Annotated in this window: 46 protein-coding genes and 1 CRISPR repeat array (1 of these 47 running past the window's edge); of the genes, 24 read left to right on the top strand and 22 right to left on the bottom strand. The window is 34.0% G+C overall.

Going from position 1 to position 57,671, the window contains the following annotated elements:
* Together PKK00_03270 and PKK00_03265 are read left to right on the top strand one after the other, a co-directional pair.
* Positions 1-180, top strand: the 3' end of a protein-coding gene (locus PKK00_03270) for a site-specific DNA-methyltransferase (protein ID HNW97418.1). Its footprint begins 783 nt before the window's first position; only the last 180 of its 963 coding nucleotides appear in the window; the start codon falls outside the window, past its left edge; it ends in the stop codon at positions 178-180.
* Positions 177-1,073, top strand: coding sequence for a hypothetical protein (locus PKK00_03265; GenBank protein ID HNW97417.1), 897 nt, complete (start codon positions 177-179; stop codon positions 1,071-1,073). The genes PKK00_03270 and PKK00_03265 overlap by 4 nt, the downstream gene beginning before the upstream one ends.
* 158 nt (positions 1,074-1,231) lie before the next feature.
* On the opposite strand, the gene PKK00_03260 is transcribed toward PKK00_03265, so the two are convergent.
* Together PKK00_03260 and PKK00_03255 are read right to left on the bottom strand one after the other, a co-directional pair.
* On the bottom strand, positions 1,232-1,720 hold the full coding sequence (locus PKK00_03260) for a hypothetical protein (protein HNW97416.1): 489 nt from the start codon (positions 1,718-1,720) through the stop codon (positions 1,232-1,234).
* 11 nt (positions 1,721-1,731) lie between these two features.
* Positions 1,732-2,478 carry a biotin--[acetyl-CoA-carboxylase] ligase gene (locus tag PKK00_03255; GenBank protein HNW97415.1) on the bottom strand — a complete coding sequence of 249 codons (747 nt, stop codon included), beginning with the start codon at positions 2,476-2,478 and terminating at the stop codon, positions 1,732-1,734.
* Between the two features lie 88 nt (positions 2,479-2,566).
* On the opposite strand from PKK00_03255, the gene rsfS reads away from it, so the two are divergent.
* The 6 genes from rsfS to PKK00_03225 are packed head-to-tail and all read left to right on the top strand — an operon-like array spanning position 2,567 to position 7,444.
* Positions 2,567-2,944 carry a ribosome silencing factor gene (gene rsfS / locus PKK00_03250; protein HNW97414.1) on the top strand — a complete coding sequence of 126 codons (378 nt, stop codon included), beginning with the start codon at positions 2,567-2,569 and terminating at the stop codon, positions 2,942-2,944.
* A 20-nt stretch (positions 2,945-2,964) separates the two neighbouring features.
* The gene (ftsH, locus tag PKK00_03245) at positions 2,965-5,088 is read left to right on the top strand and encodes an ATP-dependent zinc metalloprotease FtsH (GenBank protein HNW97413.1); all 2,124 of its coding nucleotides are present in this window, start codon (positions 2,965-2,967) and stop codon (positions 5,086-5,088) included.
* 1 nt (position 5,089) lies between these two features.
* Positions 5,090-5,743 carry a lactate utilization protein gene (locus PKK00_03240; protein HNW97412.1) on the top strand — a complete coding sequence of 218 codons (654 nt, stop codon included), beginning with the start codon at positions 5,090-5,092 and terminating at the stop codon, positions 5,741-5,743.
* 14 nt (positions 5,744-5,757) lie between these two features.
* Positions 5,758-5,955, top strand: a complete 198-nt coding sequence (locus tag PKK00_03235) for a DUF2007 domain-containing protein (protein HNW97411.1) — start codon at positions 5,758-5,760, stop codon at positions 5,953-5,955.
* The gene (locus tag PKK00_03230; GenBank protein ID HNW97410.1) at positions 5,952-6,782 is read left to right on the top strand and encodes a phosphatidate cytidylyltransferase; all 831 of its coding nucleotides are present in this window, start codon (positions 5,952-5,954) and stop codon (positions 6,780-6,782) included. Before PKK00_03235 ends, PKK00_03230 begins: the two co-directional genes overlap by 4 nt.
* A gap of 5 nt (positions 6,783-6,787) precedes the next feature.
* Positions 6,788-7,444 (top strand): phosphatidylserine decarboxylase family protein, encoded by a 657-nt coding sequence (locus tag PKK00_03225; GenBank protein ID HNW97409.1) that lies wholly within the window; start codon positions 6,788-6,790, stop codon positions 7,442-7,444.
* A gap of 8 nt (positions 7,445-7,452) precedes the next feature.
* Here the strand turns inward: PKK00_03225 and PKK00_03220 are convergent, their stop codons facing one another.
* Entirely contained in the window at positions 7,453-8,148 is a 696-nt protein-coding gene (locus PKK00_03220; protein ID HNW97408.1) for a YjjG family noncanonical pyrimidine nucleotidase, read from the bottom strand.
* 140 nt (positions 8,149-8,288) lie between these two features.
* On the opposite strand from PKK00_03220, the gene PKK00_03215 reads away from it, so the two are divergent.
* The 6 genes from PKK00_03215 (at position 8,289) to PKK00_03190 (ending at position 20,139) form a co-directional block, all read left to right on the top strand.
* Entirely contained in the window at positions 8,289-9,008 is a 720-nt protein-coding gene (locus PKK00_03215) for a (Fe-S)-binding protein (GenBank protein HNW97407.1), read from the top strand.
* A 352-nt stretch (positions 9,009-9,360) separates the two neighbouring features.
* Positions 9,361-14,808 carry a gliding motility-associated C-terminal domain-containing protein gene (locus PKK00_03210; GenBank protein ID HNW97406.1) on the top strand — a complete coding sequence of 1,816 codons (5,448 nt, stop codon included), beginning with the start codon at positions 9,361-9,363 and terminating at the stop codon, positions 14,806-14,808.
* 383 nt (positions 14,809-15,191) lie between these two features.
* A complete protein-coding gene (gene glyA, locus PKK00_03205; GenBank protein ID HNW97405.1) occupies positions 15,192-16,472 on the top strand; it encodes a serine hydroxymethyltransferase in 1,281 nt (426 codons plus the stop codon).
* Between the two features lie 182 nt (positions 16,473-16,654).
* A complete protein-coding gene (locus PKK00_03200) occupies positions 16,655-17,149 on the top strand; it encodes a histidine phosphatase family protein (GenBank protein ID HNW97404.1) in 495 nt (164 codons plus the stop codon).
* Positions 17,149-19,224: a polyphosphate kinase 1 gene (gene ppk1 / locus PKK00_03195; protein ID HNW97403.1), complete on the top strand. Its 2,076-nt coding sequence runs from the start codon at positions 17,149-17,151 to the stop codon at positions 19,222-19,224. The genes PKK00_03200 and ppk1 overlap by 1 nt, the downstream gene beginning before the upstream one ends.
* 12 nt (positions 19,225-19,236) lie before the next feature.
* On the top strand, positions 19,237-20,139 hold the full coding sequence (locus PKK00_03190) for a rod shape-determining protein (protein ID HNW97402.1): 903 nt from the start codon (positions 19,237-19,239) through the stop codon (positions 20,137-20,139).
* Positions 20,140-20,460: 321 nt separating this feature from the next.
* On the opposite strand, the gene PKK00_03185 is transcribed toward PKK00_03190, so the two are convergent.
* From PKK00_03185 to PKK00_03145, 9 genes are all read right to left on the bottom strand, one after another.
* Positions 20,461-20,811, bottom strand: a complete 351-nt coding sequence (locus tag PKK00_03185; GenBank protein ID HNW97401.1) for a hypothetical protein — start codon at positions 20,809-20,811, stop codon at positions 20,461-20,463.
* A gap of 373 nt (positions 20,812-21,184) precedes the next feature.
* Positions 21,185-21,346, bottom strand: coding sequence for a hypothetical protein (locus tag PKK00_03180; GenBank protein HNW97400.1), 162 nt, complete (start codon positions 21,344-21,346; stop codon positions 21,185-21,187).
* A gap of 82 nt (positions 21,347-21,428) precedes the next feature.
* A CRISPR array of direct repeats spans positions 21,429-22,800; the repeat unit is 36 nt; unit sequence ATCTACAATAGTAGAAATTTTAATAATGCTTTAAAC.
* A 138-nt stretch (positions 22,801-22,938) separates the two neighbouring features.
* Positions 22,939-23,211: a CRISPR-associated endonuclease Cas2 gene (gene cas2, locus PKK00_03175; protein ID HNW97399.1), complete on the bottom strand. Its 273-nt coding sequence runs from the start codon at positions 23,209-23,211 to the stop codon at positions 22,939-22,941.
* A 3-nt stretch (positions 23,212-23,214) separates the two neighbouring features.
* Complete coding sequence (cas1, locus tag PKK00_03170; GenBank protein HNW97398.1) at positions 23,215-24,195, bottom strand: type V CRISPR-associated endonuclease Cas1; 981 nt, start codon at positions 24,193-24,195, stop codon at positions 23,215-23,217.
* Complete coding sequence (gene cas4, locus PKK00_03165; GenBank protein HNW97397.1) at positions 24,189-24,749, bottom strand: type V CRISPR-associated protein Cas4; 561 nt, start codon at positions 24,747-24,749, stop codon at positions 24,189-24,191. The genes cas1 and cas4 overlap by 7 nt, the downstream gene beginning before the upstream one ends.
* Positions 24,750-25,099: 350 nt before the next feature.
* Positions 25,100-25,561, bottom strand: coding sequence for an IS200/IS605 family transposase (tnpA, locus tag PKK00_03160; GenBank protein HNW97396.1), 462 nt, complete (start codon positions 25,559-25,561; stop codon positions 25,100-25,102).
* 580 nt (positions 25,562-26,141) lie between these two features.
* Positions 26,142-30,026 carry a type V CRISPR-associated protein Cas12a/Cpf1 gene (cas12a, locus tag PKK00_03155; GenBank protein ID HNW97395.1) on the bottom strand — a complete coding sequence of 1,295 codons (3,885 nt, stop codon included), beginning with the start codon at positions 30,024-30,026 and terminating at the stop codon, positions 26,142-26,144.
* Between the two features lie 166 nt (positions 30,027-30,192).
* A complete protein-coding gene (locus tag PKK00_03150) occupies positions 30,193-31,197 on the bottom strand; it encodes an isoaspartyl peptidase/L-asparaginase (GenBank protein ID HNW97394.1) in 1,005 nt (334 codons plus the stop codon).
* Complete coding sequence (locus PKK00_03145) at positions 31,197-31,694, bottom strand: PepSY-like domain-containing protein (GenBank protein HNW97393.1); 498 nt, start codon at positions 31,692-31,694, stop codon at positions 31,197-31,199. The genes PKK00_03150 and PKK00_03145 overlap by 1 nt, the downstream gene beginning before the upstream one ends.
* Positions 31,695-32,131: 437 nt before the next feature.
* Here PKK00_03145 and PKK00_03140 point away from each other — a divergent pair, with 437 nt between their 5' ends.
* The 3 genes from PKK00_03140 (at position 32,132) to PKK00_03130 (ending at position 35,453) form a co-directional block, all read left to right on the top strand.
* Positions 32,132-32,920, top strand: a complete 789-nt coding sequence (locus PKK00_03140) for a prolyl oligopeptidase family serine peptidase (protein HNW97392.1) — start codon at positions 32,132-32,134, stop codon at positions 32,918-32,920.
* Positions 32,921-32,925: 5 nt separating this feature from the next.
* Complete coding sequence (locus PKK00_03135) at positions 32,926-33,774, top strand: SGNH/GDSL hydrolase family protein (GenBank protein ID HNW97391.1); 849 nt, start codon at positions 32,926-32,928, stop codon at positions 33,772-33,774.
* A gap of 200 nt (positions 33,775-33,974) precedes the next feature.
* Complete coding sequence (locus PKK00_03130) at positions 33,975-35,453, top strand: MBOAT family O-acyltransferase (protein ID HNW97390.1); 1,479 nt, start codon at positions 33,975-33,977, stop codon at positions 35,451-35,453.
* Positions 35,454-35,462: 9 nt separating this feature from the next.
* Here the strand turns inward: PKK00_03130 and PKK00_03125 are convergent, their stop codons facing one another.
* From PKK00_03125 to cysS, 8 genes are all read right to left on the bottom strand, one after another.
* A complete protein-coding gene (locus tag PKK00_03125) occupies positions 35,463-37,940 on the bottom strand; it encodes an outer membrane beta-barrel family protein (protein HNW97389.1) in 2,478 nt (825 codons plus the stop codon).
* Positions 37,941-38,203: 263 nt separating this feature from the next.
* The gene (locus PKK00_03120) at positions 38,204-38,917 is read right to left on the bottom strand and encodes a DUF2807 domain-containing protein (protein ID HNW97388.1); all 714 of its coding nucleotides are present in this window, start codon (positions 38,915-38,917) and stop codon (positions 38,204-38,206) included.
* Positions 38,918-38,946: 29 nt separating this feature from the next.
* Positions 38,947-39,315, bottom strand: a complete 369-nt coding sequence (locus PKK00_03115) for a GntR family transcriptional regulator (protein HNW97387.1) — start codon at positions 39,313-39,315, stop codon at positions 38,947-38,949.
* Positions 39,299-39,919 carry a hypothetical protein gene (locus PKK00_03110; GenBank protein ID HNW97386.1) on the bottom strand — a complete coding sequence of 207 codons (621 nt, stop codon included), beginning with the start codon at positions 39,917-39,919 and terminating at the stop codon, positions 39,299-39,301. The genes PKK00_03115 and PKK00_03110 overlap by 17 nt, the downstream gene beginning before the upstream one ends.
* Positions 39,920-40,052: 133 nt before the next feature.
* A complete protein-coding gene (locus PKK00_03105) occupies positions 40,053-40,883 on the bottom strand; it encodes an ABC transporter ATP-binding protein (protein ID HNW97385.1) in 831 nt (276 codons plus the stop codon).
* 230 nt (positions 40,884-41,113) lie between these two features.
* Positions 41,114-42,187, bottom strand: a complete 1,074-nt coding sequence (locus tag PKK00_03100; GenBank protein ID HNW97384.1) for a hypothetical protein — start codon at positions 42,185-42,187, stop codon at positions 41,114-41,116.
* Between the two features lie 40 nt (positions 42,188-42,227).
* Positions 42,228-43,976: an amino acid permease gene (locus PKK00_03095; GenBank protein HNW97383.1), complete on the bottom strand. Its 1,749-nt coding sequence runs from the start codon at positions 43,974-43,976 to the stop codon at positions 42,228-42,230.
* Between the two features lie 126 nt (positions 43,977-44,102).
* Positions 44,103-45,569 (bottom strand): cysteine--tRNA ligase, encoded by a 1,467-nt coding sequence (cysS, locus tag PKK00_03090; GenBank protein ID HNW97382.1) that lies wholly within the window; start codon positions 45,567-45,569, stop codon positions 44,103-44,105.
* A gap of 129 nt (positions 45,570-45,698) precedes the next feature.
* Between cysS and PKK00_03085 the strand changes: the two genes are divergently transcribed.
* From PKK00_03085 to PKK00_03075, 3 genes are all read left to right on the top strand, one after another.
* On the top strand, positions 45,699-46,652 hold the full coding sequence (locus PKK00_03085) for an NAD-dependent epimerase/dehydratase family protein (protein HNW97381.1): 954 nt from the start codon (positions 45,699-45,701) through the stop codon (positions 46,650-46,652).
* A 63-nt stretch (positions 46,653-46,715) separates the two neighbouring features.
* Entirely contained in the window at positions 46,716-47,957 is a 1,242-nt protein-coding gene (gene kbl / locus PKK00_03080) for a glycine C-acetyltransferase (protein ID HNW97380.1), read from the top strand.
* A 162-nt stretch (positions 47,958-48,119) separates the two neighbouring features.
* Positions 48,120-50,636: a T9SS type A sorting domain-containing protein gene (locus PKK00_03075; protein ID HNW97379.1), complete on the top strand. Its 2,517-nt coding sequence runs from the start codon at positions 48,120-48,122 to the stop codon at positions 50,634-50,636.
* Between the two features lie 2 nt (positions 50,637-50,638).
* Here PKK00_03075 and PKK00_03070 read toward each other — a convergent pair whose 3' ends face one another.
* A complete protein-coding gene (locus PKK00_03070; GenBank protein HNW97378.1) occupies positions 50,639-51,835 on the bottom strand; it encodes a M20 family metallopeptidase in 1,197 nt (398 codons plus the stop codon).
* 10 nt (positions 51,836-51,845) lie between these two features.
* Positions 51,846-55,157, bottom strand: coding sequence for a hypothetical protein (locus PKK00_03065; protein HNW97377.1), 3,312 nt, complete (start codon positions 55,155-55,157; stop codon positions 51,846-51,848).
* A gap of 539 nt (positions 55,158-55,696) precedes the next feature.
* On the opposite strand from PKK00_03065, the gene PKK00_03060 reads away from it, so the two are divergent.
* The 4 genes from PKK00_03060 to PKK00_03045 all read left to right on the top strand — a co-directional run bounded on the left by PKK00_03060 (position 55,697) and on the right by PKK00_03045 (position 57,581).
* Positions 55,697-55,933, top strand: coding sequence for a hypothetical protein (locus tag PKK00_03060; GenBank protein ID HNW97376.1), 237 nt, complete (start codon positions 55,697-55,699; stop codon positions 55,931-55,933).
* An 8-nt stretch (positions 55,934-55,941) separates the two neighbouring features.
* Positions 55,942-56,241 (top strand): type II toxin-antitoxin system RelE/ParE family toxin, encoded by a 300-nt coding sequence (locus PKK00_03055; protein HNW97375.1) that lies wholly within the window; start codon positions 55,942-55,944, stop codon positions 56,239-56,241.
* Positions 56,242-56,598: 357 nt separating this feature from the next.
* Complete coding sequence (locus PKK00_03050) at positions 56,599-56,820, top strand: hypothetical protein (protein HNW97374.1); 222 nt, start codon at positions 56,599-56,601, stop codon at positions 56,818-56,820.
* A gap of 110 nt (positions 56,821-56,930) precedes the next feature.
* On the top strand, positions 56,931-57,581 hold the full coding sequence (locus PKK00_03045; protein HNW97373.1) for a DUF4190 domain-containing protein: 651 nt from the start codon (positions 56,931-56,933) through the stop codon (positions 57,579-57,581).
* Positions 57,582-57,671: the final 90 nt, after the last annotated feature.

Genomic DNA, 57,671 nt, shown 5'->3' with positions numbered 1-57,671 from the left:
GGTTCAGGTACTACTCCTGTTTGTTCCGAACAACTTCAAAGAAAATGGTTAGCCTGCGATTTATCCCCTGAATTTTTAGAATGGACTATAACCCGTATTGAAACAGTTGAAAGTTGGTCAATTGAAAAATGGTTAAAATATGATTTTGAAAATTTAAAAAGAAGGAGTTCTATAAGATGACATTAAAGCAATTGGTTAACAAAGCTAAGGATAAACATAATTTCAATGATCTTAATGCTTATATCAATTTTTGCAATGAATATTTGAATTTTATTTCTGATAATTTACAAGCTATAATTGTTTCTCAAAACGAAAATCATTATCAATTTTATCAATACAAAAAAGCAGGGAATTTTCAAATTACAAGACCGATAAATTCTTCGCTGATGTATGATCTCAAAACATTTTCAAAAGCATCTGTCGAGTATATTAAAATCCTGAAGAATATCAAAACACTTGAGAAACCTGATAATTCCATTAGAGAAATCATTAATAATGCAACATATACCATCCAACAATCTATTGGTTCTGCTTTAGACGGTTTACCTGCCGGACAATCAAATACAGCAAGAAAACTTAATGGTGATTTGTTTGAACATTTTGTTCGTTTAATAATTCACGAAATCGGAATTGAATGTAAAGCAGGCGTAATGCAGGTACCTGTTATGGTTGATGGTCAAAGATTATTTGACATGAGTTATCAACATGATCTTTTCATTGAAAAGGATAATGATATAAAAGTTATTGGATCAATTAAGACTTCAAGTAAAGACAGGATAGACAAAATCTTTATAGATAAATTCCTTTACAATAAATTAACCGAAAAAAGAACTCCGCATATTGCCATTTTTTTAAATGATGTACAGAGGAAAAATACAAAAAAAGAAAATGAATATGGTATCAATTCTACATTTCTGCCTGGACATTTTAAAGGATATACTGTCAAATTAAACCCGCTAGATGGTGTTTATTATTGCGACATCCGCCCAAATATGAAAACCGAAAATATTTTAAAGGATCATATTAAAACTTTTGATAATCTTTTGATAGAAGATATTTGGAAATTTATTTAATACTTTCCCATTTAAAATTAATCATTCAACATTTATCATTTCAATTTTAGCATAGATTCACTCAGGCGAATTCAGATTTTCACAGAATACATCTAGTATTTTAATTCCTGAACTTTCTTATCCCTTATAACTTATGTCTTTTGCCTTTTAAAAATCGTTTATTGTTCTTTTGATTTAATATACTCTTCAATAGCCTTTTCTTTCTTGGCAATAAGCGAATCCAATAAATTTTGAGGAATAAATGATTTAACTGATTTCAGTACGGTTTCTGCATTTCCTTTATCAACAGGAAAGGTAGGGATTGTATATTTCTTTCCATTAGCAGTAATTTCAAGGTATTCAACACTACCACCAACTGGATATTTATCTTTTTTAGCCCAGCTGTTTTCATAAAATCCGGAAGTTTTAAGCTGCTTTGCAAACTTTTTTATTTCTTTTCGCGGAACATTAAATTTTTCTGTCCATACCGTATCAAAAACTTGGTTTGGAGTAAATGTAATCACTCCTTTGCCTTTAGCATCAATTGTTACAGAATATTTATAACTATTTGGCGGGCCAATGGTACCTGATACAAAATTATAATTTATAGTAAAATCGCCGGGTAATACTTTTAGCATTGCACTGAAAATTACAATCATTAAGTTCATATTTATTATTTTTATATAACGTATTCTATTTCTTTAAAAGCAAATTCAAAAATTTTGCCTTCTTTATTTTCAAGCTGCAATTTACCAAATTCTGAAACACTGACAATTTTTGCGAATAAAAAAGAATCTTCAACTTTATATTTTGAATAAAGATTATAACGATAAAGATTATTCAGGTATTCTGAATTCAGCAATTCGCAATCATTTCTGCACAATTGCATATACCTTGCATTTAATGATTCGCAAAGTTCATCTAAGCAATTCCCGATAATGAACTCTTTACCTGAAACTAATTTTAATGAAACAGGATTAGGAATATTTTTACTGAATTTTTCCTGGTTGATATTAATTCCTATTCCTGCAATTACGTATTCGATGCGGTTTCCAGAAATTGAATTCTCAATTAAAATTCCTGCAATTTTTTTTTCTCCGACATAAATGTCATTAGGCCATTTAATTTTAGGTGACATACTGACAGGAATATTTTTTCTTACAAAATCAAGAACTGCCAAAGAAATAATTTTGTTTAAAATAAATTGTTCCGAAGGTTTTATAAAATCAGGATAAAGTATAACACTGACCGCCAGGTTTTTTCCACTTTCGCTTTCCCAGGTATTATTTTGTTGTCCACGCCCGTTGGTTTGAGATGTTGTGAATATAAGTGTTCCATTTACAGGTTTTTCTGCCATCAGCAAGGTTGCGGCATAAGTGTTGGTAGAAGCAGTTTCTGTTAATCTTATAATATTTTTCCCTATCATTATCTGGATTTAATCTTGAGGTTAGCAATCAGTAAGTGAGTGTTTTTACAAAATGATTATCTTTGTCAACTGCAAATTTAACTATTGAATGGCAAAAAGGAAAAAGAAAACAAATATTTCAGATTCATTATCAGAAATAGTGATAAAAGGAATACAGGAAAAAAAAGGGAAGAATATCGTTAGTATGAACCTGAAGAACATACACAATGCGGTTAGCGATTATTTTATTGTCTGTCATGGAACATCTTCAACACAGGTAGAAGCTATTGCCGAATCAATAGAACGCGAGGTAAGGGAAACAACAGGATTAAAACCCTGGCACAGGGAAGGTTTTCAAAATGCAGAATGGATACTTCTTGATTATGTAGATGTAGTCGTTCATATTTTCCAGGAAAAATTCAGAAGTTTTTATCAAATAGAAAGCCTTTGGGCTGATGCAGAAGTAATAAATATTAAATCAGAATAACATTTAGGGAGTTCAAAAAAATGGATGAAAATAAAAATCAAAACCCAAATAAAAAATTCAATCCCAATATAAAAAAACCAAAGAATGGTTTTAGTTTCTATTGGATTTACGGAATTCTTGCTGTAGTATTTTTAGGACTCCAGTTCATGGGAGGATGGAATACTTCTTCCAAAGAAACCAATTTATCGGATTTTGTAAAAATGCTGTCAAAAGGCGATGTTGAAAAATTATTAATCATCAATAATGAAGAAGCCAGGGTTTATATAAAAAAAGACAGTCTTAAAAAGAAAGAATACGAAGAAATAAACAAAAGTCTTGGCGGAGGTTTAAATGCAGGACCTCATTTTTATTTCCAGGTTTCTAATGAATCATTTTTTAATGAATTAACTAAAGAAGAAAGTAAGATACTTAGTGACACATTAAATGTTCCAAAAGCAAAAATTCAATTTATCAAAAAACAGTTCGATGATTTAAAAGTGCTCAGGGATAAAGAAAGCGACTGGGGCGGACAATTACTGGGATGGCTGGTACCTATTGCAATTTTGGTAATTTTCTGGATGTGGATAATGAAAAGAATGGGTGGAGGAGCCGGTGGTGGCGGCGGTCAGATTTTTAATATAGGAAAATCAAAAGCACAATTATTTGATAAGGACACCACTGTAAATATAAATTTCAATGATGTTGCAGGTCTTGCAGAAGCTAAAGTGGAAATCATGGAAATTGTTGATTTCCTTAAAAATCCTAAAAAATATACCGAACTCGGAGGAAAAATCCCTAAAGGAGCATTGCTAATTGGTCCTCCGGGAACAGGAAAAACATTATTGGCTAAGGCTGTTGCAGGCGAAGCCAAAGTTCCATTCTTCTCGTTATCCGGTTCCGATTTTGTTGAAATGTTTGTAGGAGTAGGCGCTTCACGTGTACGTGATCTGTTCCGTCAGGCTAAAGAAAAAGCACCCTGTATTATTTTTATTGATGAGATTGATGCAATAGGAAGAGCAAGAGGCAAAAATGCGATTACCGGCGCTAACGATGAAAGAGAGAATACGCTGAATCAATTATTGACCGAGATGGATGGCTTCGGAACCAATGTGGGGGTAATTATTCTTGCCGCCACAAACCGTGCTGATATACTCGACCGCGCATTAATGCGTGCAGGGCGATTCGACAGGCAGATTCATCTTGAGCTTCCTGATCTTGAAGAACGTAAAGCCATTTTCAAAGTTCACATTAAACCTTTGAAACTCGATATTACTGTAGATACTGATTTTCTTGCAAAACAAACTCCCGGATTCTCAGGCGCTGATATTGCCAATGTTTGTAATGAATCCGCTCTTATTGCTGCAAGGAATAATAAAAAAACTATTGAAAAACAAGATTTCCTTGATGCTATCGACAGGATCGTTGGCGGGCTTGAAAAACGCAGCAAAATAATTTCACCTGAAGAGAAAAAAGTTATTGCTTATCATGAAGCCGGACATGCTTCTGTAAGCTGGATGTTAAAATATGCCAACCCACTCATCAAAGTAACAATAGTTCCTCGCGGTAAAGCTTTAGGAGCAGCATGGTATTTACCCGAAGAAAGACAGATCACCACATTCGAACAAATGTTCGATGATCTTGTTGCTACACTTGGAGGAAGAGCTGCCGAAGAAATTATTTTCGGTAAAATTTCCACAGGCGCTTTGAATGACCTTGAAAAAATCACCAAGCAGGCTTATGCAATGATTGTATATTATGGGTTAAATAAGAATATTGGCAACCTTAGTTATTATGATTCTACAGGAGCTTCAGAATATTCTTTTACTAAACCATATAGCGAAGCTACAGCAGAAACGATTGATAAGGAACTGAAAGATCTGATTGAAAAAGCTTATAATACTGCGAAAGAAATTCTTACTGAAAATAAAGACAAATTAAATAAACTGGCCAGCAGGTTACTTGAAAAAGAAGTAATTTTCAGAGAAGACCTTGAAGAAATATTCGGGAAAAGACATTTTGACGAGGAAAATAAAGAAATAAATTCTGTTACAAAAAATACTGAAATTCCAGACAAAACAAACCCGGATGATATTGAAGACAAAACACCTGAAAACATTAATGATTTGGGAGTTTCAAACGATACTAATTTAAATAATATCACATAAAATGGATGAAGCAACTTCCAGAGAAAAGGTATTAAAAAAAGTAAGGAATGCATTGATTCATAAAATGCCGAATCCGTTTCCTGATATTGATTTTGATTCAAATATTTACAAAGAAACGAATGAATCACCGGATATCATATTTGCGGAAGAATTTATTAAAGCATCAGGAAAATTTGTTTATTGCGAATCCGAACAGGATCTTGCCGAAACACTAAAGGCGCTAATAACAGAAAATCATTGGATAAATATTTTTTGTAAAGAAGATAAGGTGAACAAAATACTTACTGAAAATAATATTCCTTTTTTATCGGATGATGAAGATTTTATTGATACTGAAGTTGGAATTACATCATGCGAATTTCTTATTTCCAGGCTGGGCAGTATAATGGTGTCATCAAAACAACAATGCGGTAGACGTTCATTTGTTTTTCCCCCGGTACATATTGTTTTTGCATATACATCACAAATTGTTCCCGATATAAAACAAGCTTTGAACGGGATAAAAACCAAATATGAAAAAATGCCTTCGATGATTTCAATGATTACCGGTCCAAGCCGTACCGCCGATATTGAAAAAACACTTATAATGGGTGCACATGGACCATGCGAATTATATGTTTTCCTTGTTGATGATTCAATAAATAACCAAATCTAAAAAATATCAGTATTATGAACTGGGTTTGTATTTACAGTTCGGCAGTAATTCATAAAGCAGAGATTGTTCAGGCTGTGCTTTTAGATAATAATATTGATAGTGTAATTGTGAATAAACAAGATTCAGCATATCACATTGGCGATATTGAAGTTCATGTTCATCCCAACGATGTGATACTTGCTAAACAAATCATAATAAAAAATAAACTGTGAGCAACTTATTGCAACGAACACTAACCGGGGCTATATTTGTTATAGCAGTGATCGGATCCATACTAATCGACTATATGTTATTTGCCGGTGTTTTTGTAGTATTTACTGTTGCCGGGTTATGGGAATTTTATTCACTCCAGGAAAAAAATTATATACGTCCATTAAAAATTCATGGCATTATTACCGGGTTATGTATCTTTCTGATCACTGTATTTAAGAATGCGGAGTTGATAGACATTGATCATGCAGAAAAATATTATTTTGTTATTTTTCTTTACATCCTGATCTTATTTATTATCGAGCTTTACAGGAAATCGGAAAAAGCATTTCAGAATATTTCAGTGTGCATTACGGGTTTGATATATATTGCAATACCATTAAGCATTTTAATATCGCTTCCCCATATTGTAACCCATGAAAATTCATTTGATAAAGTGATCCTGATAGGATTTTTCCTGCTATTGTGGACTTACGATACCTTTGCTTACTTAACAGGAATATGGCTTGGCAAGCACCGTTTATTTGAACGCATATCACCTAAAAAAAGCTGGGAAGGATTAATTGGAGGCGCTGTATTTTGTATCGGACTTGCTATATTATTATCTTTAAATTATTCTTCATTAACAACACAACAATGGATTATTACAGCAATATTGATCATTATTTTCGGAACATTTGGCGACCTGGTGGAGTCAATGCTAAAGCGAAACCTTAACATTAAAGATTCAGGGAATTTTTTCCCTGGGCATGGTGGAGTACTCGATAGGTTTGACGCGGTTCTGCTTTCGGCGCCTTTTGTTTATTTTTATCTTAAATTTTTTATTTAATACCCATGAAAATTCATAAAGAAGGTTATTTGATTATCTTGATTTCTTTTCTAATTCTGACAGGTGCAGCTATATTACTTTATATTTTTTTACCGGGATATACATATATAAAATATTTTGCTTTCACTGCATTTATCATTTTATTTCTGCTGATCGTCTATTTTTTCCGTTCTCCGCGCAGAGACATGCAACTGAGTCATGATTATCTTCTTTCGCCTGCCGACGGGAAAATTGTGGTCATTGAAGAAGTCATGGAAAATGAATTTTTCAAAGACAGGCGTTTGCAATTATCCATTTTCATGTCGCCATTAAATGTTCACTTAAACAGGTATCCCTGCGCAGGAAAAATAAAATATTACAAATATCATCCGGGCTCATACATTGTTGCTTGGCATCCCAAATCATCGGAAGAAAACGAACGCACCACAATTGTTCTGGAACATAATAACAACCAGGAAATTCTGATAAGGCAAATTGCAGGAGCTTTAGCCCGAAGAATTGTATGCAAAGCTGCAGAAGGTAAAATTGTAGAACAAGGTGAAGAATTGGGTTTTATAAAATTCGGTTCGCGCGTTGATGTCTTTCTCCCTTTGAGTACAAACATCAAAGTTAAAATCGGGCAAAACGTTCGCGGAGGAAAAACGATTATTGCCGAATTTTAATTTATTTATTAAAATATTTCCATCAACTCTTTCAGCGATTTTATTTCATAAGTGGCACGTACTTTCGGGATTTTATTTTCCAGGTTTACGAAAACCTGGTCTATCCCTGCTTCACAGGCTCCCATGATATCAACCGAAATATCATCACCAATCATAATGCTTTCTGATTTTACAGCACTTGCTTTTTGTAAGGCATAAATAAAAATTCTTTTATCCGGTTTGTTATAACCCGCATCTTCCGAAGTAGTAACCGTTTTAAAATATGCTGATAGTCCTGAATTTTTTAATTTAAAAAACTGTACTTCATTAAACCCATTTGTTATTATATGAAGTGAATACTTTTCATACAGATAATTCAATACATCAAGAGCGCTGTCGATCAATTTTGTTTTATTCGGAGCTAACTCAATATATTTTTTTGAAAATTCAACAGCTAAATTCTCATCAAAAATTCCAAAATCTTTTAACGTACGAATGTATCTTTCTTTAGTCAGAAAACTTTTTTCAACCTCTCCTTTCCTATATAAATCCCAAAGTTTGTCGTTATGTATTTCATATGCTTTATGAAAAGCAAAAGGACTTGATACTCCATATTCTTTTAAATTAAAAATATTATACAGATCGACGAAAGTTTCTTTTGTATTTTCGGTGAAATCCCATAACGTTTTATCAAGATCGAAAAAAAGATGTTTATAATTATTCATAGCCTGCTTTACACAATATTTTCAATAATTTGCAAAAATAAAAAAATATTTCCCTCTTCATTCCCTCTTATTTAAAAGAAATCAATTATCTGATATTTTTTATAAATTTGCATAGTAATAGAATTCTGAATTTTTGCAATATGGTTGTTGATATTTTTATACCCTGTTTTATTGATCAGATTTACCCACAGACTGCATTCAACATGATCAAAGTCCTGGAAAAAATTGATATTGGGGTTAATTATAATACAGAACAAACCTGTTGCGGACAAGTTGCATTCAACAGTGGTTTCTGGGAACATGCAAAATGTATGGGTGAAAAATTTATCCGCGATTTTCCAAACGATCGTTATATTGTTGCGCCATCCGCATCATGCGTAAGCATGGTTCGTAACTATTATTCTGAATTATTTCACAACACTGCATTACACAATGAGTACAAACAGCTTCAAAAAAACATTTTTGAATTCACTGACTTTCTTGTGAATATTATGAATGTTAAGGATATTGGCGCTTCTTTTAATGGTATTGTATCGTATCACGATTCCTGCTCCGCCCTTCGTGAATACGGAATTAAAGACGAACCAAGGATATTGCTGGAAAATGTACGTGGCATAAAAATACATGAAATGAAAAACCATGATACTTGCTGTGGTTTTGGAGGGACATTTTCTGTAAAGAATGAAGCTATTTCAACAGCAATGGCCGAACAAAAAGTTCAGCATGCCATTGATTCAGGCGCAGAGTATATTGTATCTACAGAAGCATCCTGTCTTATGCATATTGAAGCATATATTAAAAAACATAATTCCCCGATAAAAACCATCCACATTGCAGATATTCTTTCATCAGGTTATTAATAAAATTTCATCTATTCTCTCTTCTTTTTTTTAGTATATCGGAACCTTGATTTTTTATCATTTTTCTTTACAACACCTTGATTTTAAGAAAAATTTCACTTCGTGTAACTACTTAAATGCATAAGTATGCATACCTAATTAAAACTCGTAACAGCATTCTAAATCTGTTTAGTACTGAATGTACAGAGCATTAAAATTTGTTGAAAAAACGTATATTTTTCTATGATTTGCCTTGAAAATGTGGTATTTTTACGGTAACACATTATTATTATGAAAAAATAAGCAACCATAATTTTTTTTATTACGTCTTTAATTTAAAAACAATTACAGAAAAAGAAAGAAGGAAGAGCGTATGAACAAAGAGACAAAATACAGAATAATTTTTCTTAGTTGTTTATTTTTATTCCAGTTACAAATCTATTCTCAACCCGGATGCGCCAGTATTAATGCAGGAAACGACCAGACCATATGTAATGGAAACAGCGCAAATCTTTCATCAACTTACCTGGCAACCGGTGCAACAACAACTTATTCGGTATCGTCTATTCCTTATGCTCCGCCATACTCGTATAATGCAGGAACTCCTGTACTCGTAAATATCGATGACACCTGGACTTCTGCTTTAAATATTCCTTTTACATTTTGTTTCTTTGGAAATTCATATACACAGTTGGTTGCCGGTTCAAACGGAATGATCTCGTTTAATCTTACCAACGCAGGAAAATGGTGCGAGTGGAAATATACAGAATCCTGTCCTAATCCTGATATCGTTTATTATGCTACTAACAATCCATGGAAAAGCCTTGGACCATTCATATTCGGACCTTATCATGATATCGATCCGTCTGTCGCCGGTGATATGTATTATAACACTTATGGGTCATATCCATGCCGAACCTTTGTAGTCAGCTGGAAAGATGTTGCCATGTTTAAAACTTCTTGTAATTCCCTGCTTGCAACTCATATGATAGTTTTATACGAATCTACCAATGTAATAGAAGTATACATACAGAATGCACCTCTTTGCAGTGACTGGAATGATGGAAACAAATGTATAGGTATACAAAATGCAGCAGGCACATTGGGATTTACACCTCCGGGAAGAAACACAGGAGCATGGGAAACCTCCAATGAAGCATGGCGATTCACTCCTAACGGAACTCAAAATTACACGGTATCATGGTGGCAGGGAAGTACCCAGATAGCTTCCGGTGCTACAACTACTGTTTCTCCTGCAAATACCACAACATATACCGCACAAATAGTTTATACAAACTGTAACTCCGCACAAATAACAGTAACAGATAACTTGACCGTAAATGTCAATCCTATTCCTGTTGCTACTGCTACGCCATCTTCACAAACAATTTGCTCCGGCGGAACCACAGGAATTGCCTTATCTTCAAATGTTATTGGTACTACCTATTCATGGACAGCAAGCGCTACCGGAAGTGTTACGGGTTATTCAAGCGGATCAGGAAATTCAATAGCTCAAACTATTACAAATACGGGAACCTCGGCAGGTACGGTTACTTATACTATCACACCTGTCGCAAATTCTTGTACCGGAACTCCAATTACTGCTACCATCACTATAAATCCTATCCCTGTTGTTACTGCATCTCCAACATCTCAAACCCTTTGCTCTGGAGGAACTACAGGAATTTCATTATCATCTAATGTAACCGGAACAACCTATTCATGGACCGCAAGCGCAACCGGAAGTATATCGGGTTATTCAAGCGGTTCCGGAAATTCAATAGCTCAAACACTTACTAATTCGGGAGCATCAGCAGGAACAGTTACCTACACGATTACTCCAACGGCAAACACCTGCTCCGGAACGCCGGTTAACGTTGTTATCACCGTTAACCCAAAACCAACAGCTGTTTTGAGCGGTACTACAACAATATGCCCGGGAGTAAATACAAACCTGCAGGTTATTTTAACCGGAACTGCACCCTGGACATACACATACAATGACGGCACAAATCATACAGTAACATTAAATTCAAGCCCTGCAACCATTACCGTTAATCCAACATCAGCAACAACATATACTCCTGTATCAGTTACCGATGCCAACTGTACAGGTACAGTAAGCGGCTCTGCTACAATTTCAGTAGATCCGGCAATTGTTGTTTCAAATATCAATACTATATGCAACGGACCATTTACTCAATACCAGGTTACATTCAATATCAGCGGAGGAAATCCTTCGGCATATTCTGTTACACCATCAGGCACAATAACACCGGGTTCTCCATACACATATACCAGTGGATGGATAAATAGTGGTTCACCATATAGTTTTTCTATAACTGATAACTATAATTGCAATCCTCAAGTAATTAGCGGAACCAAAACCTGTAATTGCCCGGCAACAGGAACTCTAAGCGGAAATGCTACTATTTGTGCAGGTAATAGCACAAACCTTACAATTGCATTAGCAGGAGCTTCGCCATGGACTGTTGTATATTCAAATGGAAGCAGCAATACTACAATCAGCAATATTACATCTTCGCCTTATACTTTTTCTGTTTCACCATCAACAACTACCACATATTCGCTAGTTTCAGCAACTGATGCGAATTGTACCGGCACCTCCAGTGGAAGCGCTACAATAACAGTAAATCAATTACCTATTGCTTCTGCTACACCATCAACTCAATCATTTTGTACCGGGGGAACAACAAGTATCAATTTATCTTCAACTGTTGCAGGAACCACTTTTTCATGGACAGCAAGTTCTGCAAGCGGTATTACCGGTTTTTCAAACGGAACAGGAAATATCATTTCTCAAACTTTAACTAACCCGGGAAGTTCAAACGGAACAGTAACTTATATTGTAACTCCTGTTGCTAATTCATGTACCGGTACACCAATAAATGTAGTTGTAACGGTATACCCCTCGCCCACTGCAAATGCAGGAACCGACCAGATCATTTGTTCAGGGCAAAATGCAAACCTTACTGCTTACGGAGGTGTTAGTTATTCATGGAGCAATACTGCCACATCACAAAGCACAAACGTCAGCCCGACTTCAAACACATTATACATTGTAACAGTAACAAGCGCTAATGGCTGTACTGCTTCTGATGATGTGCTGGTATCTGTTAATCCGCTTCCACCGGCAAATGCAGGCCCAGACCAGGGAATCTGCATTAACAGTTCAACAACATTAAATGCCAGCGGTGGAACCATTTATTCATGGAGTCCGACAAGTTACCTCGATAATCCATTAATTTCAAACCCTGCTGCCAATCCTACTTCTACAACAATTTACACGGTTACAGTAACCGATGCAAACGGATGTTCGGCAACGGATAATATGACTTTAACCGTTTATACTTCATTACCTGTAAATGCAGGTACCGACCAGGCAATATGCAATGGCGAAAGCACAAACTTATCAGCAATCGGAGGAACTTATTATTCATGGAGTCCATCAACGGGATTATCTTCTACAACCATTGCAAACCCTGTTGCAAACCCTACCACAACTACAACTTATATTGTAACCATTAGCGACACCCATGGCTGTTCCGCCACTGATGATATAATAATTACAGTTAGCCCGGTTCCTGCTTCAGGTTTCACATTGTTATCACCAATATGTGTTGGACAAACTTCTGAAATAAATTACATCGGGAATGCAGGAACAGCTGCAACTTACGATTGGGATTTTAATGGAGGAACTGTTGTGAGCGGCACAGGACAAGGTCCATATCAAATTTCATGGGCTTCCCCTTCAACTTATAATATCTCCCTTACCGTAACCGAAAACGGTTGTTCAACCACTACAAGCCAATCACAAGTAGTTGGACAAGTTACCGTATCAATAATCATTACGCATCCTATTTCATGTAATAATGCTAATGATGGCGCCGTTTCCGTTAATGCTTCAGGTGCGCCGCCTTACCAATATTTATGGAGCACACAGGAAACAACCCGGGAAATACAGAACCTGTCAGATAACACAGCATATTCAGTAACTGTAACTGATAATAACGGATGTGTTACTGTTGATAGCATTTCCTTATTAGAGCCAAAACCTCTGTTTATAAATTTAACAACAACCAATGTTTCATGTTACGGAGGAAATAACGGAACTGCGCTGGCAATAGTCAGCGGAGGAATATTCCCTTATCAGTATTCATGGCTACCTTCAGGAACTGCGGGAAATATTAACTCCGTTACTACTTTAACAGAAGGAACATACACGTTCACCGTGCTTGATGCCAACGGATGTTCAAAAGATACAACATTTACCATTTCACAACCTCCGTTACTTACTTATTCCTACACTTCCGACAGTGTAAATTGTCATTCTGGTTCTGATGGTTCAATCATTTTAAATGTTTCAGGAGGTGTTCCGGCTTATATATACAACTGGAATCCTTCCGTGTCAAGCGATTCATCAGCATTGAATATCCAGGCAGGAACTTATTCCGTTACTATATCAGACCAAAATTCATGTAGCGCTTCAACATCAATAAATATTGGAGAACCTCCTGCATTAATATTATCGAACAGCGGCGACGTTACTATTTGCAACAGCCAGAGTACAACTATAAGCGCTAATGCAAGCGGCGGTACAGGTTCATACATCTTTACATGGGACAATGGTCTTGGTACCGGAAGCAGTTTCAATGTTAACCCAACATCAACCACGACTTATACTGTTTCAGTAACCGATGAAAACGGATGTACGGTACCTTCACAAACACTTACTGTATATGTTTCTCCACCTATTTATGTTACCGTTACAGCTGATCCTTCTTCTTTCTGTTATGGTGAAAGTACACAATTAACAGCATCTGCAACAGGTGGAAATGGAAGCTATGTTTATTACTGGAATAATGGAATTGGAATATCCACATCAACCATTACTATATCGCCAACTACAAGTACTACATATGTTGTTACTGTTACCGATGGTTGTAATTCCCCGCAGGGAGTTGATTCCATTTTGATCACCGTGTATCCTTTACCACAAATACTATTTGCAGGGGATACCATTAAAGGTTGTGTTCCTTTAACTGTAAATTTCTCTGACAGCAGTTCACCTGCTATTTCAAGCTGGTTATGGAATTTCGGTGATTTTCAATCGGGAATCAATAATCATTCTGCGTTGCAGTCTCCTTCACACACATTCAGTTTACCGGGAAAATATTCCATAACGCTATATGCTACTACCACTCATGGATGTACCGACAGCGCTACATACCAGGAATATATTGAAGTATACCCGATACCCGAAGCAAATTTCTATTACGATCCTGAAGTCATTTCCATATTAAATTCAACAGTTACTTTTACTGACATCTCAACTGATGCAGCTTACTGGAATTGGAATTTTGATGATGAAATTTCATTAAGTGAAAATTTTTCCGATATACAATCGCCCACACATTATTTCAACAATTCCGGTTCATATGATGTAGTATTAACTGTTATCAGTCAATTCGGATGTATCGATTCCATTTCAAAAACAATTATTGTAAACCCTGAATTTACCTTCTTTGTTCCCAATACATTCACACCTAACGGCGACGGAGTAAATGATTATTTCTACCCTGTTGGCGAAGGCTTTGATTTGAATAATTATGAAATGGATATTTATGACCGCTGGGGCGAAATAGTTTTTAAAACCAATAATTATTATGAATATTGGGATGGGAAAAAAATGGGAAAAAGCGATGTTGCACCACAGGGAGTATACTCATGGATAGTAGAGCTTAAAGATTTTAGCGGAAAAAGGCATTTGTATACAGGTAAAGTGAACCTGATGAAATAAGGCTCATATTATACTCGTTCTTATCAGGTTTGCAAAGGCAAAACTTTTTAGAACGAGTTATACCGTACAGAAAACAAAAAATATTTTTGCAAAACTCTTTTCTGTCGGTATACATTTTCCTTTCGAGCCAAACCTCTTAAAATACAAGTATACCGGGAATGATATTATACCAATGTGTAACAGGTCGCCGCGGCGACTACAAAAATAATCTTTCAACAAGCATTACTATCGGCATAACTCGTACTAATCATTTTTTCAAAATGGATAAGAACGGGTATAAATTTTATTCTTAGATAATGTTATTTCATCATATTTTTCATTAAAAATTATACACATATCTTAATAAATTTTAATTTTGAAGAACTAAACAAATTTTACATCAAATGAAAAAAGACGAAAAAGTTTTTGACATCATCAATAAAGAGTTACAACGTCAGATGCACGGTATAGAACTAATAGCTTCTGAGAATTTCGTAAGTGATCAGGTTTTACAGGCAATGGGTTCATGCATGACCAATAAATATGCAGAAGGTTATCCCGGTAAACGTTACTATGGCGGTTGCCAGATGGTAGATCAAACCGAACAACTCGCTATCGACAGGCTTAAAGAATTGTTTGGCGCTGAATATGCCAATGTTCAGCCTCACTCAGGCGCACAGGCAAACATGGCTGTTTTCTTAGCCTGCTTAAAACCCGGTGATACATTCATGGGATTAAACCTTGCTCACGGCGGACATCTTTCACATGGTTCACCTGTTAATTTTTCAGGCATGTATTTTAATGCTCTTTCTTATGGCGTAGAAGAAGAAACAGGCGTTATCAATTACGATAAGATGGAAGAAGTGGCGCTGAAAGAAAAACCGAAATTATTACTGGCAGGCGCTTCAGCATATTCACGCGACTGGGATTATAAACGCATGCGTGAAATTGCCGACAAAATAGGAGCCATCCTGATGGCTGATATTGCACATCCTGCCGGGCTTATTGCCAGGAAACAATTGAATAATCCTGTTCCTTATTGTCATATCATCACTTCTACAACACATAAAACATTACGCGGACCAAGAGGCGGTATTATCATTATCGGAAAAGATTTTGAAAATCCATGGAAATATACCACTCCGAAAGGAGAAATAAAGATGATGTCGGCATTGATTGATTCTGCCGTATTCCCGGGTGTTCAGGGTGGCCCGCTGGAACATGTTATCGCTGCAAAAGCTGTTGCCTTTGGCGAAGCCTTATCTGAAGAATACAAGCAATATATAATACAAGTAATGAAGAATGCTAAGGTAATGTCGAAATGCTTTACCGATAAAGGTTACAAGGTAATAAGCGGCGGCACTGACAATCATTTAATGCTTATTGACCTGCGCACTAAATTCCCTGAAATAACCGGGAAACTTGTTGAGAACACCTTAGTAAAAGCTGACATCACTGTAAACAAGAACATGGTTCCATTCGACAGCCGTTCGCCTTTCCAGACTTCAGGGCTTCGCGTTGGAACACCGGCTATCACTACCCGTGGCATGAAAGAAGAACACATGCCGTTGATCGTGGAAATGATAGATGAAGTAATCAGCAATATTGATAACGAGAAAGTGATAAGCAACGTAAAAGAAAAAGTTCTGGAGCTTACGAAAGATATGCCTTTGTTTGCATATTAACAGACTTACTTAAAACCGATACATAACTGGTCGTTGTGGTAACTGCAAAAATATTATTTTGTTCTCAGCCACGACAAACCGGATAAATTGGCATAACTCGTTCTAATCATCTTTGATTTAGTAAAGATGATTAGAACGAATATTAAAAATGTTTTAGATTTTATACAATTAAATTTGTTTTCATGAAGACTTTATATGTTGTGCGCCATGCAAAATCATCATGGGATTTTCCTGATTTACCTGATGTTGACAGACCCCTGGTTGAAAAGGGCATCAATAAAACAAAAAAAATAATCAAGCAACTGAATGAAAAAAATGTAAAACTGGATTTACTTATTTCCAGTCATGCTAAAAGAGCGCATGAAACTGCCAAGCTTATTGCTGCCGGAATATTCTTCCCGGTAGAACGAATTGAAATAAGCAGGAACATTTACCAGGTTGATGAAGACAAAATTTTTAATTTACTTTTTTCATTAAACGATGAAGTGGATTCTGTAATGATAGTTGGGCATAATCCTGCACTCACACAATTTGCTAATATTTTTCTTGATGAAAAAATAGACCTGCTACCCACTTCCGGCGTTATTTCTTTAGAATTTAAAACAGACAAATGGACTGACATTCCTAAAGCTTCATGTAAAACCAACTTCGTTCTATTTCCAAAAATGCTTGATTAATGCAAAAAAATATTTCTCTTAATAATTTTATCAATAGGGAAATCAGCTGGCTCTATTTCAATCAGCGCGTTTTGCAGGAAGCCGCCACACCTTCAACCCCACTGGTTGAACGAATGAAATTCCTGGGAATCTTTTCAAATAACCTTGATGAATTTTTCAGGGTTCGCGTTGCTACCCTTTCACGAATGTCCACGCTTCCTGTAACTGCACACGATTACGACGGCTTCGACCCAAAGGAAAACCTAAAAAGAATTAATGAAATCGTCATAAAGCAACAAAAGGATTTTGTTTCTGTTTACAGGCAAATCGTTGAAGAAATGGCCAATAAAAATATTTTTATCCTCAACGAAAAACAACTGAATAAAGAACAGGGGGAATATGTAAAAAATTATTTCCATCATAAAGTAAGGCCACACTTGTTCCCCATCATGATCAAAAACTTTGAGCACAGCTCCAAGCTTAAAGATAAATCCATATACCTCGCGGTACATATGCAGAAAAAGGAAGACCAGGAACATGAAGATTTTGCACTTATCAAAGTTCCTACAGGCAATGTTTCCCGTTTTCTGATTCTTCCCAAAACCGATAAACGCAATTGCATCATCATCCTCGACGACATTATCCGTTATTGCCTTGAAGATATTTTCAGCATTTTCGATTACAATATTTTCCAGGCATACACCATAAAATTTACCCGTGATGCTGAAATGGATATCGACAACGATATTTCAAAGAACTTCATGGAACTTATTTCCGAATGTTTAAAACAACGAAAACAGGGACGCCCGGTACGTTTTATTTACGACAGGAACATTCCCGATTTCCTTTTGAATATCCTGATAAAAAAATTCAAAATCTCTGACCGCGACGATTTAATTGGTGGCGACAGGTATCATAATTTTAAAGACTTCATTGATTTTCCTAATATCGGTTCATCAAAGCTGGAATTCCCGGTACTCAAGCCACTTCATCATAAAGACCTTCCCCTTACCCGTTCATTTTTCAGTTGTATAAAGCAAAAAGATATCTTATTGCATTTTCCTTACCAGTCGTTTGAATATGTGATCGACCTTTTACGCGAAGCTTCTATCGACCCCGATGTCAGATCAATTAAAATGACATTGTACCGGCTTGCCAGCGATTCAAACGTTATAAACGCTTTGGTGAATGCCGCACGCAATGGAAAGAAAGTTACGGTATACATGGAGCTGCAGGCTCGTTTCAACGAAGAAGCCAATATCCACTGGTCGGAAAAATTAATTGATGAAGGCGTAAAAATAATTTTCGGTATACCCGGGCTGAAAGTTCATTCCAAGCTTATGCTTATTAAAAGAAAAGAAAAAGGAGAAAATGTATATTACTGCAATATCGGCACAGGAAATTATAATGAAGAAACAGCAAAGGTATTTGCCGATGAAAGCTTTTTCACCTGCAATCCTTCGATAGCTCAGGATGTTGATAAAGTATTCACATTATTTGAAAATAAATATAACCCGTTATCATTCGATAAGCTTATTGTTTCGCCTTTTTACCTTCGTAACTTTTTAAATAAAATGCTTGACAGGGAAATTGAAAATGCCCGTGCAGGTAAAAAAGCATGGATCATTTTAAAGCTGAATAACCTTATTGATATGGAACTGTGCCATAAACTTTACCATGCAAGTCATGAAGGAGTAATAATTAAAATCATCGCGCGTGGCACCTGCATATTGAAAAGCGGAATTCCAGGGTTGAGCGAGAACATCGAAATTATAAGTATTGTAGACCGCTTTCTTGAACATTCCAGGATTTTTGTTTTCTGTAATAACGATAAACCCAAATACTATATTTCATCAGCCGACTGGATGAAGCGCAACCTGGATTACCGTGTTGAAGTTACCTGTCCTATTGAAGATAAAAACCTTCAAAAGGAATTGCTCGATATACTGAACATTCAGCTTTCGGATAACACTAAGGCAAGGCTGCTTTCCAGTAAAAACTATAACCAGTACAAAATTACCAAAGGTAAAAAAATCCGCTCCCAGGTAGAGATATACAATTACCTGAAAAAATTTGTACCTGATAAAATAAATTAAAAATATTACTATATGCTTTTTGCATCAATTGATATAGGCTCGAACGCTGTACGACTTTACTTCGCTAATGTTTTTGAGATTGACGGAATTCCTAAAGCTGAGAAAGCTTCGCTTATACGCATACCGTTACGACTGGGTGAAGATGTTTTCAATACCGGAAGCATATCCGAACAAAGGGTTTACAACCTTCTGAAAACAATGAATGCTTTTAAACTCCTTATCGATGTTTACAAACCTGTTGATTATATTGCCTGCGCCACATCGGCAATGCGTGAAGCCAGCAACAATAAAGCAATTATTGAAAGTATAAGAAACGCTTCGGGAATTGATGTACGTGTGATTGATGGTATTGAAGAAGCGCGGATATTATGTGCATCCAACAATATTTTGATAGAAAAGAAATATCATGTCGCCATGTATATTGATGTTGGCGGTGGAAGTACCGAAATATCGGTAATAAAAGATGGTGTGCTGCTTGCTTCCAACTCGTTTCAGTTAGGCACCATCCGAATCCTTAGTGCAAAAGCTCATGCAGAAGAATGGGAAAATTTAAAAACATGGCTTGATCAATTCAAAAACGATTTCGGAAAAATCTATCTTATAGGTTCCGGCGGAAACATTAATAAACTCTCGAAACTTTATTCCACACAACCCGACAGTTCATTAAGTTATCACCATTTAAAAAAGGGACTCAAAGAATTAAGCAGTTTGACTTTACAGGAACGCATTACAGATATGGGCATGCGCCCCGACCGCGCCGATGTTATTATTCCTGCTGCCGAAATTTTTATTTACATTATGAAAAACACCAAAACAGATTATGTTTTTGTTCCCCGCATAGGACTTGGCGATGGCTTGATTTATACGGTTTATAAAAGATATAAAGAACGTGGGAATGTAAACGAAGAAGAATAATACCGATTGTATAGATGTAATAGTCCAATATACCGATACGGAACAGATTTGCATTTTTCTTATTTTGTTCCTATCCGCGACAAGTAGCGATAAATAGGCATAACTCGCTCTGATCAAATTTGCTCTTGCATTCTTAATAAGGACGAGTATAATCAAAGCCAAAGTTGTTGTTGTTATTATTTCAAAGATATCCATCCAAAATTATTGGTTTTGGCTATGCTCAACCAGCTATTTCGGCTACGCTAAATCAACTTATAAAAAAAAGAAAACCCGCTATTAGCGCTGTATAGCAGGTTGTGTTACGTTTTCTATTTACAAAGCTTATGATGCTTTAACCTTGGTTTTTCTTACCGGGCGTTTACGGTCGCTATCGCGCTTCCCTCCTGCCTGTTCGTATTCATTACTATCGTGACCATAAACCGAAGCAACTGCCTCAAGCATACGTTTTGAGTAACCGGCCAAATCATTTTCGCTTTTCAGGAAATCATTCAATGCAGCATCGGCATCGGCAAGAAGCTTGTTATAACTACTAATCTTATTTTCAACATCCAGGATTTTACTTTCAAAACCAGCAACCGACATACTGTTGCCTAAGTCGAGCGAACCGGATATTGCTTTTACTCCCGCCAGTCGCTTCATTGCTTTCTGCAATGTGCGTGAAGTTTTTTTCATTCGTGACATATTTAACACCTCCTTTCTTTTTCGGGTAGAAGTAAATATCCGTTTACATATACATTTTATTTAGGTTGGTTTATATATATAACGCTGCAACAATGCACAATATTATTTTTATCACAAAAAAAATGATAAAGCACAACTATTACTATAATTAATGGTTTCGGGAAATCATTTCACTAAACCCTGGTTCAATTACAGGGAAAGCTGCAATCGTTACAAGGTTCATGGAAATCGTTACAGGGTTGACTGTATCGACTACAACCTAAGCTGATATTATTTCACTAAACCCTGGTTCGATTACAAGGGAAGCTGCAATCGTTACAAGGTTCATGGAAATCGTTACAAGGTTGATTGTATTGACTACAACCTAAGCTGATATTATTTCACTAAACCCTGATTCGATTACAGGGGAAGCTGCAATCGTTACAAGGTTCATGGAAATCGTTACAGGGTTGACTGTATCGACGAACATCTGAATATTCGGGAGTGTATAAAAAACTGTGTGAAGCATGCTCAAAATTTTTTTCATACATTTTAAAATAAGCAAGCAAAAAGTAAATACAGAAATAGTAATAATAACTTTAACCATCATTCTTAGTTAATACGAAGAATTATACAATAGTAGAAATTTTAATAATGCTTTAAACTTTCATTTACTTATAATGTTTTGTCCTAATCTACAATAGTAGAAATTTTAATAATGCTTTAAACTTCATATTTTCCAACATGGCAATTTACAATATCTACAATAGTAGAAATTTTAATAATGCTTTAAACGGATTACGTGAAGATGCTTGGGGCAAAATCTACAATAGTAGAAATTTTAATAATGCTTTAAACCAGTTAATATTAGAATGAAGTATTGAATCTACAATAGTAGAAATTTTAATAATGCTTTAAACCGATAACAATTAGCTGACCTCAACTGCAATCTACAATAGTAGAAATTTTAATAATGCTTTAAACAAGGGACTGGTAACAAGCATCGACAGCATCTACAATAGTAGAAATTTTAATAATGCTTTAAACTTCTGATAACTTAGTATTGTTGCCTTTTATCTACAATAGTAGAAATTTTAATAATGCTTTAAACTTTCGTAGATCTATTTCCAAGTATTGATTATCTACAATAGTAGAAATTTTAATAATGCTTTAAACTTCTCAGTAACATCAAATCCTTCTTCCTATCTACAATAGTAGAAATTTTAATAATGCTTTAAACAACAAATGACTATGCGGGAAGTTTGCATATCTACAATAGTAGAAATTTTAATAATGCTTTAAACTAAAATTCAGGAAGTACAAAAGTTATATCTACAATAGTAGAAATTTTAATAATGCTTTAAACTTGTTTGGTTATTGCATTGCCTGATAAATCTACAATAGTAGAAATTTTAATAATGCTTTAAACTAACTTACCACTAGGATAAGTACCTCCAATCTACAATAGTAGAAATTTTAATAATGCTTTAAACCTTATTCGATAATCAACTCACAGCCATCATCTACAATAGTAGAAATTTTAATAATGCTTTAAACTGCTTTTATAATAGTTGACGAAAGCCTATCTACAATAGTAGAAATTTTAATAATGCTTTAAACAATATAAATGACTATCCACAACGATATATCTACAATAGTAGAAATTTTAATAATGCTTTAAACAATATCGTAATAAATTAGATGCTGCCTATCTACAATAGTAGAAATTTTAATAATGCTTTAAACACTAAAACAAGAAGTTCCTGGATTTGAAATCTACAATAGTAGAAATTTTAATAATGCTTTAAACAAATAACCTTTTGGCTGATACCTTATCATCTACAATAGTAGAAATTTTAATAATGCTTTAAACATCTTTTGCCCTAAATCCAAACCATGAATCTACAATAGTAGAAATTTTAATAATGCTTTAAACAAGAAGGTGCTTTAAAAGTACACGAAAAATCTACAATAGTAGAAATTTTAATAATGCTTTAAACAGATAAATATATATTCTTTAAAACAAAAGCATTAATTATCAAATAAATAGAATTTATGCTTTTTTAAGTGTATTGATAAAAACATATAAAATATCATGTTTTTTTGCATTAAGACTTAGGTTTGCAAATTTACAAAAAACTAAATGATTATTAAATCTTCATCACTATTCTTTGCATAACCAAATTTTATTTTTTCACAGGTCTTATTTAAGATAAAAATTATCACGCTATCGGTTTGGTCAAATTGTTTTCCGAAATATTTTTCAATTTGAGTAGTAATATTTTCTAAAATCCTATCACTGTTTTTTATTTCAAAAACTGAGTATTGTAAACGATAGCCGAATTTTCCAAGAAACTTTGAGAATCTTGTTCTTAGTTTATCATCACTAATATCGTATGAAACCAATAGCATATTTTAATTTTTTTCTACAGGCTGATTAATAAGAAAAACAGGAAAATCATCAATTGACTTGCTCCGAATAAACGAACGATAGTAACGCTGGGTATATAGAAAAATATCTTCTTTATATTCTATAATAGCTTGTAAAAGCCAACGAGTATATTCTTTACTTTTTGCATATTTTAATACATATTGACCTTTAATAATTTCAAAATCTTCGGTTTTTATTTGCTTTAGGTTATAGGCATTTTTAATTTGCTTATCAACTATACAGCGAAAAGGTTCAACCAGGTCGCATGCAAGCGATTTTCGCTGGTAAAAAAATTGATGATAAACACCTTTATATATATCAAATCCATAAAGGTTAAGCATATTTTCAACAAGGTAAAATAAAAATGTATAACCAATATCAAGCAATACATTAACAGGGTCGCGCTTTGCACGGGGCTTTCGCCCCTGCCAATCCATTCCGGTAAACCATTCGGAAAAATATAAACGTGATGAAACACCCTCAATACCTAATAATTCCTGCAAATTATTAAAACTGCTTATTTGGTTTTCATAATCCTGCATTAATTTTATTGATTGCTGTAGCTTATCATCTTTATTCCTGATACTTTTTAATTGTATTATCTGGTTTTTAATTTTGTTCTTTACAATGTGCCTTGCTATATCAAGACTATCATAATTGTATTGTTTGTTACGTAATAAAAAATTTCCTTCGGTAGGCGAACTCCACAAACCAATACATCGGAAATTTACTGATAACAGGTAAATCGGAAAAGCAAATTTTTTACTTCGTTCAAGCAACCCTGATGTTATAGTACAATGTCCTACTATCCATAGCGCCAGCATCCGGTAACAGGTGGTTTGTAATATAACCACTGCATCGGCATCGGTAACAATTAAATTGTCGTTCTGAAACGAAAACCGTTGTCCTTCGCTGGTATATACAACGACAATGGTTTTTTCTTTAAAATCGGGATAGCTTAACATGGCGAAATATCACAAAGTTGTGAATAAATACATTTTTCACACTTTAACTTATTTGCCTCAATATTAGTTACATTTATATTGAAATTATTTATTTCAGAAATTAATTTTTCAAATTTTGATTGCATTTCATTATCATTTTCGGGAAGTGGAATAGGATAATTTTTATTATGAACCATATCATGAATAATAATTTCATTCACGGTATAACCCATTTCTCTTAGCGCATGACATTGTGCATAAACCTGGAATACATAACCATCGTAAATAGTTTTTACCTCCCGTTTTCTTTCAATTAGTTTTCCTGCTTTACAATCGAACACATCAATTTTTCCGCAGATATTATATTTTTCTGAAAAAACTTCAACATCCTGAAGTATATCTTTTCGTGTACTATAATTCTTATTCTCAACAGTACTATGAGCTGCTTCACCTGCTATCTGTGGTTTTTGCTTATATAACTCATAATTCAGCCCGCTATATAACTGGTGAAAATAAATGGAACGCGGACAAAAAATAAAATCGTTTAGAAATGATAATGTGATGTATGATTCCATGTATTATATTTTATAATGTCGCCACTACGTGGCTTAGTATATTTTGTTTGTACTTAGTTTTTACCATAATACCGCCACTATGTGGCTTTACTATTTTATTTCAGTATTCTTTTTACCATAATTACACCTCTACGAGGCTTGTATTGTTTTCTTTGTTTCCTGTTCTTACCAAAATATCGTATCTACGAGGCTTATATTTTTTTGTTTTTGCCGTAATATCACTACTACATGACTATTTATAAGTCTATACTTTTAATAACATATAGCGCCGTAGGCGCGCAATTATGGTAACAAAAGAGAATAATCCTTATTAAGCCTCGTAGAGGCGACATTATTATTTCGTAAAAATATCAATCATAAAACTCAAAAATATACTGCTCATTGAAATCAATTTCAAACAATTTTAATAACTCTAAATATTCTTCCCGAAATGTTTTCTTTCTATGATGTTCTTCCTGATTTACGATATACTGAATAACATTATTTCTTTGAGAGCGCGAATATGAAAACCCGCCGTAGCCTTCCTGCCATGAAAACTTTCCTTTTATTAATTTACTATCATTAATCCATTTTGATGAATTGGATTTTACCACTCTTATAATATCCGATAGTGATTTTGTCGGTTGCAATTCAAAAAACAAATGGACATGGTCTTTATAACCATTTACTGCTAATGGAAATTGCTCAATATTTTTTAAAATGCCTGAAATATATCTAAACAATTCATCCCGAAAAGTGTTCATTAATAAATTCTCTCTGCCTTTAACAGCAAAGACAACGTGCATATTGAGTTGTGTGTATGTGTTTGCCATAAGTATTGTTTTATAATGTCGCACTTACCTGCCTACCGGCAAGGCAGGCGGCACTTGTGTTTCTTTGTTTATTTTTTTACCATAATATCGCCACTACGTGGCTTTACTATTTTATTTCAGTATTCTTTTTACCATAATTACACCTCTACGAGGCTTGTATTGTTTTCTTTGTTTCCTGTTCTTACCAAAATATCGCCTCTACGAAGCTTTTATTATTTTTTGTTTATTCTTTTTAAAATGCCTGAAATATATCTAAACAATTCATCCCGAAAAGTGTTCATTAATAAATTCTCTCTGCCTTTAACAGCAAAGACAACGTGCATATTGAGTTGTGTGTATGTGTTTGCCATAAGTATTGTTTTATAATGTCGCACTTACCTGCCTACCGGCAAGGCAGGCGGCACTTGTGTTTCTTTGTTTATTTTTTTACCATAATATCGCCACTATGTGGCTTTCATAGTTTTGCAATTTCAACATGCAAAGCATAAAACTTATTTTATGTTATACAGCGCCGTAGGCGCGTAATTATGGTAAAAAGACAAAGCACAACTTAAAATTAAGCCTCGTAGAGGCGAATTTATTAATTATTATTTTGCACAAACTGCAACCACTCTTTATTTGAGATTGCCAATTTTATTTTCTTTAAATCGTCTGTTTTGTTTATTTGTTGCAAACACCACAATCCTTTGCGGGCAATATTATATGCCCCGTTGGCATCGGCGTTTTGAGGTAATTTATTATTTGCATTACGGCTATTGTAAAACTCTCCTTCATCGTTTGCAACAGGCGAAATAAGGTAATCTGTTTCAGTGCCTGTAATACTATTACGCATTTGCAAAGTGAGTTTTAATAAATAAAGCAAGCGTTCAAAAAATGCTTTCTCTGTTTGCATTACTATAGCGCTTTTTAACTCATTGTTGTTTTTATAATCAATACCGTGTTGTTCAAATAATTTAACAAACTCGTTTGTAAGTATAATTTCTCGGTTATCCCACTGGCTGTTCTTAGCTGTGTTGCGGAAGGTTTCAATACGATTTTGATACGTGCAAAGTATCCAGTTTGTTTTTGTTCCTTCGGCTTTAGCAGTATAATTAGCGTAATTAAATTCAAATTCAAAATAGTCTTTTGTTTGATTATAGCATATAGAATTAAATTTATTAAAGAAGGCTTTTGCTTTTTCTAAATTCTCATAACGGGTATCAAACAAATTAACAAAGCCTGTTACAGGGTCCATTTTACTGGTGTTCCATGCAGGCACATAAAAAATAAAACCATTTTGTTTACCCATGCTTTTAAAACTTTCGAATTTATTTGCAAGCTGTAAAGCACGAAGTACGCCACCTGACTCATTGGCTTTTTTGCTTTTATCAACAAGATAATTTAGTTTGTCAATAAGCATTTTTTCAAACTTCTGATAAACCTGTTTTTCTACTTTCTGCCTGCCACGCATAAAGCCCATATTCAAATCTTCCATTACAATAATAGCATTATGCTTAACCATTAAAGTGGTAAGTTTATGAATTACCTGCGAGAGATAACCTTCTTTTAATTCTTTTATAGTTTCAATTGTTCCCCAGTCCTTGCGGGCTTCGGCTCTTGTTCCTTCTTTCTTATCAAGCAGATTATGATAATCAACTTTTTGTTTTTCGTTTTCAATAATATTTAAAGTATCCTGTTCGAGTATTTCGCCCTGTTGATTTATCAAAGTATAATAAAGCAAATGCCTTTCGCCACGGTCGATGCCAATGATGTTTACATCATGATTGTTTTTAAGAAATTCGTTAACTTTAGGATTAATGTTTAATATTCCATCGGCTTTAAAGTTCATTGTAATTGGAACATGAAACTGGAATTTATCAAGGGTGTAGCGTTTATCCTTAATTATATCATAATCGAATTTGCTTGTTGCTTTTTCATTATCAGGATTTTTATTTGTCAGAGTTTCGTTTGCGTTATGAATTACTTTGTTGCTTTCTTTAATTGATGATTTGCGATAGAAAACCTCGGCTTGCCCGTTAAGTTTATAAACCACATCATTTAAATTTTCCTCATCAAAAAGCATTTTCCAATAAAGCGTGTGTAGGTTAGGTTTCCCCTTGCTGAATGGCGAAAAGTCTTTATTGTAAATTTGGAATAAGTATAGCTTTCCTTCATTAACAAGGCTTTCGATAAATGAAACAGGAATATTATTATAAGTAATTTTGTATGTTTGAGTATCGATATCTCCATAAAATTCATCAAGCGAATTATATAATTCGCTATTCTTAAAATTGAAAGAATAATGCTTAGTACTCTCATATTTATTTAAAAAATCAATACAAAAGTTTATCCAGTCTTTTAATGCATCTTTAAATCCGTCAATATCCTTTGATATTTCCAGGTATTTTTTCTGAAACATTTTTGGTCTTTTTTCATTATCCTCAGATAAAACCATTGTTTTTGAAATATCATCATAAACAAAATTATTTAATTCAAATATCCTTTTTGTTATTTTTAAAGCGCTATCAAAACTTTTACCTTCAATTATCTTATCCGTTATATTAGATTCAAAATGACTTACAACTGTTTTTAATTGAGTGCTGCATTTAGGAATCATTTTAGAAGCATCGGGGAAATATTTATAAATAATTTTCTCGTAATGCGGTTCATAGTCTATCATTTCGGGTATATGCTTAAAAATATGATTGTTCTTTTTATCCATTATACCTATATAAAACAGATTGTCTTTTCGTAAAATAATAGTTGTGTTATCGGCTTCTTTGTTTAAATCCCAACCATCCATTAAAGTGGAATTCTCAAAATTCAATTTAAATTTTTCAGTACTATATGGTTTTTGAGTAAGATAATTTCGCACCTGGTTATAAATCGAAATAGTATGATTTAATTGGTCATAAAGTCCTGTATACAAACTGTAAAAGGATTCATCTTTTTCTTTGTCGCTATCTTTTAAACTTAATGGTTTAACAAAATGAATAACATTCATTATGCTGTCGAGAAAAGCTTTGATAAGGTTTACCAACTCTTTATTACTTCCAAGTTTTTCGCTTTCAGGAAAAGGAGTATTCAATAAATCTTTAATGATATTATAATTTTGATAAACATTTTGCAATAAATCTATTTTGCTTTCATTATTCATTCCAAACTTTGCAAAATAATCGTTGATGACATTCCCATTATTTTTTTCTTTTACGGTTTCATTTTCATAATGGTCAATGGCTGTTTGCAGAGTTTGAATATCAATATCCTGTTTGAGCCATTTGTCTTTTCGTTCTTCGTATTTTTCCTGTTTTTCTTTTGGTTTTAAAGGATTTGTTTTTTCGTAATAATCCTGCAATGCTTTACTTATTACACCCCAATCGCCAAATACTTTTTGAGAAATATCAGTCAGAGATGTATCATTTCGTAAATAAATCTTTGATAAATTAAATGAACTTAGGTTGCCTACAGCATTCTTAATGGCTTCGAGAATACTTATTGATTTACCTTCGGTAGAATAATGCAACAATTCATTTGTGTAAAAATTTTCAATAGATTCAAGCAATTGATTATCGTTCTCGAAAGATTCGGGCATAAACGACACGCTATGCCTGTCGCTTAATATTTGTTTGTAAAGTTGTTTAAATTTAGGTTGCCTTTTCTTCTTATCTGTTTGCTTTTGGTTGAAATCAGTATTGATATATTCGTTTAATCCTTTTATTTTGGTCTTATTTTCCTCAGGCGTTCTGCCACCTATAACAATATTGTATAAATCAATTCCGGTTTGAGTAAGTGTTTGATTAAAATAATTCAGAGAAAAAATTTCTTCTAAAGTTTTACCCTGTACTATTTCTTCCATTTCGCTTAACACCTGATTTAACTGATTAATCAGCTCAGGTGCTTCATTTTTTATCTTCTCAAATATTTTAATATTATCAATGAACTTGGGCAGATTTTCATTTATTAAACGATAGGCTATGGCTGTTGCTTTTTCTTCAGCAACATACATATTTTCCCTGTTCTGGTGAAAGCCAATGAAATAAGTAGTGAAGTCTTTAAATTCTTTTATATCAGCTTTATCTTCTTCATTACTTACAAAGCTTAATAAATCTTCTTTTATAAGTTCTTTTAGAAAAAGTGTTTTAAACTTTTCATTCGCTTTAAAAGCATTGGCGATTTGTTTTCTTAAACGCTCTTTTTGCTTACTAAACTCCTTTATTTCCTTATCTTCTTTATTTGTTTTTAAATACAAATCATAATAATATTCCAATCCTTCGAGTTTGATTGTATTTAATGATTTTTCAATAAAATCTTTGTGATATTCATCAATTATCTTTTTTACTTTTTTATATTTTTCGGCACGGGCTTCATCTTGTTTTAGAAGACCTTTCTTCTCTATATTCTCTAAAGTTTTTCCTTGTGGAATAAGTTCAAAACGTAATGTTTTTGATAGTGAATATAATCCTGTGAAATCAATTAAATTTTTCATTGTTAAAATTTTTATAAATATTCCGATAAAAATAAAAGAAAAATAGATAAGCAAAGTATAATTGCCGTATTTAATTATTTGAAGTAATTTTAATAATGCTTTAAACCATGGACTTATGCGGATGGCAAAATACATCCACAATAGTAGAAACTTATAAAAGAATAAATTATTTAAACAACAAAACCTTTACTTCCCCGCTTGAATCTGCATAGCCGCGGAACATGCCTTCGGTATTAAAGGTCATGGTGTAGTTGCCATTTTTATCAAGAGCTATAAGTCCACCATCGCCACCCTGTGATTGCAATTTTTCATGAATAATATGATCGGCTGCCTGCTGTATTGTATAGCCTTTATATTCCATCAATGCCGACATATCGTAAGCCACCACATTACGGATAAAATATTCACCTGTCCCGGTACAAGAAACAGCACAGGTTTTATTGTTGGCATAAGTTCCTGCTCCAATAATGGGCGAATCGCCAATCCTTCCGTATTTTTTATTCGAAAGTCCACCGGTAGATGTTCCTGCTGCCAGGTTTCCGTATTTATCAAGCGCAACAACTCCAACGGTTCCATGAGCAGTATCGGCTCCTGTTGTTTTAATATCCGATTTGCCTTTTAATTTTAAATATAAATTCCAGCGTTTCTGGTCGAAGAAATAAGAGGGATCAACAATTTCCAGTCCTTGTTCTTTTGCAAACATTTCAGCGCCTTTACCTATCAGCATCACATGTTTCGATTTTTCCATTACGGCACGTGCAGCAGAGATTGGATTACGGACAGTAGTAACTCCGGCTACAGCTCCGGCTTTCAGGGTTTTCCCATCCATAATGGAAGCATCCAGTTCATTCTTTCCTTCGTCATTAAACACTGCGCCTTTGCCTGCATTGAACAATGGGGAATCCTCAAGAACATGAATTGCCACTTCAACAGCATCAAGACTGGTACCGCCTTTTGCAAGCGTATCGGATGCTTTCTTTAATGCTTCGGTAAGTTTTTCCTTATATAATAAACTATCGGGAAGATTGTTTGGTGTCATATTTCCCGCGCCACCATGGACAACAATAAAATATCTGGAAGTAATTACAGAATCTGTTTTTTCCTGTGCACCGCAATCAAATATTAAAAAGGAAAAACAAATTCCGAAAATTATTCTAAATAATAATTTCATTATAATTTGGGATCAACTGGTGTTTTTTGTTTTTTACATTTTTTCTTTTTCTCACATACTGCAGTTTCAACTTTTTTAAATTCGCTTTTCAGAGAAAAATAAACATTCTTACAATCTTTCTTTTTTGAGATTTCGGCTTTATAAAGCTTACCATCATTAGGATATTCCATTATTTCAATTTCGTTGATCTTATATCCTGCATAAGCTGTATCCAAATAATTTTTCATTGCTTTAGGAGTATATATCATAGGGATTTCCCATTCCGTTTCCATCCATGTACCTTTATCATTGAATACCGCTTCAGTTGCTGACTGTTCGATCATAAAACTGATTTCATAAAGCGTATCTTTCTTTTCCCAATTTTCATTAGTAGCATTAGGGAACTTCATAACAAATGCTTTATTTATACTTTCGGGAACATCCGATTTGATAATCTTTTGAGAGAAACTTAATGTTGACAACATTAAAGCGGCAGATAAAACTATTAACCTTTTCATAAACAATAAATTTTAGACCACAAAATTAACAACTTATTATATTCAAAAAACATTTATTTTTATTTTAACAACCGGTTGTGTTATTGAACGATAAAATAATATCTGCCAGGTAGAGTTAAAAAGCCATATTTCGACAAGCTCAATATGACAATTATAGACAAGCTCAATATGACATAAAGGACAGGCTCAATATACCATATTCCAACAAGTTCAAGATGATAATTGATCATCATAAAGTTAAAATTACGGGCATTGTTAGTAGATAATAGCTATTAATTATTAGTTGGTAGATTGTGTTCATCGTTTGTTGTTCCCTGTTCACCGTTCATAGCTTCATTGGTATTTCTTTTGTTAACCATTTTGTTAAAAAAAAATAGAAATAGTTACCTTCACAAAAAGTTTTTAAAATAGCTTTGCATATACGTTTAAATAAATTGATGCTCAATAGGATTTCATATATTAAACATGTTTTACTGGCAATTGCTGCCTTTTCATTCTCCTTTATGTATGGGCAAAACGACAGCATATTTGAAAAACATATTTTCGTTTCCTTTTCTAACGATTCGCTGCCATATCGCTTTATGCGCCCGCAACAATGTGACTCATCAAAGAAATATCCATTGGTGATATTTCTTCATGGTGCAGGGGAACGCGGTAATGATAATACAATGCAACTGACTAATGGAGCGAAAAAATTTGCATCCGACAGCAACAGGGAAAAATATCCCTGCTATTTATTAGCGCCTCAGTGCGCAAAAGGATTCCGCTGGACAGAAACCGACTGGAAATTACCTTCGCATACCATGCCTTCATCTCCCTCGATATATCTTAAAAGAACTATGCTTCTTTTGGATTCATTAATAAAAAATTTAAATATCGACACCAACAGAATTTATATTACAGGTTTATCGATGGGTGGTTTTGGCACATGGGATGCCATTTGCCGATGGCCCGAAAAGTTTGCCGCAGCAGTTCCGGTATGTGGCGGTGCAGATACAGCAAAAGCAGCTGTTGTAAAAAATATCCCTGTTTGGGCTTTCCATGGCGAAATGGATAAACTGGTTATGGTCTCGCGTTCACGCAACATGATAAATGCTATAATAAAAGCCGGTGGAAATCCAAAATACACCGAGTACCCCGGAATAGCTCATAATTGCTGGGTAAATGCATATGCTGAACCTGAAATGTATAAATGGATGTTTGCTCAAAGCAGGAAAAATAATTAGTAATAATGAAGTTGAAAAATTACGCTAAGCAAATATTTATATTTCTGAAAAAAATTTCAAAGAGAAATAGATCACCTTTCGGACAAATCTTTTCGCTGCTTATAATTTTAATATTTGTATTTACTATCTATTCATTTACTGAAAAACCTATTAAAATCGGGAAGTTCGAAATAAAACAAAATGGGATTAAAGAATTTTTCTCTCCTTCTGAACCTCTTCTTGCATATTGCCTGGTAAATCCCCGCGATTTTGCTAAAGTTGAAACCACTCCTATTGATTCTTCAGCGCAACGGTTTCTACTTATAGGCGATTCCATGCTTGAAGGATTAGGATTAAGACTTAATGACTATTGCAAGGAAAACGGGCATACTATGAATTCTGTTATCTGGTACAGCTCTTCAACTTTATGGTATGGCAACTGCGATACGATCTCATATTTTATAAAAAAATTCGACCCTACGTATATCATCCTTGTCATAGGCGGAAATGAGCTTTTCATAAAAGATATTTTAAAAGACAGAGAACCGTTTGCAAAAAATATTTTAAAACAAGTTGGCGACAGAAAATACATTTGGGTTGGTCCGCCTAACTGGAAAAAAGATTCCGGTATCAATAAACTTATTTTAAAAAATGTTGGGCGACAGCGATACTTTCCCTCGCTCAACCTTACATTCGACAGGTGTAAAGACGGCGCACATCCAACAACAAAATCAGCAGGAGCATGGATGGATTCCATTGCATCGTTCATGATGAATAAATGCATGAACCCGGTAATTATGGATTTTCCAAAAGAAAAAGCGTCAAAACGTCCGCCAACTACTGTACTGGGACCTCATCCACCTGAAGGATTATAATAGGATAAAGAAAAAATGAAATTAAAACATGAATATAAAGGAATAAAGGAATAAGGGTATAAGGGTATAAGGGAATAAGGAAATAAGGAAATAAGGAAAAATAAACCATATACCTCTATACTCTTATACTATATACCCGATAAATAGGAAACAAAATGATTGACAATATTAAGATAATAAACGATTTCGGTTTTTAATAAATGAATTTTGTAAACAGCCTGCACCGGATTTTTTGTTTTGATGAAAACAACCCTATTCTCTTCAATAGCGGGCTGTTTTTCCTTTTCTTCACTTTACTTATTACCATTTATTCTATTGTTTATAAGAAAAAAACATTACGTAATATAATTGTTATTCTATTTAGCTTATTTTTTTATTACAAACTTTCCGGGTGGTTTTTGTTCATTCTTCTTTTAACAACTTCTATTGATTATATACTTGCCATATCTATTGAAAAATCATTAAAAAGAATTCATAAAAAAATATTTTTAACAATATCAATAGGTGCAAGCCTTGGTTTGCTTATTTATTTTAAATACACGAACTTTATTATTGAAGGGCTGTACTCCTTATTTGGAAATAGTTTCAAACCATTAGGGATAATATTTCCCATTGGTATTTCATTTTATACTTTCCGAACTATAAGCTACATAATTGATGTTTATAAAGAAAATATCAAAGCAGAAAAAAATTTCCTCAACTATGTTTTCTACATGACATTCTTCCCAATGTTGATTGCAGGACCTATTACACGTGCAAAAGATTTCCTCCCGAAATTAAAAAAGGCTACATTAATAAAACATTACGATATCAATATAGGCTTATTCATGATCCTACAGGGATTGATAAAAAAAGCCGTGATAGCCGATTACCTGGGGCAATACAACGACCTGGTTTTTTTTATGCCCGAAAGTTATTCAGGGTTTGAAAACCTTATTGCTATTTATGGTTATGCGATTCAACTTTATTTTGATTTTTCAGGGTATACCGATATGGCAATGGGAATAGCACGAATACTGGGCTTTCCAATTGAAAATAATTTTAACAAACCCTATCATGCATTAAACATAACTGATTTCTGGAGGCGCTGGCATTTAACATTATCTTCATGGTTAAGAGATTATTTATTTACCCCGCTCTCATTGAAATTGCGTAACTGGGGTAAAAGCGGTATTATTATTTCGCTGATGGTTACATTTCTGATCTGCGGATTATGGCATGGAGCATCATGGACATTTGTTGTATGGGGAGGATTACAGGGAATTGCAATGACATGGGATGCGCTTACATCAAAAAGAAGAAAAAAATTAAGAAAAAAAATAAAGAAACCAGTTTACGATGTTGTAAGCTGGATTATTACTTTTCATCTTATTGTTTTCATGTGGATATTTTTCCGGTCACAGGATTTTAAAACAGCATTTACCATGTTCAGCAGGGTCTTTACCGATATGGACTGGTCGTATTTTGGTCCTTTCCTGAATGTAAGAAGTTTATATGTAATACTGCTTATGATGAGTTTCGCAATTTATGCTATACCATTAAAGTGGTTCGGAAAAATTTCACAACAGTTTATTAATACTCCTTTTTGGATAAAAATAATTTTATTCGTCCTCGTGATTCAGGCTATAATACAATTGCAATCGGCCAATATGCAGCCTTTTATTTACGCGCAGTTTTAATAAATGGAATTAATGTTTTCCACCGGTAGATGGAACACCACCATCGCTGTTCTGCGTGTTAGATAAACCTCTGTCGCCTTTATTGAATGAATAGCGGATACTTATCCTGAGGCATCTTTTATTCCAGGTGCCTCTGTAATCGTCAATTTCCTTACGTCCGAAATAATCAGATGTAGTAGTCCATCTCGACCATTTATCAATTACATTATTCACTGAAAAACTAATTCTTAATTTATTGTCTAAGAAACGGCGTGAAAAATATATTCCATTCCATAAACGACCTTTTGTATATCCGCCAAGGCTTGCATCTTTACCCTGGTAATTCAAATAAACGGAAATACTGTTTTTCTTTTTTATGGTAAATGACATATAGGAATTTCCCGACACAACCCAGCTGCTAGTGTTTAACCCGGCATTGGTCAACTGGATCTCAGAAGTAGTATTATTAAGTTCTGTTGCATTGATACTTGATTTAAAAATATCGGAAGAAAAATTAAAATTAAACCAATCTTTTGGCATTGCCGAAGCAGAAATAGTAATACCTGTTCCACTTGATTTACCTATGTTTTGGGGTTTTGAATAAGAAGTGTAATCATTCAGCGGAGTATTTACCCATTCCACATAGTTGTTGGAAAAATAGGTAAACCCGTCAAGTGAAAAACTCCATTTTTCCGGTGCATATAAATAACCAAAAGTAAAGCGGTGATATAAGTATGGCTTCAGGTCTGCATTACCACTGGACCAGTATCTTGGGTTAGATTTATCAACATAAGGATTTAACTGGTATTCTTCAGGCATCTGCTGATCTAAAGTATAGGTGATCTTTAATTCATGAAAAGGTTTGAACTCATATCCTAAGGTTGCATTCGGAGTAATATAGGGATAGGTTCTTTTTACATACATCACGCTATCTTTACCTTCGGGATGCACCATTAAATCCATATCAATGTATGCTAGTGAAAAACGCAGACCTCCGTCGAGTTTAAACTTTTTCCATTTTTTCCCTATATTCCCATAAATAGAATGTTCCATAGTAAGTTCATCTTTGCTATTAGAAAAATCAGGGACGTTCAAACTGTTTAAAAAATATTCATTATTATTATTTGTACCGGTTATTTCCGATTGCGACCCGATTTCCCATCTTCCTGTTGTATCAATAGGTACTGCAAAATATGATTCGAATGAAAATTCATCGCTGTTTTCGCTATTATCTTTAACAATTGTAGGAATACTATCACTTGGTAAATAGGAATAATAAGAATATTCTTTTGCATCCACATTATTATCATCCCTGCTTTGCTTTGAATAATTGGCTTTCAGCGATAATTCCTTTTCTTCATTCTCAAATTTTTTATTGAAGTCGAGTGCGAATGAATTTCCGTTATTGGTGTCATCTCCCATGCCTATGGTAGAATATTTTTCGCGCTGTGATGCATCAACGGTTTCACTGTATTCTTCTGAATTATCTGCATTTGATTCACTTGCCGAAGGAGTCCAGGTAAATGTTAGTTTTGTTTTTTTAGTAAAATTATAAACCATACCTGCCGATGCTGATTTGCCACTTCCGCCATAATCATAATCACCCGATGAAATACCTTCATAAACTTTATCATTGTATGTTAACCATGAGTGCTGCGTATTAGTTTGAGACCCATGATAGTAATAGTAACTGGCATTTCCAAAAACTATACATTTTTTATATTTCATATTCAGGCTGAGTCCGCTGTAATTATTCATTAAGCTTTTAAAATCAACTGTTCCCAAACCAGAATATATTGTACCGCTCAATCCATTTTCTTTCGGTTTTTTTAATTTAATATTTATTGTTCCCACAGAAGATTGATACCTGGCAGAAGGTTCAATGAACTCAATCTTCTCAACATTGTCGGCAGGAATCATTTCAAGTTTTGGATACAATAAAGTATATGGCTGATCATCGACAAGAATATTGGGGGTTTGCCCACGATACTTTACATTCCCGTCAGGGTCAACGGATACCGATGGCAATGTTTTCAACTGGTCGAGAACGTTCTGAGCATCTGCACTACGTTTCTCATCCATTAAAAATATTTTTTTATTGAATGTTTGTTCGAATTGTTTTCGCTGACCGATAACTGTAAGTTCGTTTAAATCGCTCGAAGTAGCCGGAAGTTTAATATTGTCGAATTGTGCTTTTAATTGCTTGGGTTCAATTTTAATATCACCAATAGTAATGGTTTTATAACCAACACATGTGATCTTTATGGTATACAATCCATTCGATAGTTCTTCTTTCAGGAATGCACCTTTCTCATCTGTAAGTGTACCTGAAATAAGTGTATCTTTAGGCATAGCATATATACCTATTGTAGCATACGCCACAGGATTGGAAGTCGCACTATCAATAACAGTACCTTTAATTATTCCATCACCGGCAGAAAGAATACCTTGTGATTTAACAGCGAAAAATGATAACAGTAAAGCTGTTACCGTAAGAATTTTTTTCATAAACTTTATTTAAATATATGCCTGCTAAATATAAGAACACAAATGCGTAACAAAACTTTTAAAACGATCTCAAACTATAAAAATCTTTCTATGCAAATAATCAATATTAAAAACTATTTTATTTGAGATTTATTATTTTAAGTAATAAAATGTACAAAGATTAATAAATAAAATTTGATTTACCAAGAGCTATCTGACAAGTGGTGGAATTTAGCAAATAAGTGGTGGTTTTGGGTTTATAGCTGGTAACTTTTCAGGACAAATCATTTTGTACCCCCAATAATATTTAATTTACTATTACTACTGATAGTTTGAGAAATCCTACCTTTAACATTTAAATCGGCAATTGAATTTTTCATCATATAAATATTACAATCTCCTATACAAAATTCTTTAGCTGAAAGCAATGAGTTTTTCATTAAATAAATATGTGCATCACTTGCCTTTCCCGATATTTTACATGAAGAATTTGAAACTAAATTACAACTAAATGTTTTTGTATTCAATTTGATATCTGCTTTGGAGTTTCCCGAAAGGACTAAATCAAAATCTTCAGAATTAATGATTGAATCTGTTTTAAATATTACATTATCGGCGCCGCAAATCATATCAAATCTTTTCAGGTGTAATATGATATTTATAATATTTTCTTTGCTATTCCTATAGTTAGCATTATTTGTATAAATGTAACATTTCTTAGCCCAGTTTGATATTTCCAACAATGGTACCTGGTTTTTATCCGCTTCAATTTCCAGCTTATTTATTGTATCATTTTTAAGAATAACATTCAAATTTCCCTCAAGATTTATGCAATCGGATTCGCCAATTAATTTATTAAATTTAATCTTATTCCCGCTTAGAACATAGGGTTTTGTAATCTCAGCCTTTACGCTATATAGCATGAATAAATTATTTGTAAAATAGGAAAGCACAAATACAGCTGTTATAAGTATTAATATTTTATTGCTTGTTTTCATATTATTATTTATTGAATTTTTTATTTATTTTATTTTTTTTCATATTCTTTAATGTCACTAATTGACATTTTTAAAAGTTTAAGTGTTTTAAAAAATTCAGGCAATTCATTATTGATGAATATTTCTTTTCTTAAAACCAGTGTTTTTTTATAACCCTCATCGCTTACAAAATATCCTATTCCGCGTTTATTATAAATAACACCTTTTTCTTCCATGAACAGGAACGAACGCATTGCCGTGTTCGGGTTAACTTCCAGCGCAACCGCAATCTCTCTCACTGACGGAATTCGCTCATTCTCCTTCCATTTTTTAGTTAATATATTCTCACAGAATAAATCAGCTATTTGAAGATAAATCGATTTGTTGTCTTTAAATTCCATATCAAATTTGTTTTTCATTAATTCGGAAATACGTTGCTGTTAATAATGCTACAGGAGAAAAATAAAAGGTGATGATATCAATAAATTCAAAACGGAATATATCCGGAGTAATAATTCTGAAATTCGGTAAATGCTCCGTACCGCCATTCCATATATTAAATATTATTAATTTATCCGATAATATAATTGCAAAAATTACAATAGTAAAAAGTATAATAATGCAAAGTGAAGTTTTTATAAATTGATTTCTTTTGAAAAATATACTTCCAAAAAAATAAGCCGTATGAAAAACCATATAATACAATGAAAATTTAAGGACATCCTTAAAAACAGGAGTATATTCTGTGGCGTTTGAGAACTGGTATGTAAAGTACGCCGATAAGTCAATAACGTAATATATTATGATTGTATAAATAACGGTATAAAATAACGAAGAAACAAGCCAGGTAACCAGTGTTCTTTCGAAATGGCTTGTTGGCAAAGTAAGAAATGAAAAGGCTTTCGATGGTTTGTGAATTTCTTTATTAATATTATTTAAAAAATTAAACCCCCATATAAACATAAAAATATAGGATGAATACATTATTGAAAATTCATTAAAATATCCAGTATTAATAAACATCAGGGTTAAAAGAAAAGATATTCCGAGGTATATACCTAAACCTATAATAAAACTTTTTTTATGAATGAACATTATACGTTTAAATAGTAATAATGCCCTTTTAAAACTAAAAATATTATTTGCTTTCATATTATTAATTATTTAAATAATTATTTATTTCGTTATGATTACTTACTACACCATTGAATAACAATTCAAGATCGACTTTCGAATCGTGGTTTTCGGTATTCTTTAATATTCCAAACCTGCCACCCATCAAATCCTCACTGTATAATATCTTTTCGGTTTCTTCATCGCATTTTGAAAAATCCAATTTTGATGACACATCATTAATTTTTTGATTAAAAATTATTTTGCCTTCATGAAGAACAATTACCGAATCAATTAAACTATCCAAATCCCTTACCTGGTGTGTTGAAATCATTATCAACCTGTCTTCGCGAAATGCCGATGCAATAATTTTCCTGAAAGTTCTTTTCGAAGGAATGTCCAATGAATTTGTTGGTTCATCCAGTAATAAAATATCTGTACAAGTTGCAATACCAAATGAAAGCATTACTTTTTTCTTTTGTCCGAATGAAAGGTTGTGAATTTTTTCATCAGAGGTCATTTCAAATTCTTCAAGACATTTATTAAAAAGCTCTTCGCTGAAGTCAGGATAAAACGGGGCATGCAGATTAACATACTTTGAAATTTTTACCGGAAGCATTTCAAATTCCTCGGGAACAATAAAAATTTTCTGAAGAAATTCAGGACTACGATGCCGGGGTTCGTATCCCATTACTTTGCAACTTCCTTCATTAGGAAAAGCAAGACCGACTATTTGTTTTAATAATGTTGTTTTGCCGGCTCCATTCTTCCCAAGCAGTCCATGAATATATCCTGCCTGAAGGTTTAGATTAAGGTCATTCATAAGAATATTATTCTTTTTATAACCAAACTTCAGTTTTTCTATCTCTATCATTATTTTGATTTTAAAATTAAATTCGTTTTAGTGTATTAGTTTACTATTACACTGCAAATATACAATAGTTTATTTTGAATTGTCAAATTTTTTTTAAATTATTTTTTTATAATAAGATCTGGAATTATGAAAAGACCTATCATTACTAAGCTAAATAAAGATCAATAATGATAAATAAAAAAAGAAAATTTAATTAATGGAATATATAAAAACCGATTTACGATAATTTTCTAATAGAACTTGCCATTAAATAATATTTTATTGTCGTTGCCTGTTTTGAAATTTAAAATGTTCCCGTTCAAATCAAAATTTTTTACTGTTTCGTAAGAAATGGTTTCGGTTTTTCCATTACGGAATAATTTCAGATTTCCCATTTTATCAAGGTATGCAACAGAACCCTGGTCATAAAGGTATGAAGATGGAATATATTTTTCAAGTAAATAATTTTTATCTTTATAAAATAGTTTCAAATAATTCTGTTCTGAATAAATAATCATATCGTCTTTAACTTTATAAAAGTCGGGAGTGATTTCGCTTATTGTAGAAATGTTTCCTTCTTTAAATATTTTAAATCTTCCTGAATTGTCAACGTAAGCTACACAATTATTTCCGGCAGTAAAAGAAATGGGATTGAAGTCTTCGATCTTATAATTCTCATTTTTATAAAATACATTAAATGATAAATCGTCATTGTTATTGTATGCAATAATATCCCTGCCAACTTCATACTGTAGCGGGTTATTCACAATAAACAATTTTGAAACAACGCCTTCATAAAATATTTTAAATTCATTCTGGTCATTTATGTACGCTATAATATTATCCCCTACCTTGAAATTAGTAATTTGTTCGGTCATCAAAAGGTCTTCGAGTTGAATGATTTTCCCATTATAATAAGCATTAAATATTTTTTTCATCTTATCATGAAATGCAATCAAACTATCACCTAATCCAAAACTTCCTGAATTTATTGATAATGTAGTTATGGTGCCATTATCAAAAACTTTTATCTGGTTTCCTAATTTTCCCAGGACAAGATTTTTAGTAAGATAATAGCTTGTAGCATTTTCAAATATCTCATATATTTTTGTTTTAAAATAAATTTTTAGTGTACCGGAATGATCTTCAAAAGCAATACAATTCCTGTTTATTTTAAATGATTTTACAGGTTGGTAATCTATTTCCTTTTTCACACCATTATCAAATATATAAAAGTAGCTACGGTAGTCGGAATAAGCAGTAGTGTTTTGTGAAAATCCCAATTGAGATAAAAAAACAAATGCAAATAAATAGATCCATTTCATAAAATAAGTGTTGAATAAGAGAACAAATCAATAAACGATTTTATTGGCTTTTTATTTCTTTATGTAATTTACTATGTTTATTCCCATAAGTAAAATACAGCAAAAGCCCTATCACCAGCCATATCAGGAATCGCATCCAGTTGGTGATCCCGAGTTCAGTAATAAGATAAAGGTTGGTAAGCAATCCTAAAACAGGTATCAATGATAATTTCTTTCGGATAGAAAGATATACAAGAATAATTGCAATTATAATAAATCCATACATCGGAATTTTATGTTTGAACACATCCCAAAATGAAAGTACTGGATTTTCATTATTTGTATTGGTGAAGAAATTAATAACACCATCAAAATTAAAATAGAAAACCATGAAAATAACTACAATTAAAATCGGAGGTAAAAATTTCCTGCTGTTATAATAAGGCAAACGAAATCCTTTACGTGTTTTATCATTTTCATCTTTTTCCACCAACAAAACTCCACCACACACAAGTATAAATGCGAACAATGTTCCTATACTTGTTAAGTCGGTAACTTCAGTTAAGTTTAAAAATAATGTCGGTATTGCAACAAGTACACCTGTAATAATAGTTGAGAATGCAGGTGTTTTAAAACGTTTATGAATCTTTGAAAATTTCGGGGGCAACAATCCATCCCGGCTCATACTCATCCATATGCGTGGCTGCCCTACCTGGAAAACCAGCAGCACACTTGCCATAGCAATAATAGCGCTGAATGCAATAATACCTGAAAGCTGTGTTAAATGCAATTTATGAAATACATATGCCAGTGGATCACCAACTGCTAATTCAGAATAATTGACCATACCCGTAAGAACCAAGCTGATGGCAATATACAGAACCGTACAAATCACCAGTGCATAAATCATTGCTTTTGGTAAGTCCCTTTTTGGATTTTTACATTCCTCAGCTGTAGTAGAAATAGCATCGAAACCAATGTATGCAAAGAACACTCCTGAAACTCCACGCAAAACCCCGCCCAGACCGTTTGGTGCAAATGGCGACCAGTTCTCGGGTGTAACATAAAACGACCCGACAGCAATAACTATTAAAAGAATGATCACTTTCAGAAGAACCATCAGGTTGGCCGCTATTTTTGTTTCATGAATTCCTACATAAACAAGTACTGTAATAAAAACGACAATACTGAATGCCGGGATATCGGCAATAAAACGAACTCCGTCAATCATGGGTGCATGCATCCATGCATTGTATGCTTCTTTTAATGCAGGAGTAATATCAGCAAAGGAAGTCCCTGATGCCAGTTGTGTTGTTACTTCTTTGAATCCACGTGAAGCGGTTAGAAAATCGGTAGTTAAATATTCGGGAATGCTCATCCCAAGTCCATTTAAAAGGCTGGTAAAATAATCAGACCATGAAATAGCAACAGCAATATTTCCTACGGCATATTCCATAATCAAATCCCAACCAATAATCCACGCGATCAATTCTCCAAAGCTGGCATATGCATATGTGTATGCACTGCCACTAATAGGAATGCGTGAAGCAAATTCCGCATAACATAAGGCTGAAAATCCACAGGCGATTGCAGTAAAAACAAAAAGCAGTGAAACAGCAGGACCTCCATGAGATGCAGCCGTTCCAATCGTACTAAAAATTCCTGCACCAATAATTGCTGCAATTCCAAATGCAGTTAAGTCGCGAACATTAAGATTTTTTTTTAGTTGTCTGCCTTCACCAATATTATCATCGGCATGACGAAGAATATGCGCTATTGATTTTTTACGAAAATATTTGTTGCTACTCAAGTGACTATTGTTTTGCGTCAAAAATAAAAAGTATTTTCAGATTTACTATATAAAACATTAAAGGAATTGAAACTTTGAATATTCGAACAATTGAAAAATTAAATATTAAACATTTATCATTTAAAATTATTCAACACTCCACACTGCCCCGTCTTTTGTGTCTTTTACTGATATTCCAAGTTTCTGAAGTTCATCGCGGATTTTATCTGATGTTGCAAAATCTTTATTCGACTTAGCATTTTTACGAAGTTCCAAAATCAAACTCATCAAACCTTCTATTGAGTTATTTCCCGATTCGGTAAAATCATCACGCAAACCCAAAATGCTAAAAACAAAATCATCGAATAATTTTTTCAATGCATCAATATCTTTTTGGGTAAGATTCTCTTTCCCGTCGTTTGCGGAATTCACAATGCGAACCGCTTCGAATAAATTTGAAATCACAATAGGGCTGTTGAAATCATCGTTCATCGCTTCATAACAGGCATCGCTTAATTTCTTAATATCAGCAGATGATTCGGAAGATGGTTTTACTTTTTTTAATGTTGAAATCCCCTGCATCAAACGCTTCAAACCTTTTTCTGCCGCCTGCAAGGCATCATTCGAAAAGTCAAGCGTACTGCGGTAATGCGCCTGCAACATAAAAAATCTTACCACCATTGGGGCATAACCTCTTTCGAGTAATGGATGATTTCCTGTAAATAATTCTTTTGGTAAAAATCCGTTGCCTGCAGTCTTCGACATGCGCACCCCATTAACAGTAAGCATATTTGTATGCATCCAGTATTTCACAGGAGCAACATTGCTGCATGCCTGCGATTGCGCAATTTCATTGGTATGATGTGTTGCCTGTAAATCCATTCCACCACCATGAATGTCGAATGTTTCACCTAAATATTTTTTACTCATTGCCGAACATTCAATGTGCCAGCCCGGAAAACCCCACCCCCACGGAGAAGGCCACTGCATAAGTGTTTCGGGTTTTGCTTTTATCCATAAAGCAAAATCCAATCTTCCTTTTTTATCATTCTGTCCGCATAATTCCCGCGTCCCTTCTAATAATTCTTCAAGCTTCCTGTTTGTAAGCTGTCCGTAAGGATGCACGTTATTGTATTTCTCAACATCAAAATAAATTGTTCCATCAATTTCGTAAGCATAACCGTTTTCAATTATTTGTTTAATCATTTCGATTTGCTCCGAAATATGACCTGTAGCAGTAGGTTCTATGCTTGGTGATAAGGTATTAAAAGTTGCCATCACATCACGAAAACCTAAAGTATATTTCTGAACAATTTCCATTGGTTCCAATTGTTCGAGTTTTGCTTTTTTTGCAAACTTATCTTCGCCTTCATCGCGGTCGCCTTCCAAATGCCCGGCATCAGTGATATTGCGCACATAACGTACTTTATAACCCAAATGCAGCAGGTAACGATAGATCAAATCGAACGACACAAAAGTCCGGCAATTTCCCAGATGAATATCGCTGTATACTGTAGGTCCGCAAACATAAATCCCTACAAAAGGAGGATTCAGCGGAATAAAATTTTCTTTCTTTCGCGAAAGGGTATTATAAATAACCAAAGAATTTTCCATCGATACCAATATATTAAAAATAAGGATGCAAAGTAAATATATTTTGACGAAATCTGTTTGAAATTCTTTTTAATTTCTACATAAAGTTTTATACTTTTACAACTCATATTTAAAACTAATAATGTTGAGATGGAAAAGATTTTAGTTATCGGATGTGCAGGGCAAATAGGATCAGAGTTAACTTTAGAACTGCGTAGAATTTATGGCAACGACAATGTGGTTGCAAGCGATATAAAACCGGCTGCAAAAGAAATAACCGAAAGTGGTCCTTTTGAAATTCTTGATGTTCTTGATACACATCGTTTGTTCGGGACAGTAAGCCGTAATAAGATTACCCAGATTTATCATCTTGCTGCAATTCTTTCGGGCAATGCTGAAAAAAAACCATTGGCAAGCTGGCATATCAATATGACCAGTCTTATGAATGTTCTTGAACTCGCAAGAGAATTGAGTTTAAATAAAATTTTCTGGCCCAGTTCTATCGCTGTTTTCGGACCTACCACACCAAGAACAAATACTCCTCAATATACCGTTATGGAACCCAATACTGTATATGGCATCAGCAAACTTGCCGGAGAACGATGGATGGAATATTACCATCAGAAATTCGGTGTAGATACACGCAGCGTGAGATATCCCGGTTTGATAAGTTATAAGACTGAAGCCGGCGGCGGCACTACAGATTATGCAGTAGAAATATTTTATGATGCAATTACCCAAGGTAAATACGAATGTTTCTTAAAAGAAGATACTGCTCTGCCTATGATGTTCATGGAAGATGCCATTAAAGCCACTGTAAAACTTATGGAATCCGATGCATCAAAATTATCATTACGTTCAAGTTATAATATTGCAGGCATCAGTTTCGATCCAAAAGGAATTTCAGAAGAAATCAAAAAACATATTCCTGATTTTAAAATTTCTTACAAACCTGATTTCAGGCAGGCTATTGCCGATTCTTGGCCAAAAAGCATTGATGACACAGTTGCTAAAAAAGACTGGGGATTAGAATGCAAATATGATTTAAAAAAGATGACTGAAATTATGATTACCGAAATAAAAAAGAAAGTTGAAAAAAAATAATCATTTCAAAATATCAGTATTTACAATAGATTGAACAAATTTGAAAAATTAAAAAAATAAGATATGCAAACCAAAATGAAAGCTTTTCTTTCAGAAGAGTTAAAGAAATTAGAAGAACAGAAATTGTTCAAACATGAACGTATTATTGAAAGTCCGCAAGGCGCTGAAATAATTGTTAAAGGGAAAAAATGCCTGAACTTTTGCGCCAATAATTATTTAGGACTTTCATCACATCCCGAACTTATAAAAGCAGCACATAAAGAAATTGACAGTCGTGGTTACGGACTTTCTTCTGTTCGCTTTATTTGCGGAACACAGGATATTCACAAAGAACTTGAAAAGAAAGTTTCAGAATTCCTTGGAATGGAAGATACCATTTTATTCTCTTCCTGCTTCGACGCTAACGGCGCGGTTTTCGAACCATTGTTAGGTGAAAATGATGCCATCATCAGCGATGCATTGAACCATGCTTCTATCATTGACGGAATCCGTTTGTGCAAGGCGCAGCGCTGGGCATATAAACATGGCGATATGCGCGATGTTGAAGAAGTTGACCCTGCTACCGATAAAATGGCAAAAGGACTGGAACGTTGTTTGAAAGAAGCACAGAAATGCCGCTTCCGCATGATAGCTACTGACGGCTCATTCAGCATGGATGGCGACATTGCAAAGCTTAAAGAAATTTGTGACCTCGCTGAAAAATACGATGCACTGGTAATGGTTGACGATAGTCACTCTACAGGTTTCCTCGGCAAGACCGGTCGCGGAACCCACGAATACCGAGGTGTTATGGGAAGAGTGGATATTATTACAACTACTTTCGGTAAAGCATTAGGTGGCGCTTCCGGCGGTTGTATTTCATCAAGCAAAGAAATCATCAACTGGATGCGTAATAAAGCCCGTCCGTATTTATTCTCGAATACTGTTGCTCCATCAGTAGTTGGCGCCACAATTAAAGTAATGGATTTATTAATGAGTTCAACTGCTTTAAGAGATAAGCTTGAGAAGAACACAAAATATTTCCGTGAAAAAATGACTGCTGCCGGATTTGACATAGTTCCGGGTGAACATCCCATTGTTCCTATTATGTTCGGGAAATATCCAGATTGTTCAAAACTGGCTGTTGACTTTGCAAACAAAATGCTTGAAGAAGGAATATATGTTATTGCATTCTCATTCCCTGTTGTAGCTAAAGGCAAAGACCGCATCCGTGTTCAGATCTCAGCCGGTCATGATATGGAGCATATTGATAAAGCAATTACAGCATTCACAAAAGTTGGAAAAGAATTAAAAATGATCAAATAAATTTTTATTAACCTAAACTAACTACTTGCAAAAGCTGTCCTTTGAATAAGAGGGCAGCTTTTTTATTTCTTATTTAAATATTTTGGTTTAATTAACTATTAATTACCTTTGTGTTTACCGATATAAATTGATTCTACTATAACTGAATTAAAATTTAATATCATGAAAAATATTTCCATACTATTTATCATTATTTTCTTTCACATAAATTCTTTTGCTCAATTAAGCATTACTGCATCAAGCAACTCACCTATATGTTCAGGCGATACGCTAATCCTTACATCAACTGTAACTTGTAAAGGAATTAAAGCACTTGACGGTTCTAACAAATATTATCGCTACGCAACAGTTTACGACTGGGACTGCTGTTTGTTGTCATCACCGGGAATATTCGAAAGTCCTTTCGGATGGGCTGTTGATGGTCATTATAAAATTCAATACGATTGTAATGGCAATGGAAAAGTAGTTGAATCAACCGGCAACTATGTAAGTATTCATCCTGTTGGGGTATCGTATACACCTACTTTTCCTTATTCGTCAAATCCCACATACGCAAGCCTGGTAACTGATGGCGGATGTTGCAATGCAGATGGAAGTAAAATATATGTTCAGCTAACTGAAGAAATAAATAATGCAACTGTATTAAATTATAATTGGGCAGGACCAAATAGTTTTTCATCAAATGAACAAAACCCGGAAATTTTAAATACTCCCACAACGGCATCGGGTTCTTATACCGTTACTGTTACTGACTATTCAAGCAATACAGCATCTTCAAGCGTTTCGGTAACTGTTAATGCTTCTCCTGCTAATTTAGGAGATAAAATTCTTACCGAAGGATTGGTTGCATATTATCCGTTTAACGGAAATGCAAATGACGAAAGCGGAAATGGAAATAATGGAACTGTTTATGGTGCTACTTTAGTAAACGACAGTTGCGGAAATTTAAACAGCGCTTATAACTTCGATGGGATTAACGATAGTATTCTTGTTGGTGAACCTGTTCCTGCTTCACTGCAAATTCAAAATGAAATTACATTGAGTGCATGGATATATGTAACTCAATACCCAGCTTCAAACACATTAGGATTGATAGCCGGAAGCCAATGTGATAATTGTGGATACCGTGGTGTTACTATTTTCCTTGATGGCAGAACAGATTCCGATGGACAAACATGTCCTGCTGGACATATACATTTCCAGATAGGCGACGGCTCATGGCATGTTACCAATGCCAACTCACAGGTTCCGCTTAACCGATGGGTACAAATTGTTGCAACTAGAAAAGCAAACGAAAACGGTAAAATATATTACAACGGCGTACTTCAACCTTCCACATCTGTTGCATGGACTGGCAGCATTTCCTATGATAATACAATGTTTGCAATGGGAAAACAAAAAGATTATTCCAATCGTTTCTTTAATGGGAAAATGGATGAAGTTCGTGTATACAATCGTGCATTGAACGAAACTGAAATACAGGCTCTTTACCATATGAATTGTAATTCTTCATTAAACGTTGATGTTGTTGATTCAATTTGTAAAAACGGTACAGCACAAATCAATTTAAATAATTCTCAAATCGGAATAAACTATCAGCTTTATGAAAATGGGGATGTATATGGCAGTCCACAGGTTGGCAATGGCGACACGGTTGTATTTGAAATTAATGATGCTGATATATCATCTGATTACACCATTACGGCTACCAATACTGTTACAGGATGTGTAACTCCGCTCGATACCATAATATCTTTTACCAATCAACAGGCTATTGCAAATGCAGGTGCAGATGTTTATACATGCTCAGGCGGAAGAATTTACCTGACAGCAAGTGGCGGCTGCAATAATACTTCATACCTCTGGAGCTATAATAATCTGAATACTGAAACCATAATGGTTTACCCAACTTCAACAATAACATATACTGTTACTGCTACTAATTGCTACGGATGCACCGCTACTGATGAAGTTACCATTTACATAAAAAGTGCATGTGAAGTTAATGCCGGAAAAGATACAACAATATGCTTAGGACAAAGTATTACATTATGTGCCAGCGGATGCACAGAATATATATGGTTCAACGGTTCGCACGATCAGTGTATTACACTTATACCAACAATATCATCATCGTATAATGTATCGGGCGAAGATGCCAATCACTGCCCGGTATCAGATAATGTAACTGTAAATATCCTTACTGCCCCGAACAATCCCGTAATATCATTATCTGCAGGTGGTGATTCATTAATATCCGATACGCTTTATGGCAATCAATGGTATTGCAATGGGGTTATCATTCCAAACGATACCGATTATGTTTGCACACCTTCCGTTTCAGGTGATTATTTTTCTATAGTAACCAACAGTTGTGGTTCGGATACATCTAATGCAATTCATATTACTATTGTCGGATTAAGCGATATCAAAGGGATACAGGGAATGAGAATTTATCCGAATCCGGCAGACGATAATATTACCATTGAATTTACGGATGCTTCAGAAAAAAATAATGTTAGCATTTACAATGTAGAAGGACAAAAAATTATCGAACAAAATACTTCCGCATCAACGGGTAAAACACTTGTCGGTATAAGCGATCTGCAAAAAGGTATTTATTTTTTAAAAGTGATGAATGAAAATAACATCACTGTAATAAGATTTATAAAAGAATAATTTTATTCCAATTGATTTACGGCAAGCCACACCATCAGTCCTGTTCCGGTAATCATGCAGCTTTCATCAACATTAAATGTTGAAGTATGTAAGTTGGAAATATTTTTTTCTTTTTCATTTCGCACTCCCAGCCGATAAAATACAGATGGAACTTTTTGAGCAAAATATGCAAAATCTTCAGCAGTCATGCGCGTTTCAAGGTCGACAACATTTTTCTTGCCAAGAAAATCTATTGCAAGCTTTTTTGTTTTTTCAGTAAGCTTTTCGTCATTTACAAGTGTTGGGTAACCTTTGGCAATATGCACTTCGCATCCGCCTTTCATTTTCTTTGCAACGGCTGCCGAAGTTTTTCTTATGATACCATGTGCTTTATTGCGCCATTTCTCATCGAATGTACGTATAGTACCTTCAAGTTTTACAACATCAGGGATTATATTTGTTTTGCCTTCACCAATAATTCTTCCGAATGCAAGCACCGATGGAGTATCCTGTGGTTTTTTATTTTCAAATTCTTTTTGAAGTTCAAGTATAATTGCCGATGCAATATTCAAAGGGTTTATGTATAGCTCAGGAGTAGCCGCATGCCCGCCTTTGCCTTTTACCGTAAGATATAGCTCATCAGTAGAAGCCATGTATTTCCCGGGCTTTAGCCCAACTTTCCCTACTTCAAGTTGTGGTAACACATGCTGACCAAAAACATTTTCCACATTCGGATTTTCCATCACGCCCTCGTCAATCATTGCAAGAGCGCCACCCGGAAATTTTTCTTCCGAAGGTTGAAAAAATAATTTTATGGTTCCCTCAAATTCATTTTTGAGTTCACTCAAAATTCTTGCAGCACCCAGCAAACACGACATATGTACATCATGACCGCAGGCATGCATAAATCCTTCACGTTTCGATTTGAATGGAATTTCATTAGCTTCATTAATCGGCAATGCATCCATGTCAGCACGAAGTGCAATGGTTTTTTTATTTGAATTTTTTCCGTGAATGGTTGCAACAATTCCTGTATTTGCAACACACATCTGGTAAGGGATCCGGTATTCCCGCAATTTTCCGATGATATATCCTGAGGTTTTAAATTCTTCAAATCCAATTTCAGGAATAGTGTGCAGATATCTGCGAACAGACACAACTTCCTGATAATATTTTTCTGAAAGTTGTTTTATTTTTTCTTTTAACTGTTGTTTTCCCATTTTGATTTTTTTAAAAATCGAGGTTAAGGGATAAATAAAATCGTCTTGGATTTACAACTCCGTCTTCTACTCCCCATGCCCAGTCGGCACGGATAAAGTAGCCCAGTAATTTTGTTCTTAATCCAAATCCGTAACCACCAACTATAGGCTCCTGCTGAGTGGTAACAGTAACTGTGATGGGGCCATTTTGAACAGTACTTGTGTAAAGTGAATTTTTATCAGAGTACGGATTGCTACCCGTCCAGGCAGTGCCGATATCACCAAAACCAACAATCTGGAAGTTATTAAAGAATTCCGATTTAAGCGGACGATTAATCAAATAGCGGAAAATAGGAAATCGTAATTCAGAATTTATTAAAGCAAAACTATTGCCGTTCCTTATGTTCTGAATAAATCCGCGCATTGGTGTTGCCAATGTTTGATATGCATAATTCTGATCACGCGCAACAGTAATGGTTGTATCGAATGTTGGACGCGGCAGCATCCAGTTATCAACACCTCCCATATAATAAACCAATTTTTGTGTACCGAATGAAGTACTTGCTGCAAAACGGTTTGCCCAAATAAAAGTGCGACTGATTTTCTGATAATTTCTATAATCGACACCCACAACATTTAACATTTTATTTTTAGTATCCAATCGTTTATATGATTCGGCAAAGATTTTCCAACGTGTTCCATAGTAAAGGTTTGTACCTTTTTCGCGGGTATTATCAAATATCAATTCGGCTTTTAGTCCTGCCCATGTTTTGAAAACAGTAGGTTCTTTAAGATTATTAACATCTGTTGAAAGATATACTTCCCTATCGTTTCTTAACAGTGTTGTGGTCTTTAACCCCAATACCTGGCTGAATGGGTATTTTAATATATAAAATCCCTGGTTGGTCGTGGTCTTTATTACAGCATTAGTATAGGTTTCCTGAAGTGTTTGCCTGTGAAAGGTCAATTGTTTATCAATTCTTTTTTTCAAATTCTCAAAACTTAGCAAATATTCCGTGCTGCTGATATCAACTGAAAACCTTACCCCGCCTGTTATTCTGTAATCTTCCAGCAGATCACTAACACCAACTTTGAAGAGCGCGTTAAAACCGGGATTGATATAAATAGGCGATTTCGCACCGCTAAAAGGCTGATACGTGTTATTTAGATAACTGAAATCAATTTGATTCACTAATTGATCAATCGAATACTCCACATCATAATTCTGTTGCTTTGCAAGCACAAAGCCGGGTTTCGCATTTTTTTCTTTTAACTTCAAAGTATCAGATTTCGGCTTAATAGTATCGGTAACATATGTGTTATTCTTCATCTGGTTTTCATTGTTGTTGAATTCATAATTATTGATATCAATAACTCCTTGCTTTGAAGTATCGGATGTGTAAACACTTTTTATCTGCTTGTGCTTTACTGGACCTTTATCAGGCTCGTTCTGATTTTCAATTGCAGGATTAACTATAGCATTGTGAATCGTATCGCTTAACAATTCCTGAACATATGGAGAATTCTTTAATTTCAGCGAAGAAGTTTCTGGTTCGGTAATATCTTCCAGGTACACGCTGTATAAGCCTTTATTATAAAACACTTCGCTGCATTTATGTGATTCCGGTGAAATATCATAATCCGATATATTACGCGAGAAATTGGTTTGAGGGAAAATCACTGAAAAAAACCGGTAGTGTGTAGTAGTATCAATAAAACTTATTGCGCTGTCGAGCTTTGCTGCATAACGATTTTGAATTCCATTGGCATTGCTCAGGTATGAAATATAATTGTTCCCTAAATCCACAATATTGTTTTCATCTGCAGAAGGAGTCTGTGTAATGCGTCTTAATAATTTATTACCCGTAGAAAAATTATAAAGATAGAGGTCGTATTTTGCTTTGGGAATAACAATAGAATCTTTGGTAACCGGCTTAATGGAATCGTTATCACGATTAGAACTAAAAACAATTTGAGAAGAATTATTTATAAATACCGGTGACAGATCATCGTAAATATCTTTAGTAATTCTTTCATAGGTATGCGATGCAAGCGTATAAACATAAATATCGGTCTGTCCGTTCATCACACCCGACATGGCAAGCATCTTCCCGTTTTGCGAATATGAAAAATCCAGTATTTTCTGAAATTCAAATAAACGTAATATCTCAAATTTTTTCTCATCAATATTATAATAGCGCAAAAATATCTTACCTTTTTTCTCACAGATAAAAGCTAATCTTTTACCTGATGGATGCCACGCCAATACAGGGAAAGAGTAATCGGTTTTTTCATCCAGTTTAGGCTCGGCTTTATAAAGTTTTTTTAATTTCTTCTTATCAAAATCGTAAAGCCAAACCTTGTACCTGCCTAAAGTATTAGTAACAAAAGCAAGATATTTTCCGTCATTGCTCAACTTTACATGCTGAAATACTTTACCATGTTTGCGGGTTTTGAACAGTGCCTTAACCTGTGGCATTGACAGCTCTTTATCAAAATCATAATATTTTTTATCATAATAATCAAGCCATTCTCTTGTAAAAGATTTGAACGAAACGCCCAGTACATAAAGAAATCCTGTTTCAACACTTTTGCTTATTTTGGTCATGTAGATAATGTTCGGGATTTTATCCTCACCATATTTTTCTGCAATATATTTCCATATGGAATGACCTGCATATACCGCATCAGCACCGGCAAGCTTGTTGAATTTTTCATAGCTGCCGCTTAAAATGCCGTCTCTTACATAATTATCAATATCGGTATTCCAGTCATCCGAAATGTATGATATAAGCCCTTCGGTATACCAGTCGGGCAAAGTAAGCAATGTAGAGTTTTTAATTTTAGCCGTTATCTGTTCACCGTATATCAATTCATTCAGCATTATTTTAGCAATACCGGCTTTTATTTGTTTTTGAAAATCTTCATGGTTGCCATTGTAATAAATAAAAACCTTTGAGCCTACAATATGAGTAATACCGCCAATGTTATATTGCGTTTCGCTGGTTAGCCCGATATTGCTTTCTTTCAGGTCGGCAAGCTTATTGAAAATAATGAACTGAATTTTATTTTCCAGGTTATAGTCAAGTTTTTTTTCTATTGCATTGATATTATCTTCAGCAAACTTTGCAGTAAATACAGCCAGTGATTTTCCACCGAGGTAAAAATAAGTATCGAATTTATCAAAGCGATAGAAAGTCCAGAATTTATCAATAAACTGAACACGGTTTTTCCCAAAGGTTTGCTGCGAACCACTGTAAAACTGCGGAAATGCAGGAACAGCAAGCCACGGCATTACTGCTAAAAAAATAATACGGAGAATATGAAGTTGTTTAATTTTCACAAAACGAAAATAGTAAACTATAAACTTATTTATACCTTATTTATTGTAAGAATTGCTAATTTATAAATTATTTTGAAACTGTAATAAACTATTAACATTAAGATTCAATTAATAGGAAAAAATGGAATTGTAATTTTATATATTTCTTCTATAAAACTTTAAATTTTTTTTGTTACTCGCTCCCACCACCGCAACACAAGCCTGCTCGTGAACCTTCATAAATTTGTTGTTTTATATCATGTTTGTGTATATTTGTATAATTTATGAAGGTTTGAAAATGAAATTGAAGCAAAAGCAAAAACGGATTACTGTAATTCAAAAAGCAATCTCTACAGACAAAAGACAGATAATACAATGCTCCGACTCACAAGCCGACTTAAGAGTTTGAATTTTTACCCCACTACACTTTTCCGCCGTTGGCGTGAAGTTTATCCTGAACGTAGTCGAAGGAGCTATCCCATTTTTTATTTGCAGGATTATGAATCTTTGCTTATTTTTGTTATACAAAATTCGGATATTTTATAAAAAAATATTTAAAAATGAACATACAAATTAAAAAGCTTGAACTGATTGAATGGATTGCTCAAATGAGCGATACGAATATTATCAGTAAGATGGATAAAATACGCAAGACTTATTTGACTATTACAAAAGAAAAAGTTAAGCCTATGAGCCTTGAAGAATTTTATGCAAGCATAGATAGAGCAGAAAAAGATATTAAATCAGGAAAGATTTATTCGCAGCATGAAGCGGAAAAAGAATCCGAGAATTGGTAAATATTTTTATGAAAATAATCTGGACTCACGAAGCTCTCGAAGAAACAAAATTAATTTATAAATACTATAAATTAAAAGCTTCATTACGTGTAGCAAAAAATATTAAAAATAGGATTTTTTCTTCTGCAAAAAATTTACAAAAGCAACCACGAAAAGGACAAATTGAAGAATTATTAATACATAAAAAAGGAGAATACAGGTATCTTGTAACAAGTAATTATAAAATTATTTACAAGCTTACCGAAAAAGAGATTTATATAATGAAAGTATTTGACTGTAGACAAAATCCTGAAAAAATAAAATCATAAAGGTGTAGAATTAAAGAAAAATAAAATATAGCGTTTAGTTGATTTCTGATATTGAAACCGACCAAATTTTCAAAGCATCTCAGGATAGTAAGCAAAAACGCCACGTCAAGGCGTGACCGTTGCTTTACTTGAGATGCAGGTTCTTGGTCGGACCTCAATAACGGTAGGCAATTTGGCCACGCTGTTTTTTTGTCCAAAAAATTATTATTAAATGAAAAAAAAAAGATAAAATACAAACCTCCATAACACGAATCTAATGGTTAAGGACTGAAAATTCATTAAAAAGCAAGAGGCAGATACCGAAAAGCCAAATGAGTTGAAAAAATCAAATTCAATATATAACTAAAAAAAATAATCATGAAAAAAATTATTATTTTAACCTGTGCTGCATTCATTGCACTATCTGTTACATCTTGTAAAAAGTGTACACACTGTACTGCAACCCATAACGCTACGGGCATACTTGCGTATGATTATGGTGAATATTGTGCTACACCTAAAGAAATTAAAGATTACGAAGCTGCAATGAAAGAGCTTTATCCATCCCCCGAATATACTTGCACTTGCACTTCTGAGTAAGCGCATTTTATTTAAACAATAACAAGTGGATACCAGAAACCACTTTAAAAAACGGCGTAAGGCAGAGAAGCTTTATGTATAATTCAATTAATTTAAAATTAAAAACAATCATGAAAAAAATGTACAAAATTTTAATTTTCGTTTTCGCAGCCACTATTATGTTTGGCTCATGTACTATGGAAAAAAGGCAATATCTGTCAGGTTACAACGTCCAATGGAAAAAAGGAAACCCTAATTCCAAAAAAACAGAATTGGCAAATAAAGCTAATGAATCATTAACGAAAAAAAGTGAAACAATAAAAGTTAAAACTTCAGAAAATGGAACAATCAAAAATGATAATGTAACAAATGAGTCTAATGATAACTTGGTTGCATCTGTTGCCGATAATCAAATTATTATTACACAAAAAGACAAAAATATCTTTGTCCCAAGCAATAATGAATTATCTTCAAACAAAGAGAAGCAAGTTAAACCCACTCTTAAATCTGAATTTAAAAAGGGGGCTAAAATGATTGCATCATATTCTGACGATCCAAAGACAAATGGATCTGCTTTAACTGGTTTCATTTTAAGTTTAATAGGTCTATTTCTTTTTGGTTTTATATTAGGAGTTTTAGCTATTATATTCAGTGCAATTGGACTTGGAAAAATTAAAAAAGACTCATCAAAATGGAAAGGAAAAGGATTAGCAATAGCTGGTCTTATTATTGGAATAGTTGATATAATTGGTTGGTTGATAATGCTAGCATTAATACTATAATTCTATCAATGAACCAAACAATAACTGGAGCAGTACAGGGCAAACGCATTTTAATTTTTTAGGATTTTTAACAGATAATCATTATCCCAA

It is taken from the genome of Bacteroidales bacterium (assembly GCA_035353855.1).
Lineage (GTDB): Bacteria > Bacteroidota > Bacteroidia > Bacteroidales > CG2-30-32-10 > DAOQAK01.
The sequence above is the reverse complement of the archived record's forward strand: the minus strand, read 5'-3'. Positions and strand labels throughout refer to the sequence as shown.

Coding starts and splice junctions, on each gene's coding strand:
- PKK00_03265 (HNW97417.1), top strand. CDS start 177: ATGACATTAAAGCAATTGGTTAACAAAGCTAAGGATAAACATAATTTC.
- PKK00_03260 (HNW97416.1), bottom strand. CDS start 1,720: ATGAACTTAATGATTGTAATTTTCAGTGCAATGCTAAAAGTATTACCC.
- PKK00_03255 (HNW97415.1), bottom strand. CDS start 2,478: ATGATAGGGAAAAATATTATAAGATTAACAGAAACTGCTTCTACCAAC.
- rsfS (HNW97414.1), top strand. CDS start 2,567: ATGGCAAAAAGGAAAAAGAAAACAAATATTTCAGATTCATTATCAGAA.
- ftsH (HNW97413.1), top strand. CDS start 2,965: ATGGATGAAAATAAAAATCAAAACCCAAATAAAAAATTCAATCCCAAT.
- PKK00_03240 (HNW97412.1), top strand. CDS start 5,090: ATGGATGAAGCAACTTCCAGAGAAAAGGTATTAAAAAAAGTAAGGAAT.
- PKK00_03235 (HNW97411.1), top strand. CDS start 5,758: ATGAACTGGGTTTGTATTTACAGTTCGGCAGTAATTCATAAAGCAGAG.
- PKK00_03225 (HNW97409.1), top strand. CDS start 6,788: ATGAAAATTCATAAAGAAGGTTATTTGATTATCTTGATTTCTTTTCTA.
- PKK00_03220 (HNW97408.1), bottom strand. CDS start 8,148: ATGAATAATTATAAACATCTTTTTTTCGATCTTGATAAAACGTTATGG.
- PKK00_03215 (HNW97407.1), top strand. CDS start 8,289: ATGGTTGTTGATATTTTTATACCCTGTTTTATTGATCAGATTTACCCA.
- PKK00_03210 (HNW97406.1), top strand. CDS start 9,361: ATGAACAAAGAGACAAAATACAGAATAATTTTTCTTAGTTGTTTATTT.
- glyA (HNW97405.1), top strand. CDS start 15,192: ATGAAAAAAGACGAAAAAGTTTTTGACATCATCAATAAAGAGTTACAA.
- PKK00_03200 (HNW97404.1), top strand. CDS start 16,655: ATGAAGACTTTATATGTTGTGCGCCATGCAAAATCATCATGGGATTTT.
- ppk1 (HNW97403.1), top strand. CDS start 17,149: ATGCAAAAAAATATTTCTCTTAATAATTTTATCAATAGGGAAATCAGC.
- PKK00_03190 (HNW97402.1), top strand. CDS start 19,237: ATGCTTTTTGCATCAATTGATATAGGCTCGAACGCTGTACGACTTTAC.
- PKK00_03185 (HNW97401.1), bottom strand. CDS start 20,811: ATGAAAAAAACTTCACGCACATTGCAGAAAGCAATGAAGCGACTGGCG.
- PKK00_03180 (HNW97400.1), bottom strand. CDS start 21,346: ATGAAAAAAATTTTGAGCATGCTTCACACAGTTTTTTATACACTCCCG.
- cas2 (HNW97399.1), bottom strand. CDS start 23,211: ATGCTATTGGTTTCATACGATATTAGTGATGATAAACTAAGAACAAGA.
- cas1 (HNW97398.1), bottom strand. CDS start 24,195: ATGTTAAGCTATCCCGATTTTAAAGAAAAAACCATTGTCGTTGTATAT.
- cas4 (HNW97397.1), bottom strand. CDS start 24,749: ATGGAATCATACATCACATTATCATTTCTAAACGATTTTATTTTTTGT.
- tnpA (HNW97396.1), bottom strand. CDS start 25,561: ATGGCAAACACATACACACAACTCAATATGCACGTTGTCTTTGCTGTT.
- cas12a (HNW97395.1), bottom strand. CDS start 30,026: ATGAAAAATTTAATTGATTTCACAGGATTATATTCACTATCAAAAACA.
- PKK00_03150 (HNW97394.1), bottom strand. CDS start 31,197: ATGAAATTATTATTTAGAATAATTTTCGGAATTTGTTTTTCCTTTTTA.
- PKK00_03145 (HNW97393.1), bottom strand. CDS start 31,694: ATGAAAAGGTTAATAGTTTTATCTGCCGCTTTAATGTTGTCAACATTA.
- PKK00_03140 (HNW97392.1), top strand. CDS start 32,132: ATGCTCAATAGGATTTCATATATTAAACATGTTTTACTGGCAATTGCT.
- PKK00_03135 (HNW97391.1), top strand. CDS start 32,926: ATGAAGTTGAAAAATTACGCTAAGCAAATATTTATATTTCTGAAAAAA.
- PKK00_03130 (HNW97390.1), top strand. CDS start 33,975: ATGAATTTTGTAAACAGCCTGCACCGGATTTTTTGTTTTGATGAAAAC.
- PKK00_03125 (HNW97389.1), bottom strand. CDS start 37,940: ATGAAAAAAATTCTTACGGTAACAGCTTTACTGTTATCATTTTTCGCT.
- PKK00_03120 (HNW97388.1), bottom strand. CDS start 38,917: ATGAAAACAAGCAATAAAATATTAATACTTATAACAGCTGTATTTGTG.
- PKK00_03115 (HNW97387.1), bottom strand. CDS start 39,315: ATGAAAAACAAATTTGATATGGAATTTAAAGACAACAAATCGATTTAT.
- PKK00_03110 (HNW97386.1), bottom strand. CDS start 39,919: ATGTTTATTAATACTGGATATTTTAATGAATTTTCAATAATGTATTCA.
- PKK00_03105 (HNW97385.1), bottom strand. CDS start 40,883: ATGATAGAGATAGAAAAACTGAAGTTTGGTTATAAAAAGAATAATATT.
- PKK00_03100 (HNW97384.1), bottom strand. CDS start 42,187: ATGAAATGGATCTATTTATTTGCATTTGTTTTTTTATCTCAATTGGGA.
- cysS (HNW97382.1), bottom strand. CDS start 45,569: ATGGAAAATTCTTTGGTTATTTATAATACCCTTTCGCGAAAGAAAGAA.
- PKK00_03085 (HNW97381.1), top strand. CDS start 45,699: ATGGAAAAGATTTTAGTTATCGGATGTGCAGGGCAAATAGGATCAGAG.
- kbl (HNW97380.1), top strand. CDS start 46,716: ATGCAAACCAAAATGAAAGCTTTTCTTTCAGAAGAGTTAAAGAAATTA.
- PKK00_03075 (HNW97379.1), top strand. CDS start 48,120: ATGAAAAATATTTCCATACTATTTATCATTATTTTCTTTCACATAAAT.
- PKK00_03070 (HNW97378.1), bottom strand. CDS start 51,835: ATGGGAAAACAACAGTTAAAAGAAAAAATAAAACAACTTTCAGAAAAA.
- PKK00_03060 (HNW97376.1), top strand. CDS start 55,697: ATGAACATACAAATTAAAAAGCTTGAACTGATTGAATGGATTGCTCAA.
- PKK00_03055 (HNW97375.1), top strand. CDS start 55,942: ATGAAAATAATCTGGACTCACGAAGCTCTCGAAGAAACAAAATTAATT.
- PKK00_03050 (HNW97374.1), top strand. CDS start 56,599: ATGAAAAAAATTATTATTTTAACCTGTGCTGCATTCATTGCACTATCT.
- PKK00_03045 (HNW97373.1), top strand. CDS start 56,931: ATGAAAAAAATGTACAAAATTTTAATTTTCGTTTTCGCAGCCACTATT.